General features: G+C 72.2%; 67 protein-coding genes and 2 pseudogenes (2 of these 69 cut by a window edge). 18 read left to right on the plus strand and 51 right to left on the minus strand.

Annotated features, from left to right (window positions below):
• From RVR_RS27540 to RVR_RS27550, 3 genes are all read left to right on the plus strand, one after another.
• Positions 1-358: the 3' portion of a helix-turn-helix domain-containing protein gene (locus tag RVR_RS27540; RefSeq protein ID WP_202236589.1), read on the plus strand. It extends 92 nt beyond the left edge of the window; 358 of the gene's 450 nt are visible here — the last part of the coding sequence; its start codon lies off the left edge, out of view; the stop codon is at positions 356-358.
• Between the two features lie 157 nt (positions 359-515).
• A complete protein-coding gene (locus RVR_RS27545; protein ID WP_202236590.1) occupies positions 516-743 on the plus strand; it encodes a hypothetical protein in 228 nt (75 codons plus the stop codon).
• Positions 744-745: 2 nt separating this feature from the next.
• A complete protein-coding gene (locus tag RVR_RS27550; RefSeq protein ID WP_202236591.1) occupies positions 746-1,930 on the plus strand; it encodes a tyrosine-type recombinase/integrase in 1,185 nt (394 codons plus the stop codon).
• Positions 1,931-2,340: 410 nt separating this feature from the next.
• Here the strand turns inward: RVR_RS27550 and RVR_RS27555 are convergent, their stop codons facing one another.
• From RVR_RS27555 to RVR_RS27570, 4 genes are all read right to left on the minus strand, one after another.
• Positions 2,341-3,468, minus strand: a complete 1,128-nt coding sequence (locus RVR_RS27555; protein WP_202236534.1) for a methyltransferase domain-containing protein — start codon at positions 3,466-3,468, stop codon at positions 2,341-2,343.
• On the minus strand, positions 3,465-4,418 hold the full coding sequence (gene tgmB / locus RVR_RS27560; protein WP_202236535.1) for an ATP-grasp ribosomal peptide maturase: 954 nt from the start codon (positions 4,416-4,418) through the stop codon (positions 3,465-3,467). The genes RVR_RS27555 and tgmB overlap by 4 nt, the downstream gene beginning before the upstream one ends.
• 30 nt (positions 4,419-4,448) lie before the next feature.
• Positions 4,449-4,685 (minus strand): putative ATP-grasp-modified RiPP, encoded by a 237-nt coding sequence (gene tgmA, locus RVR_RS27565; RefSeq protein WP_202236536.1) that lies wholly within the window; start codon positions 4,683-4,685, stop codon positions 4,449-4,451.
• A gap of 87 nt (positions 4,686-4,772) precedes the next feature.
• Positions 4,773-4,982: a hypothetical protein gene (locus RVR_RS27570; protein WP_202236537.1), complete on the minus strand. Its 210-nt coding sequence runs from the start codon at positions 4,980-4,982 to the stop codon at positions 4,773-4,775.
• A 343-nt stretch (positions 4,983-5,325) separates the two neighbouring features.
• Here RVR_RS27570 and RVR_RS27575 point away from each other — a divergent pair, with 343 nt between their 5' ends.
• Together RVR_RS27575 and RVR_RS27580 are read left to right on the plus strand one after the other, a co-directional pair.
• On the plus strand, positions 5,326-5,778 hold the full coding sequence (locus tag RVR_RS27575; RefSeq protein ID WP_237404993.1) for a DNA-processing protein DprA: 453 nt from the start codon (positions 5,326-5,328) through the stop codon (positions 5,776-5,778).
• A gap of 26 nt (positions 5,779-5,804) precedes the next feature.
• Positions 5,805-7,142, plus strand: coding sequence for an NsdA family TPR-like regulatory protein (locus RVR_RS27580; protein ID WP_202236538.1), 1,338 nt, complete (start codon positions 5,805-5,807; stop codon positions 7,140-7,142).
• Between the two features lie 109 nt (positions 7,143-7,251).
• Here RVR_RS27580 and RVR_RS27585 read toward each other — a convergent pair whose 3' ends face one another.
• From RVR_RS27585 to RVR_RS27795, 44 genes are all read right to left on the minus strand, one after another.
• On the minus strand, positions 7,252-7,560 hold the full coding sequence (locus RVR_RS27585; RefSeq protein ID WP_202236539.1) for a hypothetical protein: 309 nt from the start codon (positions 7,558-7,560) through the stop codon (positions 7,252-7,254).
• Positions 7,553-8,011, minus strand: coding sequence for a hypothetical protein (locus tag RVR_RS27590; protein WP_202236540.1), 459 nt, complete (start codon positions 8,009-8,011; stop codon positions 7,553-7,555). Before RVR_RS27590 ends, RVR_RS27585 begins: the two co-directional genes overlap by 8 nt.
• Positions 8,012-8,022: 11 nt before the next feature.
• On the minus strand, positions 8,023-8,310 hold the full coding sequence (locus RVR_RS27595) for a hypothetical protein (protein ID WP_202236541.1): 288 nt from the start codon (positions 8,308-8,310) through the stop codon (positions 8,023-8,025).
• Positions 8,311-8,339: 29 nt separating this feature from the next.
• On the minus strand, positions 8,340-9,161 hold the full coding sequence (locus tag RVR_RS27600) for a GH25 family lysozyme (protein ID WP_202236542.1): 822 nt from the start codon (positions 9,159-9,161) through the stop codon (positions 8,340-8,342).
• A gap of 9 nt (positions 9,162-9,170) precedes the next feature.
• On the minus strand, positions 9,171-9,644 hold the full coding sequence (locus tag RVR_RS27605; RefSeq protein ID WP_202236543.1) for a hypothetical protein: 474 nt from the start codon (positions 9,642-9,644) through the stop codon (positions 9,171-9,173).
• 90 nt (positions 9,645-9,734) lie between these two features.
• On the minus strand, positions 9,735-12,557 hold the full coding sequence (locus RVR_RS27610; RefSeq protein ID WP_202236544.1) for a hypothetical protein: 2,823 nt from the start codon (positions 12,555-12,557) through the stop codon (positions 9,735-9,737).
• Between the two features lie 12 nt (positions 12,558-12,569).
• The gene (locus RVR_RS27615; RefSeq protein ID WP_202236545.1) at positions 12,570-15,161 is read right to left on the minus strand and encodes a phage tail tape measure protein; all 2,592 of its coding nucleotides are present in this window, start codon (positions 15,159-15,161) and stop codon (positions 12,570-12,572) included.
• Between the two features lie 33 nt (positions 15,162-15,194).
• Positions 15,195-15,668: a hypothetical protein gene (locus RVR_RS27620; protein ID WP_202236546.1), complete on the minus strand. Its 474-nt coding sequence runs from the start codon at positions 15,666-15,668 to the stop codon at positions 15,195-15,197.
• Positions 15,661-15,783 carry a hypothetical protein gene (locus tag RVR_RS38710; protein WP_272933113.1) on the minus strand — a complete coding sequence of 41 codons (123 nt, stop codon included), beginning with the start codon at positions 15,781-15,783 and terminating at the stop codon, positions 15,661-15,663. The genes RVR_RS27620 and RVR_RS38710 overlap by 8 nt, the downstream gene beginning before the upstream one ends.
• Positions 15,784-15,866: 83 nt before the next feature.
• Positions 15,867-16,325: a hypothetical protein gene (locus tag RVR_RS27630; RefSeq protein ID WP_202236547.1), complete on the minus strand. Its 459-nt coding sequence runs from the start codon at positions 16,323-16,325 to the stop codon at positions 15,867-15,869.
• 13 nt (positions 16,326-16,338) lie between these two features.
• Positions 16,339-17,304 (minus strand): phage tail tube protein, encoded by a 966-nt coding sequence (locus RVR_RS27635; RefSeq protein WP_202236548.1) that lies wholly within the window; start codon positions 17,302-17,304, stop codon positions 16,339-16,341.
• Between the two features lie 3 nt (positions 17,305-17,307).
• A complete protein-coding gene (locus RVR_RS27640) occupies positions 17,308-17,607 on the minus strand; it encodes a hypothetical protein (protein ID WP_202236549.1) in 300 nt (99 codons plus the stop codon).
• An 18-nt stretch (positions 17,608-17,625) separates the two neighbouring features.
• Positions 17,626-18,099, minus strand: a complete 474-nt coding sequence (locus RVR_RS27645; RefSeq protein ID WP_202236550.1) for a hypothetical protein — start codon at positions 18,097-18,099, stop codon at positions 17,626-17,628.
• Positions 18,096-18,992 carry a hypothetical protein gene (locus tag RVR_RS27650; RefSeq protein WP_237404994.1) on the minus strand — a complete coding sequence of 299 codons (897 nt, stop codon included), beginning with the start codon at positions 18,990-18,992 and terminating at the stop codon, positions 18,096-18,098. The genes RVR_RS27645 and RVR_RS27650 overlap by 4 nt, the downstream gene beginning before the upstream one ends.
• A 10-nt stretch (positions 18,993-19,002) precedes the next feature.
• On the minus strand, positions 19,003-19,467 hold the full coding sequence (locus tag RVR_RS27655) for a hypothetical protein (protein WP_202236551.1): 465 nt from the start codon (positions 19,465-19,467) through the stop codon (positions 19,003-19,005).
• Positions 19,468-19,538: 71 nt separating this feature from the next.
• A complete protein-coding gene (locus RVR_RS27660) occupies positions 19,539-21,002 on the minus strand; it encodes a phage major capsid protein (protein WP_237404996.1) in 1,464 nt (487 codons plus the stop codon).
• Between the two features lie 129 nt (positions 21,003-21,131).
• Entirely contained in the window at positions 21,132-21,842 is a 711-nt protein-coding gene (locus tag RVR_RS27665; protein WP_202236552.1) for an HK97 family phage prohead protease, read from the minus strand.
• A complete protein-coding gene (locus RVR_RS27670) occupies positions 21,835-23,061 on the minus strand; it encodes a phage portal protein (protein WP_237404997.1) in 1,227 nt (408 codons plus the stop codon). Before RVR_RS27670 ends, RVR_RS27665 begins: the two co-directional genes overlap by 8 nt.
• Positions 23,058-23,246 carry a hypothetical protein gene (locus RVR_RS27675; protein ID WP_202236553.1) on the minus strand — a complete coding sequence of 63 codons (189 nt, stop codon included), beginning with the start codon at positions 23,244-23,246 and terminating at the stop codon, positions 23,058-23,060. Before RVR_RS27675 ends, RVR_RS27670 begins: the two co-directional genes overlap by 4 nt.
• An 8-nt stretch (positions 23,247-23,254) precedes the next feature.
• Complete coding sequence (locus tag RVR_RS27680) at positions 23,255-24,838, minus strand: terminase large subunit domain-containing protein (protein ID WP_202236554.1); 1,584 nt, start codon at positions 24,836-24,838, stop codon at positions 23,255-23,257.
• A gap of 64 nt (positions 24,839-24,902) precedes the next feature.
• On the minus strand, positions 24,903-25,397 hold the full coding sequence (locus RVR_RS27685) for a phage terminase small subunit P27 family (RefSeq protein ID WP_202236555.1): 495 nt from the start codon (positions 25,395-25,397) through the stop codon (positions 24,903-24,905).
• 142 nt (positions 25,398-25,539) lie between these two features.
• Entirely contained in the window at positions 25,540-25,881 is a 342-nt protein-coding gene (locus RVR_RS27690; protein ID WP_202236556.1) for an HNH endonuclease, read from the minus strand.
• A 170-nt stretch (positions 25,882-26,051) separates the two neighbouring features.
• A complete protein-coding gene (locus RVR_RS27695) occupies positions 26,052-26,516 on the minus strand; it encodes a DUF4429 domain-containing protein (RefSeq protein WP_237404998.1) in 465 nt (154 codons plus the stop codon).
• Between the two features lie 22 nt (positions 26,517-26,538).
• A complete protein-coding gene (locus tag RVR_RS38960; RefSeq protein ID WP_346731480.1) occupies positions 26,539-26,868 on the minus strand; it encodes a MerR family transcriptional regulator in 330 nt (109 codons plus the stop codon).
• Positions 26,869-27,128: 260 nt separating this feature from the next.
• Entirely contained in the window at positions 27,129-27,431 is a 303-nt protein-coding gene (locus RVR_RS27700; protein WP_202236557.1) for a hypothetical protein, read from the minus strand.
• Between the two features lie 69 nt (positions 27,432-27,500).
• Positions 27,501-28,094, minus strand: a complete 594-nt coding sequence (locus tag RVR_RS27705; RefSeq protein ID WP_202236558.1) for a hypothetical protein — start codon at positions 28,092-28,094, stop codon at positions 27,501-27,503.
• Between the two features lie 69 nt (positions 28,095-28,163).
• Positions 28,164-28,430 (minus strand): hypothetical protein, encoded by a 267-nt coding sequence (locus tag RVR_RS27710; protein ID WP_202236559.1) that lies wholly within the window; start codon positions 28,428-28,430, stop codon positions 28,164-28,166.
• Positions 28,427-28,675, minus strand: a complete 249-nt coding sequence (locus RVR_RS27715; RefSeq protein WP_202236560.1) for a hypothetical protein — start codon at positions 28,673-28,675, stop codon at positions 28,427-28,429. The genes RVR_RS27710 and RVR_RS27715 overlap by 4 nt, the downstream gene beginning before the upstream one ends.
• 11 nt (positions 28,676-28,686) lie before the next feature.
• The gene (locus tag RVR_RS27720) at positions 28,687-29,436 is read right to left on the minus strand and encodes a hypothetical protein (RefSeq protein WP_202236561.1); all 750 of its coding nucleotides are present in this window, start codon (positions 29,434-29,436) and stop codon (positions 28,687-28,689) included.
• A gap of 3 nt (positions 29,437-29,439) precedes the next feature.
• On the minus strand, positions 29,440-29,790 hold the full coding sequence (locus RVR_RS27725) for a phosphoenolpyruvate-utilizing N-terminal domain-containing protein (protein WP_202236562.1): 351 nt from the start codon (positions 29,788-29,790) through the stop codon (positions 29,440-29,442).
• A complete protein-coding gene (locus tag RVR_RS27730; RefSeq protein ID WP_202236568.1) occupies positions 29,787-29,987 on the minus strand; it encodes a hypothetical protein in 201 nt (66 codons plus the stop codon). The genes RVR_RS27725 and RVR_RS27730 overlap by 4 nt, the downstream gene beginning before the upstream one ends.
• Positions 29,978-30,796 (minus strand): hypothetical protein, encoded by an 819-nt coding sequence (locus tag RVR_RS27735; protein WP_202236570.1) that lies wholly within the window; start codon positions 30,794-30,796, stop codon positions 29,978-29,980. The genes RVR_RS27730 and RVR_RS27735 overlap by 10 nt, the downstream gene beginning before the upstream one ends.
• Complete coding sequence (locus RVR_RS27740) at positions 30,793-31,041, minus strand: hypothetical protein (RefSeq protein WP_202236572.1); 249 nt, start codon at positions 31,039-31,041, stop codon at positions 30,793-30,795. Before RVR_RS27740 ends, RVR_RS27735 begins: the two co-directional genes overlap by 4 nt.
• A gap of 12 nt (positions 31,042-31,053) precedes the next feature.
• On the minus strand, positions 31,054-31,374 hold the full coding sequence (locus tag RVR_RS27745) for a hypothetical protein (RefSeq protein ID WP_202236574.1): 321 nt from the start codon (positions 31,372-31,374) through the stop codon (positions 31,054-31,056).
• Complete coding sequence (locus RVR_RS27750) at positions 31,371-31,559, minus strand: hypothetical protein (protein WP_202236576.1); 189 nt, start codon at positions 31,557-31,559, stop codon at positions 31,371-31,373. Before RVR_RS27750 ends, RVR_RS27745 begins: the two co-directional genes overlap by 4 nt.
• Complete coding sequence (locus RVR_RS27755) at positions 31,556-31,765, minus strand: hypothetical protein (RefSeq protein WP_202236578.1); 210 nt, start codon at positions 31,763-31,765, stop codon at positions 31,556-31,558. Before RVR_RS27755 ends, RVR_RS27750 begins: the two co-directional genes overlap by 4 nt.
• Positions 31,762-32,061, minus strand: coding sequence for a hypothetical protein (locus tag RVR_RS27760; RefSeq protein WP_202236580.1), 300 nt, complete (start codon positions 32,059-32,061; stop codon positions 31,762-31,764). Before RVR_RS27760 ends, RVR_RS27755 begins: the two co-directional genes overlap by 4 nt.
• A gap of 11 nt (positions 32,062-32,072) precedes the next feature.
• Complete coding sequence (locus tag RVR_RS27765) at positions 32,073-33,089, minus strand: helix-turn-helix domain-containing protein (RefSeq protein ID WP_202236582.1); 1,017 nt, start codon at positions 33,087-33,089, stop codon at positions 32,073-32,075.
• A 78-nt stretch (positions 33,090-33,167) separates the two neighbouring features.
• Positions 33,168-33,572, minus strand: a complete 405-nt coding sequence (locus RVR_RS27770; protein ID WP_202236583.1) for a hypothetical protein — start codon at positions 33,570-33,572, stop codon at positions 33,168-33,170.
• Positions 33,572-34,168, minus strand: a complete 597-nt coding sequence (locus RVR_RS27775; protein ID WP_202236584.1) for a hypothetical protein — start codon at positions 34,166-34,168, stop codon at positions 33,572-33,574. Before RVR_RS27775 ends, RVR_RS27770 begins: the two co-directional genes overlap by 1 nt.
• A 170-nt stretch (positions 34,169-34,338) precedes the next feature.
• Entirely contained in the window at positions 34,339-34,485 is a 147-nt protein-coding gene (locus tag RVR_RS27780) for a hypothetical protein (RefSeq protein WP_202236585.1), read from the minus strand.
• Complete coding sequence (locus tag RVR_RS27785; RefSeq protein WP_202236586.1) at positions 34,482-35,309, minus strand: hypothetical protein; 828 nt, start codon at positions 35,307-35,309, stop codon at positions 34,482-34,484. Before RVR_RS27785 ends, RVR_RS27780 begins: the two co-directional genes overlap by 4 nt.
• A 79-nt stretch (positions 35,310-35,388) precedes the next feature.
• A complete protein-coding gene (locus RVR_RS27790; RefSeq protein ID WP_202236587.1) occupies positions 35,389-35,607 on the minus strand; it encodes a hypothetical protein in 219 nt (72 codons plus the stop codon).
• 23 nt (positions 35,608-35,630) lie between these two features.
• Positions 35,631-35,846 (minus strand): helix-turn-helix transcriptional regulator, encoded by a 216-nt coding sequence (locus tag RVR_RS27795; protein ID WP_202236588.1) that lies wholly within the window; start codon positions 35,844-35,846, stop codon positions 35,631-35,633.
• A 125-nt stretch (positions 35,847-35,971) separates the two neighbouring features.
• Here RVR_RS27795 and RVR_RS27800 point away from each other — a divergent pair, with 125 nt between their 5' ends.
• The 4 genes from RVR_RS27800 (at position 35,972) to RVR_RS27815 (ending at position 38,657) form a co-directional block, all read left to right on the plus strand.
• Positions 35,972-36,421, plus strand: coding sequence for a helix-turn-helix domain-containing protein (locus RVR_RS27800; RefSeq protein ID WP_202236589.1), 450 nt, complete (start codon positions 35,972-35,974; stop codon positions 36,419-36,421).
• Positions 36,422-36,578: 157 nt separating this feature from the next.
• A complete protein-coding gene (locus tag RVR_RS27805) occupies positions 36,579-36,806 on the plus strand; it encodes a hypothetical protein (protein ID WP_202236590.1) in 228 nt (75 codons plus the stop codon).
• A gap of 2 nt (positions 36,807-36,808) precedes the next feature.
• The gene (locus RVR_RS27810) at positions 36,809-37,993 is read left to right on the plus strand and encodes a tyrosine-type recombinase/integrase (RefSeq protein WP_202236591.1); all 1,185 of its coding nucleotides are present in this window, start codon (positions 36,809-36,811) and stop codon (positions 37,991-37,993) included.
• 376 nt (positions 37,994-38,369) lie between these two features.
• Positions 38,370-38,657 carry a hypothetical protein gene (locus RVR_RS27815; protein WP_202236592.1) on the plus strand — a complete coding sequence of 96 codons (288 nt, stop codon included), beginning with the start codon at positions 38,370-38,372 and terminating at the stop codon, positions 38,655-38,657.
• Here RVR_RS27815 and RVR_RS27820 read toward each other — a convergent pair.
• Entirely contained in the window at positions 38,609-39,457 is an 849-nt protein-coding gene (locus RVR_RS27820) for an Fpg/Nei family DNA glycosylase (RefSeq protein ID WP_202236594.1), read from the minus strand. The genes RVR_RS27815 and RVR_RS27820 overlap by 49 nt on opposite strands.
• Positions 39,458-39,935: 478 nt before the next feature.
• Positions 39,936-44,624, minus strand: coding sequence for an ATP-dependent helicase (locus RVR_RS27825; RefSeq protein WP_202236596.1), 4,689 nt, complete (start codon positions 44,622-44,624; stop codon positions 39,936-39,938).
• Positions 44,625-44,716: 92 nt separating this feature from the next.
• Between RVR_RS27825 and RVR_RS27830 the strand changes: the two genes are divergently transcribed.
• From RVR_RS27830 to recX, 7 genes and pseudogenes are all read left to right on the plus strand, one after another.
• Positions 44,717-45,553, plus strand: a complete 837-nt coding sequence (locus tag RVR_RS27830) for an AraC family transcriptional regulator (protein WP_202236597.1) — start codon at positions 44,717-44,719, stop codon at positions 45,551-45,553.
• Positions 45,554-45,726: 173 nt separating this feature from the next.
• Positions 45,727-46,440 (plus strand): AzlC family ABC transporter permease, encoded by a 714-nt coding sequence (locus RVR_RS27835; RefSeq protein WP_202236599.1) that lies wholly within the window; start codon positions 45,727-45,729, stop codon positions 46,438-46,440.
• Positions 46,437-46,754 carry an AzlD domain-containing protein gene (locus RVR_RS27840; protein ID WP_202236601.1) on the plus strand — a complete coding sequence of 106 codons (318 nt, stop codon included), beginning with the start codon at positions 46,437-46,439 and terminating at the stop codon, positions 46,752-46,754. Before RVR_RS27835 ends, RVR_RS27840 begins: the two co-directional genes overlap by 4 nt.
• Positions 46,755-46,795: 41 nt before the next feature.
• On the plus strand, positions 46,796-46,990 hold the full coding sequence (locus RVR_RS27845) for a DUF3046 domain-containing protein (protein ID WP_202236603.1): 195 nt from the start codon (positions 46,796-46,798) through the stop codon (positions 46,988-46,990).
• Between the two features lie 68 nt (positions 46,991-47,058).
• The gene (locus RVR_RS27850; RefSeq protein ID WP_237405000.1) at positions 47,059-48,177 is read left to right on the plus strand and encodes an AI-2E family transporter; all 1,119 of its coding nucleotides are present in this window, start codon (positions 47,059-47,061) and stop codon (positions 48,175-48,177) included.
• A 219-nt stretch (positions 48,178-48,396) separates the two neighbouring features.
• Positions 48,397-49,530, plus strand: a pseudogene (recA, locus tag RVR_RS27855) (recombinase RecA); the annotation flags it as partial.
• A pseudogene (gene recX, locus RVR_RS27860) lies at positions 49,412-50,116 on the plus strand (recombination regulator RecX); the annotation flags it as partial. The pseudogenes recA and recX, both read left to right, overlap by 119 nt.
• Before the next feature lie 60 nt (positions 50,117-50,176).
• Here the strand turns inward: recX and RVR_RS27865 are convergent.
• The gene (locus tag RVR_RS27865; protein WP_202236605.1) at positions 50,177-51,910 is read right to left on the minus strand and encodes an FAD-dependent monooxygenase; all 1,734 of its coding nucleotides are present in this window, start codon (positions 51,908-51,910) and stop codon (positions 50,177-50,179) included.
• A gap of 366 nt (positions 51,911-52,276) precedes the next feature.
• On the opposite strand from RVR_RS27865, the gene RVR_RS27870 reads away from it, so the two are divergent.
• Positions 52,277-53,026 carry a response regulator transcription factor gene (locus tag RVR_RS27870; protein ID WP_202236607.1) on the plus strand — a complete coding sequence of 250 codons (750 nt, stop codon included), beginning with the start codon at positions 52,277-52,279 and terminating at the stop codon, positions 53,024-53,026.
• Between the two features lie 21 nt (positions 53,027-53,047).
• Positions 53,048-54,291, plus strand: partial view of a sensor histidine kinase gene (locus RVR_RS27875; protein WP_202236627.1) — the 5' portion only. The gene runs 196 nt beyond the window's last position; the window shows 1,244 of its 1,440 coding nt (coding positions 1-1,244); the start codon lies at positions 53,048-53,050; the stop codon falls past the right edge of the window.

Genomic DNA, 54,291 nt, shown 5'->3' on the forward strand with positions numbered 1-54,291 from the left:
CCGGTTGGAGCAGATCTTGGCCGACCGCCAGTTGACCGAACGGCAGGCGGCCGCGCGCTGCGGGATGCCGTACGAGTCCTTCCGGAAGGTCCTCCGGGGCCTTAGCGCACGGCCCCGCGATGCCACGTTGGAACGGATCGCCGAAGGGCTCGGCGTGCCGGCCGACGTCCTCTTTCGCGAGCGCGCTCGCGACTCCGGCGAACTGCTCTCCGCTCCGCCGGTCGAGGACATCACCACCAGCGAGGCTCTGCAGATCGCCATCGCGCGAGTGGAAGAAATTCCGGCCGACGAGCTCGAAGCGGTTCGTCGCCAAGCCGAAGAGCTTCTGCGCAGCATCCAGCGAGGGGCGAACGAGTAGGCCAAACGCTTGGTGACGCCGAACGGATCTGAACACGAAGCGTCATCATACGCACACAAATTCTTCACCAAGCCCTGTTTTTTTCTCCACCTTACGAGTAAAGATGGTTCTCCTTGCACATGGGCGCGCAGCTGAACGCGCGTAGGAGGGGGCCGCCATGGCAGTGCATAGGGCGGTTCTGCGTGAGCTGAATCCAGCCATCGGAGGACTGATCATCCGCGACGTGCGGAACGGGGACTGGCTAGTCGCCCTCACGCCGAACGTCGCCGCCGGGGACCGCTGCGTGATCTTCAACGCGTTGATGACGCAGCTCGACCAGTGGGAGCAACAGGGCCACTCGATGACCGAGGTACGTAAGTACCTCGCCGGGATGGCGGTGGTGTAGCAGTGGGGTACGTCCACGACCTTTGGTACAAGAAAGGGCCGGCCGGACGGAAGGTCCAGACGAAATACCACGGGAAGGGGAAGCGCTGGCAGGCCCGGTGGGAGACGCCGGACGGCGAGCCGAAGACCCGCCTCTTTGAGAAGCAGGTCGATGCACAGAAGCACGTCACCAAGATGGACCATGCGGTCCTGGCGGGCGACTACCTGGACCCAGAAGCCGGGAAAGTCAAGGTCGGCGACTTCGCGCTCAAGACGTGGCTGCCGGCCCAGGACATCAAGGGACGAACTGAGATCGAGTACAGGGGCGTACTCGACCGCTACCTGATTCCTGAGTGGGGCCGACGGCAGATACGGACGATCAAGCCCTCCGAGGCGAAAGCGTGGCAGGCGCTCCTCGCGAGTAAGTACGAGCTGACCGGGACCACGCCTAACAGGGTCGCGAGGCACGTCCGCAGCGTGTTTCGCCTGGCGGTCTTCGACAAGGCGATCAGGGCATCGCCGTTCGAGGGGATCAAGGCGCCGACGCTGACGGAGACGAAGGTCTATCCGCCGGACGTCGCCGAAGCCCGCCAGATCATTGCCGCGGCCTACACCGCCCTCTGGCGGGCGATGTTCGAGGTGTGCGCTCTCACCGGCCTGCGCAGTGGAGAACTGCGCGGGATGCGGTTGGAGAAGTTCGATGCCCTCCGGATGGCCTACCGGGTCGATCAGCAGCTGGTGTACGAGCGCGGCAAGGGCATGTACCTGGACGACCTCAAGACCGGTGCGGGGAAGCGGGTGCTCCCGTTGAACCGACGGGCGGTCGACGTCATCGCCGCGTACGTCGCCGGGCATCCCCCGCCCAAGAACGGCCCCTGGGCCGGCCTGATCTTCGCCATGCCGGGCGGCAAGCCGATAGGTGAGAGCACCATCGACTGGGCCATCAAACAGACCTGCCGCTACGCCAAGACCGAGGCGCGCCACCTGCACGAGCTTCGCCACCACTACGCCTCGGTGCTGATCGCCGGCGGCGAGAGTCCGAGCGTGGTCCAGCAGCGCCTCGGTCACAAGGACGTCCTCACGACGCTGAGGATCTACAGCCATCTGTTCAACGAGGCGAAGGAGACGACGAGGAACGTCCTGGATGCGGCCTGGGCCATCCCGAGTAAGGATGAGAAGCGGCTCGCGTCGGTCACCAAGATCACGTAATTCTCACGTAATTCCGTTCGCGGAAGGGGACAGAATGCACAGGTCGGTCCATGATCTGCATAGTCTCCACTGGATGTTCCAGGCGGAGAACGTGTAACCAGGTCAGAGAGATGCACGCCTCTGACCTGCGGTGCAGTCCTTCTTCAGGAGATCATCAGGCTTACAGAGTGTTACGGGAGCTGACGTAAGACAGGCGTAATCCGTAAGCCAGGCGTAAAGCGAAGGCCCCCTCGGGTACGCCCGAGGGGGCTCATCACCGGGACTGGACCCCCGCCATCTGGACGGAGGACGCCTCCTTGCACGAAAGGCTGTCCAGCCCAGCCTGATGGCGGCCCCCAGGGGAACGGGGTGCCGTGGGGCCCGCTGGCCGCGCCGTGGAGAGTGACTGGGCGGCTCCAGAGGGGCGCGGACTACATGAGGGGCCAGGCGTGCCCGGCCGGGTCGTCGAGCCACAGGGTGTGCCCGCCCTCGGCGGTCACGGTGAGTCCGTAGCGGTGGATGCCGGGGCGCCCGGCCGTGACCCATGCGCGGAGGTAAGGCGCGCGCTCCGCCCAGAGATCGCGCGGCCCCCCGTGGATGAGTTCGGCCTCGCGGGGGTCTCGCATGGTGATGCGCGCCCACGACGTCATGTCGGGGGTGTACAGGCAGCGCACCGCCTTCCCTTCCTCGTTGGTGAGGCTGATCTGTGCGACGTCCGGGTGGACGAGGGAGGCGAGGAACTGCGGCGCCTCGGCGTCGAGGCCGACCGGTACGACGATCGCCTGGCGGTCTCCCTGCGCGGTCGCCAGGGTGCCCGCGACGTGGCGGCCCGCGGCCGTGGTGGCGTCGGGCGTGGAGCGGGCCGCCATGAACGCGGTGAGGTGCGGTAGGAACCGTCCGCACGCGCTGTGATCCTCGCCGATCGCCAGTCGGGCGATGCCGTACCCGACGGCGACGACCATCACGCCGTGCGGCCGGACCTGGGTCCGCCATGCGTCTGGCACGCGGCCGACGCCGCACGTCGCCACCAGACGGTCGTACGGCGCGTGGTCGGGGTAGCCGGCCATGCCGTTGCCGGCCGCGAGGGTCGGGGCGTAGCCCGCGATGCGGAGCCGGTCCCGTGCGGCGTCCACCAGGGCCGGGTCGACGTCTACGGACGTCACGCGGTTCCCGCCGAGCCGGTGGGAGAGGAGCGCGGCGTTGTATCCGGTGCCGGTGCCCACCTCCAGGACGCGGTTGCCGTCCTCGACGTCCAGGGCCTCCAGCATGCGGGCCATGACCGTGGGCGCGGTGCTGGAGCTGGTGGCGGTGCCGGCGTCGTTGGCCTGGGTGACGAGGGAGGCGTCCTGGTAGACCGCGGCGATCCAGGACGGGTCTGCCGGCGTGTAGCGGACCTTCCCGCCGCGGGCCCGGAGAGTGAACTCGGGCACGAACACCTCGCGCGGCACCGACGCGAACGCGTCGCGCCATGCCGGGTCGTGCAGGGTGCCGTCTGCGGCGAGGCGTTCGGTCATGAGGCGGCGCAGCTCGTCGGCGGCGGACGTGGTGGGGGTCGTCATGCGGGGTCCTCCAGGAGGTCGGCCAGGGCGTGGGTGATGGGGGTGCGCAGCGCGGGGATGTACGCCCACTGGCCGTTCGGGTTGAGGTCGACGAGCGTCCAGGTCCCGTCTGGACTAACGAGAAAGTCCATTGCGGCGTAACTGAGTTCGAACGCGTCGATCAGGCGGCGCACGCCGGCGGCGATCGGGGCCGGTGCGTCGCAGGGCGTGTAGGTGTGGGCGGCGTAGTCGGTGCGGACGTCCGCGAGTTGCGTTGGGGTGTGGATCTCGGCGGCGAACATCTTCGGGCCGACCACGGTCAGACGCACCTCGTAGGCGGTCGTGATCCACTCCTGGAACTGGTGGGCGGTCAGGGCCACGCTGTTGTCGATGTCGTCGGCGCGAACCTGGGTGGTCCACACGGCGACGGCCTCTCCACCGGTGCCGGCCGGGCCGGTGGTCCCGATGGTCTTGTACGCGGCGACTCCGCCGGGTAGGCCGGCGACGAACTCGCGGGCCGCCGCGGGGTCGTTGGTGATCAGCGTGTCGGGCACTGCCAGGCCGCACCGGGCGGCGATGGCGAGGGCGTGGGGTTTGACCCCGGCCGGCGTGTTCAGGTGCGGGTGATTCACCCACCGGGCGGTCAGGGCGGTGAGCAGCCCTCCGAGGCCCGCGCGGGCCTCGGAGGCTGTCCACTTCGCGTCCCGGTCGCTCAGGCCGGGGTGCAGGCGGTGCGGTGACGGCCGGCGGTAGTAGACCGAGCTGACCTCATCCAGGGAGACGTCCCGGTGCTGGCCACGTAACTCGCCCATCCAGCCGCTGTGCCGCGCGCCGATACGGGCCGTGACCTGTACGGACTCCGGGAAGTCCCCGGGGTCCAGTCGGACGACGGGCACCGCCCGCCGGTTGAGTTCCGCGATCACCAGGTCAGCGGTCGCGTCGGAGGGCTGGGTCAGCACCAGGACGGTCATCGGTCAGTTCCTCCCATCACCTCGTCCAGGTCAGTCCGTGTCGTTCGACTTCTCCTCGTCCAGCTGGTGGTCCTCCTGCGTCTGGGCGACCGTCTCGAACGCCGACGACATGCGCGGCTCGAACACGAACGGGACGCCGTCCTCGGTGATGCTGATCTGCCGCTCGGGGCAGAGCGTGAGTGCCGGCAGCGGGTCGGACACCGGGCGCACCGGGACGGCCTGGGTCAGACCGAAGGGGCGGACACGTTCCAGCAGTTCGGTGGGCATGCGTGATCCTCATTCCTGATGTGGATGGTGTGGGTCACCGGGCGGCACCCGTGGATGGCCCGGAGTTCATGGGGTAGGCCGCTGGACCTACTTCGGCGGCGTGCCTCGGCGCCCGCTGGCGATCCGGGGCACGAGCCCCTGCTCGCGGACGTGGGGCGGGCAGCCGTAGATCGGGATCGCACCGCCGTCGGGCATGTCCTCCCATGTCAGCAGGGTCATGTCCCGGTCCGACATGTCGTGCTGGCCCGGCGTGCACCAGGCGGTCACTGCTCCGGCTCCGCGGCGCACGTCCGGCACGCCCGGATGCAAATCCGGCGGACGGTCTGAGGAGGCGGCGCCGTGCCCGGCTCGTAGGCCACGTGCATGATGCTTTTCGTCTCGCTCCCGTCGGCGTGTGTGACGGTCACGCAGCGCGTCACGGCCGGCCACACCGGGCTCCGGAGCGGCCACGGGGTGGGCGTCGGTCGTGCCTCGGTCGGCTGATTTCTCTCGGGCGGGTGCAGTAGGGTCCCCATGTCGCGCCCCTTCCGGCGTTGGCCACACCCCGGACCGTGGCGCGGTCGCGGGGCATCTCCTGGACACGACGGTCTCGTGTGAGGAGGAGCAGCGGGATCTGACACCCTATGACGCGGAGTGGATCTTGATCAGTGCTGTGACAATCACCGGCACCCGCAGCACCAACCACCGCCCTACGGAGGACTACCACCAGCTCTTCGCTGACCACCTCCGCCCCTACGCCGGCGCCCACTTCTACATCGGCGGCGCCCGCGGCATCGACACCCTCGCCCTGCTCTGGCTCGCCGAGAACACAGCAGCGCCTCTCACTGTCGTTGTCCCCGGTCGCGTCGAGCAGCAGCCGGCGGAGGCTCGGGAGGCCGTCGCGCGCACCCGGAACCGGATTACCGAGGTCGTCGAGCTGGGCGCTGCGGAACTGCGGACCCCGGCGTTTCACGCCCGAAACCGATGGATGGTGGACCACAGCCAGTTCACCATCGGCTTCCCACTCACGGGCCCCCCGGGCACTTCCGGCACCTGGCAGACTCTCAACTACACCCACGAACAGGGGAGACCGCACCTGATCGTGCCCGTGTGACCTTGCTGCGGGTGCACCATGGGCCCATGCAGGACAGTGCCGCGGGGGCGGCGACCATGAAGGCGTTGCGGCGACGGCGCGGACTGTCCCTTGCTGGCACGGCCCGCGCTCTCACCAACGTTGCCGCCGAGCTGCGGCTGCCCGCGCTGCCCGCCGTCGCCAGCGTCCAACGATCCGTCGCCCGCTGGGAAGCCGCGCGGCCGACCCGCCCTGACGACCGGTACCAGCTGCTCCTCGGCCACCTCTACGCCCGCACCCCGGCTGGCTCCATCGCCATTGGGCCGGGCAGCGACTTCGCCGAACTCCTCACCGCGCTGCACCTGCTCGGCGAGGGCGAGCGACGCACCGCCGAACTGCGTACCGCAGTCCTACGGGCGGCAACCGACCAGGGCGCGGGCATGCTCTCCCTCCTCTCACCCGCCCTCCAGGCTCAGCTCGCCGCCGCGCTCGCCGACCCGGCCCGCACCACCGACGAAACGGTGGCCGGGCTTGCCGCGGCCGTCGCGGACGTCAACGGTCAGGTAGGCACCTTGCCCATGGTGCGCCTTCAGCTTCTCCTCGCGCCCGCCGTGGACGCCGCGCGGCGGCTCCTCGCGGCACCCGTGCCGTCGGCTCCGCTTCAGGAGTCGCTCAGGGAGGCCGCGGTTGCCGCCTACACCGTCGCAGCTCGGCTTGCCTTCGAGACTCGTGACGACGAGGCGTCTCGGGCCGCCTACACGGCGGCCACCCGGGAAGCTGCGCAGCTAGGCAGGCCGTGGCGGCAGGCCGGCGTCCACATGAGCCACGCCCTCACCACCATGTACGCCACCCACGATCTTGCCGCCGCGCGGGTGCTTGCCGACCGCGCGGTGCGGGCGGCCCAACGCGGGGAGAGCATCCTCGTTCGGGCCCGTGCGCACGCCCTCCAGGCGGAGATGCTGGCGCGGGCCGGGCAGGCACGGCAGGTGGATACAGCGCTCCGGCTGGCCTGGTACGACATGGAGGCGAACCACGCCGGTGACCCTGCCGTCACCAGCTTCTCAGCGGGCCATCTGCGCGGCTTCGAGGGCGTGTGCGAACTGCATGTCGGCGATCCAGCGACGGCACACGATCGGTTCGCCCACTCGGCCGCCGCGCTCGCCGCCCCGCGCGAGCTAGTACAGCGGGCCATCGTCACAGTTGACCAGGCGCTCGCCCGCATCCGTATGGGCGCGCCGCAGGACGCCGTCGAACTGCTGCACCAGTCCGTCGATGCCGCGGCCGCGACCGGTGGTCGCGTGCCAGCGCTCCGGCTCCGAGACGCACGTCAGGCGCTGCGACCGTGGCGGCAAGAGACCTGGGTGATGGACCTTGATGACCACCTGCTCGACGGGCTCGGAGCCTGATCCCGAGCTGACTCCAATTCGTGTCGATCTGACGACAACGCTCGAGTTCTGGACGCACGAATGCCCCCGCCGCGGCCACAGGGGGCCGGGCGGGGGCTTGGTGGTTCTGTCAGCCGGTGATGAGCTGTGCGTCGGCCGCGGCCGGGTCGGGTACCGGCAGGCCGGCGCCGCGGAGGGCGTCTTGCAGGACGGTGATGTAGCGGCCGTGCGCGGCCAGCCGGTTGCCGGCGTGCTGCTGGGCGGCCTCGATGTCGGCCAGGCGCTGGCGGACCCGGACCAGCTCGCGCGCGAGTCCTTCCACGGTGGACAGGTCCGGCTCGTCGTCGCGGGTGCGGCTGATCCTCGCGACCACGACCGCGACGACCGCGCCCAGGAGGAGGCTCACGTAGCCGTAGAGGCCGCCGTCCGTATCAGCCATGCGCTCCCTCCTGCCGTTGGGCTGCGGCGAGCCGTAGCCGGGCGACCTCCCGCGACAGATACACCACCCGTCGTGTCGCTACCGCGAGGATCGCCAGCAGGCCGGGGAAGACCGCCCAGGTCACGCCGCTGTACCAGCCCTGGGCGAGCGTGCCGAGGGCGCGGGCGGTGGTGTAGGCGACCGCCCAGACCGCGGGCATCGCGCTGGCCATGGCCCACCCCCACCAGTCCCGGCGGGACGGCAGCGGCGCCGCGGCCGCGCACAGGACCCCCGAGGCGACCCAGACCCAGCCCCACACGCACATCGGCGCGATGTGCGTCAGGGCGGTCACCCCGCGGGTGATCCCGAAGCGGGGGTCCGCGAGCAGGCCGGCGCCGTAGGTGGTCCAGCCGGCCCCGCAGATCAGCAGGGCGGCGCCGCGGTACCCCAGCCGCCGGCCTGTCCGGGACACCGCGGCCCGCATCAGGCTGCTGCCGTCGGCGGGTCGGCCGGGGCGGCCGGGGCGGCCTCGGCGGCGGTGGCCGGCTCGGCGGGCGCGGGCAGCAGGGCGCCGGTGCCGGTGGTGCCCACGCTGCCGGCGAGCGCTGCCTTGAGGACGGCGAACGCAGCCGGCAACCCCGCGGCGGCCGCGGCCTTCACCGCGCCGAGGTCGATCAGGCCGGTGGAGTTGGCCAGGAGCAGGCCGGCGACGGCCTCGACGTAGGTCGCGGCGGTGCGCTCGGCCAAGTCCAGGATGAAGCGCTTGTTCATGACGATGGTCCGTTCTGCTGGGGTGGAGTTCAGGAGGTGGGGACGTGGAGCTTGTCCCAGGTGGTCTTGCCGGGCGGCCAGGTCGCGGCCGCGCCGCTGTACCCGCACTTGCGCTGCCACGCCTGGTAGGAGGCGATGTCGCCGGAGCCGATCACGTCCTTGTTGCTGCTGGTCTGGTAGTGGTTGCAGCTGACCGCGACCAGGCGGGCGTGCATCGCGGCGACGACAGGGGACTTGCGGCCGACGGTGAACCAGGAGGCGCCGGGGAACGGCTCGTACTTCGGCACGGCGCCGGAACTCCCCTTCGCCGCCCATGCGGTGAGCGCGTCGCTGCTGGCGAAGTTGGCGACGTTGCGGTCCACGCCGCCGGAGACGCTGTACTGGTGGAGCGTCCAGGCGTGCTCCACCCGCGGGTGGCCGGCGTCCGACTCGGGGTCGGCGATCCACAGCCCGTCCCCGCAGAAGGAGGTGGTGTCGCGGTGCAGCCAGAAGTCGACGTTGCAGTAGAGCAGCACCCGGTGGGCGGGTGACTCCTTCTGGAGCGCCTTGATGAAGGCGTCCTTGTCCGCCCCCGACACCCCGGTGTCCTCCCAGTCCAGGGCGAGGACGTCGCCGGGCGCGGCCGCGGCGTGCTGGAGGAAGTACGCGACCTGGGCGGACATGCTGCCGGGCCGGGCGAAGTGGTAGTGGCCGACGGTGACGCCCGCGGCCCGGGCGTGCGCGACCTGCGCGGTGTGCTTGGGGTTGATGTAGCTGGTGCCTTCGGTGGCCTTGACCATCACGAATCCGAGGCCGGAGGTGGAGAAGGTGCTCGTCTGGTAGGACGCGACGTCAATTCCGTTGACGGTCATGTGAATTCCTTACGGTGATACCCAGAGGGCGAAAAGCGATGGGCCGCCGGTTGCGCCGGTGGAAAGGGCGAGGGCTGTTCCGGAGTTCTGCCACATCTGTACGGACAGGTAGTCGCCGGCGTTGAGCGCGACGAGCGCGGAGACGTTGCCGTACCAGGTGTTGCCGGACATGCCTGCGGTGGCGATCTGGCCGGAGGGGATCGCCGCGCCGCCGTTCACGCCGATGCGCACGGAGCGGTTTCCGGTGGCGTTGGCGGAGAAGCCTCCGGAGGCGGTGACGTGGTAGGTGCCGGGCACCATGACCACGTACCGGTCGGGGTTGGTGGTGTTGTTGTGGCCGCCGGCCGAGTCGAACAGTTCGCTATCCAGGGGGATCGAGGTGTAGCTCGTGGACGAGGCCAGGGTGCCGGCGGGGCTGCCGCCGGTGTAGGCGTTGCAGTAGCCGGAGAATCGAGGGGGCCCGGTGGTGAATGCCCACTCCATGGCCGCTGTGACGGTGGAATTCCACAGTGCCGCCGTCAGAAAATCTCCAGGCTCCGCGATTACTGGAGTTGGGGTTGTCATGCGTCCTCTTCAGTACGTGAATGCGGTGGAATCGAATGTGCTGGAGCCGTCCCATTGCTCCGGGGTGGCGGTGTCGTCCGGGAGGGCTTCGGTGACGGATTCCCCGGCTGCGTAGCTGTGCTGGAGCGGGGAGTTCAGGGTGATGACGTCGCCGACCTGGTGGAGCACGCTGACGGCCTCGCGCCCCGGGGTGCCCAGGCCCAGTTCGGGCGCGAGCCACAGCGTGTAGTGCGGGGGCAGCAGGGACGCGCAGGTCTGGCCGGGCGTGATGGTGAGGGACGTCGCGCCGGCGGCGGCCGGGAGCGCCAGGGTGGTGTGCCAGGCCGAGATGACGCCGTAGGGCGTGGTGTCGGCGGGGCTGGTCTGCAGGACGAGGACGGCCTCGCCGCGGTCGTCCATGGTCCAGTTCAGGTTCTCGACGAACTGCTCCAGGGTGATGGCCGGGGCGCCGAGCGGGCGGCGCATGACGCGGACCCGGGTGCCCTGTTCCAGGGTCAGGCAGACCGGCCACAGAGCGGGGTGGGCGGAGGGGTGGAGCCTGAGGGTGCCGATCCGCATGGCGGGGTCCTTGTAGCGGGACCGGATGTAGCTGGCGGCGTCCTGGCACTCGTTCGGGTCGGCGGCGTTGACGTCGCGGGTGATGGTGCGGGGGAAGTAGGCGGCGATCGAGGCCGGGTCGGTGGCGGTGAAGACCTGGCCGGTGCCGGTCTGGGTGACCTGCACGACGTTCCCGAGGTGGGTGGAGTCGTAGTCGGGCTGGCAGTCCTCGTAGGGGTACTCGTCGGCCTCCAGGCGCTCGCCGAACACGAACGCCGGCGTGGTGGCGTTGTATCGGGCGGAGCGGGCCCGGAAGGCGACGGTTCCGGCGCCGTCGACGTAGTGCGCGCCGCCCTCGGTGTCGACGACGCCCTGCGCGGCGGTGACGGCGTCCTGGCCGCCGAAGTCGGCCGGGCCCATCGCGGTGGTCTGGCCGGTCTGCAGGTCGCTGGGGCCGGTGTAGCCGGCGTAGCGCAGGATGCGCGCGTACCGCTCATCGGTGGACTCGCCGGTGAGGGAGTTCTTCCAGGACCGGTAGAGGTCTTCCTGCGCGGTGACGGACAGGGAGACGGGGAACTCGCACGCGAACGCGAGGTCGCCGGCGAAGTGGGCGTAGGTGTACCGGGCCTTCTCGTCGACGAACGCCCCGATGGAGTCCATGGTGAGCGACCCCGGGGTGGGAACCTGATCTGCGGTGACGTTCCACTCCCAGCTGGCGGAGTCGACGCCGACCCACATCGTGGCGGTGTCCGGGTCGTGCCCGACGAACCCCAGGTGCCAGTTGCCGTCGGCGACGTTGCCCAGCGGGGGGAACATCTGCAGGTTCTGGCCGCCGGTGCCGCCGGTGGCCGCGCCGAACTCGCCGCTGTCGTTGATGGCGAGGATGAGCAGGGCGCCGGCGAGGATGTTGTTGGCGCGGCGGTTGTCGGCCGCCATCCAGATCTCGGCGGCGCCGGCGGGCGTGCCGTAGGGGTACCGGAAGGCGACCATGCGGGTCCACGCGGCGGTGGGGTCGGCTGGTCCGGTGATGCCGGCCTGGGTGAGGGACAGGTAGGTGCAGGCGCTCCCGAAGATGGACTGGCCGGGGTTGGGGTTGGTGAAGGTGGCCACGGGGCCCGGCGCGCCGGTGAAGATGCCGTTCACGGTGTCGGCGGCGGTGATCTCGGTGCCGAACGTGATCGGGGACGGGCCGTACTTGCTGTTGGCGACGGGCACAGGCTGGCAGTTCCCGGCGGAATCGGCGACCGCGGCGGAGCCGGAGGGGTCGTCGAGCTTGTACACGAACCGCGGGGCGTGGGACTTGATCTCGGCGCTGAGCGGGTCGTCGAGGGTGACCTGCGAGAGCAGCGCCAGGGCGTCCACGCCGGTCGGGGTGACCGTGCCGTAGGTGCCGCCGTTGGTCCACTGCGCGGGCCAGTCCTCGGTGAACTGGGCCATGATCGGGTACCAGACGCCCGGCTGCACCCAGTCGGTGGCGGCGCCGGCCTCCAGTTGCCAGCCGTCGACCTGCACGGTGCACGCCGCGGCGGCGGCCGCGGCCAGCTGCACGCCGACCTGCAGGCCGGAGCTGGCCGGGTCCGCGGTCGCGGTCACCTCGATGTACGTCCAGGCCGCGGTCGCCGATCCGGTGAGCGTCGCGGTGGTGCCGGCGGCGGTGGTCGCCGCGGCGTCCTCGACGGTCAGGGTCCGGAAGCCGGCCGCGACCTGCACGGAGGTGCCCGGGCTGACGTTGCGGACGCGCAGCTGCACCGTGTACGTCTGGCCCGGGCGGACGGCGGGCTGGGCGGTGTAGCAGACCCACGCGCCGGCCGCGGCCCCGGCGGGCACGGCCATGGCGATGACGGTGCCGCCCTGCCAGGCCGTGCCGGATGCGACGAGCTGCCCGCCGACCGGGTCGGTGCCGGTGAGGATGCGCGGCCCGTCGTCGGCGGTACTGAGCGCGCCGAGCGGCTGCCCGCCGACGTCGCCGCCGGTGGCCTGCGCCTGGTTGAGGAGGTTGGGCGTGGGCGGCCACTGGGCGCGGCGCCGGACCGGCTGGAACGGCAGCACGTGGCCGGCGTAGGGCCCGGCGGCGTTGGTGGGGTCCAGGGCGCCGTCGGTGTTGGACAGGGGCAGGGTGGAGGTGCCGGCCTGGACCTGGTCCAGCTCGTACTGCCGGCCGCGCTGGGCGGTGAACTGCCCCAGGGTGCGGCCGCCGACGTCGACGTACCGGTCTGGGGGGATCTCACCGCCGGAGCACGTCCAGTACGGGCCCCAGGCGGTCTCCACCACGGGGTAGGCGGGGTTCAGGGCCACGCGGGGTGCCTCCTATCGGGCGAACGCGGGGTAGGTCTGCGGGTTGCGCGCGCCCATCTGCAGGAACCCGGCCTGGACGACGTCGACGAGCTGCTGCCCGGAGGTCAGCACGGAGCCCTGCACGGTGACGTGCACGGTCTGGGAGATGATCCGGGCCCCGCCGTAGGCGGCCGTGCCGAGCGACAGCGCGCTCACCCCGACGCCGGCGGCGCCGGCCGCGCCGGGCAGGGCCGCGGCGAGGCTGCCGACCGCGCGGTGGGCGACGGCCGCGTTGTCGGTGACGCCCTGGGCGATGCCCGCGGGAATCCACCGGCCGACCTGGTCGGCGAACTCCCTCGACGGCGAGCCGATGCCGAGGAAGCCCTTGGCGCTGGACAGCGCGCTGTTGGCGAGGTGTCCGAGCTCGCTCTTGAGGGCGCCGCCGCTGTTGACGACGCCCTTGACGATCCCGTCGACGATCGCCTTGCCGATCTGCAGGAACTTGGTCCCGATGCCGCTGACGGCGTTGTACGCGCTGGTCAGACCGCTACTGATCGCGCTCTTGATCCGGGCGACGGTGGTGGTGATGGTGTGCCAGGCGGACGTGAGCGGCCCGGTCATGCGGTCCCGGATACTCGCCCAGATGGACGACGCGGTGCCGGCGATGGCGTGCCAGGCGGCCGCCAGCCACGCCGAGACGGTGTGCCACAGCGACTGCAGGCCCTTCCAGACCGCGGTCATCGGCGCGATGATCACCGCTCGGATCACGGACCAGACCGCTCGGGCACTGGCCACGATGCCGTTCCAGACCGCGGCGAAGAACCCCGTGATGCCGTTCCACACGGTGTGCACGGTGCCGAGGATCTGGGCGTGCCAGCGGTTCCAGATCGCCAGCAGCGCGGCGACCGGAGGCAGGAAGATCACCAGCAGCAGCGGCCACCAGCGGCGGAAGAACGCCGTGATGCCGTTCCACACGGTCGAGGTGGCCGAGGACACCCACCGCCAGCCGGCCACGATCGGATCGGCGACCGCGTGCCAGGCCGAGGCGAAGAACGCGGCGATGGCGTGCCAGGCGGACATGACCGCGCCGGAGATGGCCGACCAGACCGCGACGGTGGCGCCGGCGACGGCATCCCAGGCGAGCAGGATCATCCCGACGGCAGCAGCGGTGATGATCCTGATGCCGTCCCAGACCTGCCGCCAGTGCATCGCCAGCAGCACCACCGCGGCGACCAGCGCCATCACGCCGAGCACGATCCACGTGACGGGGTTGACGGCGGCCGCGGCCGCCATCGAGTACAGCGCGGCGGTGGCCGCGGCCAGGGCGAAGACGAGGACGCCACCGATGACGACGGCAGCGGCGACCGCGGCGGAGTGGTGGCGGGTCAGCCACGCGGTGGCGGTGGCCAGGACCCCGATGATGCCCTGCACGTAGGGCATGAGGACTTGGCCGATCTGGATGCCGAGGGCTTCCAGGGACGCCTTGGCCTGGGCGACCTTCTGGTTGAAGTTCTTCTGGACGTCGGCCCAGCCCTCGATCTCCTTGCCGCCGGCCTTGACGTGCTCGGCGATGCCCGCGGTGTTCTTCTGGAAGTCGGCCATGTGCGGGCCGGTCAGCTGCAGCGCGCCCATCATCGACTTGGTGCCGCCGACCATCGTGGCCAGCGCGCCGATGTACGTCTGCTGGCTGGCGGGCAGGTCGGCCAGCACCTTCTGGAAGGCGGTCGCGCTGCCGGCGGCGCCCTGCAGCTTCTGGATGACGACGGTGCCGGCCGGGCCCATGTGCGACTGGATGGCGTCGGTCAGGGTCGTCAGGGTCGCCGCAAGGCCCTTGGTGCCGAGTTCCTGGCCGACCTGGACCGCGTTCAGGCCGAGGTTCTTCATCTCGTCCGCGGCTTTCGCGGACGGGTTGGACAGCATCCCGATGGTCTGCCGAAGGTAGGTCGCGGCCACCCGGGCCGGGGTGCCCTGGGCGGTCATGGTGGCCATCGCGCCCAACACCTCGTTGAGGCCGACCTTGGCGGCCGCCGAGGTCGGCAGGATGCTCGCCATGGACCCGGCGAGGTCTTCCAGGTTGGTCTTGCCCTCGGCCTCGGTGCCGATCAGGGCGTTCATGACCTGCGTGGCCGACCCGGCGCCGGTCTTGTAGGCGTTCATCGCCGTGGTCACGGCGTCGGTGGTGGTCTGCAGGTCGGCGTTGCCGACCTTCGCGCCCTCCGCCGCGACCCGCAGCACGTTCAGCGCGTCCGTGCCGTGGTAGGACGCGGACTCGATCGTGTACAGGCCCTGGGTCAGTTCGGCGGTGCCCTGGCCGACCTGGCCGGCCATCGCCAGCACGCCGTTGCTGACGGTCTTCATGTTGGCGGCGGCCTCGCCCGCGCCGGTCCGCACGCGGGTCATCTGCTGCTGGAAGTCGCCCGCCATCTCGACGGTCTTCTTCGCGGTCTCCGCCGCGGCGACGCCTAGGCCGAGGATTGCGGCCTTGCCGAGCATCCCGGTCTTGGCGAAGGCGCCGGCGCCCTGGGCGTCGACGGTCGCGAGCTCGGTCTCGACGCCGGCGATTGCGGTCTTGACGCCGGTGGTCTTGCCCAGGAACTCGATGAAGACGGGGGGCAGGGCACCCACGACGGCCACCCCCTGTCTGTGCTGGTCAGGTGGTCATCTGGTGGCCTTCGCCCAGGCCGTGTTCCATACGGCGGCCATCTTCGGTTCGGCCTTGCGCAGCCCCGGCTTGAAGTACGGGTACTGGCCCTCCAGGCGCTTCTTGTAGAGGTTGCGCACCCCCGCGCCGACGCCGACACCGCCCTGGAAGCCGCCGCCGGGGAGCGGTTTGGGGCGCCGCACCCCGCCGACCCCGCGCGACAGGGTGCCGGTCAGCCGGCCCGGGCCGCCGGACTTGCTCACGTGGTGCGGCGACAGGTTCAGCGACACCGTGTCGCCGGTGCGGCCGGACGCGCCGCGGTGGTCCCACCGCGGCCGGCCCCGCAGCCCCGCCTTGATGCTCGACTTCGCCAGGGCCTGGGTGGCCTTCAACGCCTTGAGGGTGGCGAGGTCGATCTCCTTGGTTATCGCCGCGAGGCTGCCGCGGACTTCCTTCACGCCGGTGACGCGCACTCCGATCGACTCAGCCACGGGCGGCCCTCTTCTCCAGGTTGGCGCGGGCTCGGGCCACGGTGTCGTCGACCGCCAGCAGCCAGTCCAGGCGCACCGCGGGCTGCTCGTCGAGTTCGGCCGGCGTGCAGTGCATGAGGCTGATCAGCCGCCATTCCCGGAACTCCTCGGACGGCAGCTCGGCCGGGTCGTACTCGAACAGCCCCTCCAGCTGGCCCCTCAGTCGCTGGAGGGCCCGGTAGGGGACCCGGGCGCCGGCGTCGGGTCGAAGTTCGGGTTCAGCGCGTTCTGGTACGGCGCGACGGCCTGCCGCAGCGCGTCCAGGGCGGGCCCGGGCAGGTCCAGGACCCCGTCGACGGTGACGGCGAAGTCCCAGGACCAGCCGCGGGTGACAGCGACGACCAGGGCGTCCTGCAGCTCCTCCAGGACGTCGAACGCGTCCCCCATCGAGGCCGCCAGGGCCAGCTGCTGGGCCTGCGTCATCTCGCTGCCGTCGGCGGTCGCGGCGTTGCCGGCCTGCACGGCGTTCATGAACTCCGGGAAGCTGGTGAGCTTCGCGGACAGGCGCTTGATGGGGCGCCGCATCCGCTCGGTGATGTCCGAGACGGGGCGCAGGTCCGCCCAGCCGCCGGGCAGCTCCACGCGGTGCGCCTGGGTCGGGTCGAGGGTGGTGGCCATGAGGGCGTTGTCCTTACGTGTAGGTGGAGGCGGCGACCGCGTTGGTCAGCGTCGCCTTGATCGGGGAGTAGCCGCCGGAGGTGCCGGCGTCCGTGGTGTTCGCCAGGGCCTCGTAGTCGACGGACAGCTCGATGTAGTCCTTGCCGCGGCCGATCTCGGCGGCCGTGTACGCCGCCTTGCTCATGTGCAGGCCGACCGCGACCGCGGCCGCGCCGGCGCCCTGGCTGTAGGTGATGTCCAGGGGCGGCTTGGAGTTGTTGAGGTAGTTCAGGTAGTGGGTGTCGTCCTCCATCACCAGCGTGAGCTTCCCGGAGACCGACAGCGGGCCAGCCCACAGCGCGTAGGGGGCCTGGGTGCCGTCGGAGGTGTGGACGACGGTGATGTCCCGCTTGAGGGTGCACTCCCCGTCGGTGACGAACGCCGCGCTGCTGCCGCCGATGGAGATCTGCCCGACCCAGCCGGCCAGCGGCGGCACCCCGGTGTAGGAGGGGACCGGCGCGTCGGCGGTGGTGGAAGCGAGCGCGGTTGCCTTCGCGGAGTAGGTCAGCATCCCGTCGCCGGAGAACTTGATGCCGACCTCGGAGAACATCAGGCCGGCGAACTGCCGGGTGGCGATCGTGTAGAAGTCGGAGAGGGTGTACGACGGGGGCTGACCGTTGCCGGAGTTGAGCAGCGACATGGTGTGCGTGTACGGGGCGGCGGCGCCGGTGGTGGCGATGTCGCCGAGGATGCCGGCGAGCATCCAGCCGGCGGTGTCGGGGAACACGTCGCCGTCGAATCCGTACTCCGACCAGATCGGACCGGCGATCTTGTCATACGTCTGGACCATGGAGCCGCGCATGCCCTGGTCGTCCAGGAGCGTCAGCTTGTCGCTGGGGCTCATGGTCTTGACCGGGATGAACGCGGTCGCGTCGACGGCCTCGCCGGCGGTGGTCTCCAGGCCGATGCCGAGGAACGACCGGAATGTGGGCTGGGGCATCGCTCACGCCTCCTTCGGGGTGTCGGCCGGGGCGGCCTCGTCGGGCGCCGGCGGCGTGGGCGCGGCCGGCGCGGCGGTCTTCTTCGCGGCGGCCGGCGGCGTGGCCGGCTCCCAGCGGCCATCGGTCGGGGCGTAGCGGGTACCGGCGGGCACGGGAGCGGGCGGGGTGCCGTCGGCGGGCGGCGCGGGCCGCTCGTCGAACTGGGCGACCGTGGGGCCGCCGTCGGCGCCGGCCGGGACCGCGGTCAGGCCGAGCGTGGGGTAGGTCCGGGCGTCCAGGCCCGTGTAGCGGTACTCGGGCACGGCGGCCCTCCTTGCGGGTCAGATGCGGGCGTAGCACTCGACGGCGAACGTCACGACGGTGTGTCGGCCGAGGTTGTCGGAGTCCCATTCACCCTCGGTCTGCGAGGTGGTGGGGCGCGCGACCAGCACCGCGCCGCCCAGCGTCGGGTCGGTGCGGACGATCGCGCAGGTCTGGTCGAGCAGGGTGCTCGCGCGGTCGAACACCGCGGCCGGGTCGTCACCGCCGCGGAAGCAGTCGATCGTGACCGCGATCGAGTACCGCTCATCGAGCCAGCCCTTGCCGCCGCCGCCCACCACGCTGTTGACGTCGAGGGTCCGGGTGACCAGCCCCACGGCGATGATGTCCTCGGGCTCGTTGGGGCCGGGCACGTCGTAGCAGATCAGCAGCGAGGCCCGCGCGTTGTCGGGGTCGGGCGCGATCTGGGCGGTGAACTGCTCGAACAGCCAGCGGCGGGCGGCCGGCGCCGTCGAGACCGGGATGGGCGTGCTCATGCGACCCCCGGCGGCCGCTTGAAGGGCTTCCACAGCTCCAGCACCCGGTTGGGCAGCGCGAACCCGGCGGGGGCCGGCCCGGACCCCTCGTCGAGGGCGCCGGACCCGGCGAACCGGGACCGGCCGCCTTGCTGCGTGAGCTGCCACAGGTGCCGGATCAACTCCAGCGCGCCCAGCCGCACGGAGAACGGGACCGCGCCGGCCCGGCCCGCGGTGTACACGACCTTCACGTTGTTCCGGCCCGGCGCGAACGCGATGGCGTCGCCGACCGCGCGGCGGGTGATCGTGCCGCGGTCGAGGTCGAGCGTGTAGCCGTAGGAGTCCATCGCGGCCTGGCCCAGCGGCTGTTCGGTGAGCACGTAGGTCGAGGCGGCGATGTACTCGGTGACCGACGCCACCGCGCTGATCGGCTGCCAGTCCAGCGAGATGGTGCGGCGGCCGCCGTTGTGCCACTCGGTGTGCACTTCCGGCAGGACCGGCCCGACCACGTCCCGGGCCAGGTCCGCGGCGGCCAGGATGAACCCCTGCAGCTCGTCGTCCTGGCGGTTGTCGCCCGGGGAGAGGTTCAGGTGCGCCTTGACCGACGCGAGGTCGACCAGCTGCTCCACGCCGGCCGGACGGACCTGGAACTGGCTCTCGTCCGCCCAGGAGATCCCGGTACCGGTGGCGCTCCACCGCACCAGCCACACCCCGGGCACGTTCACCGCGGGCACGACCGCGGTGAACACGCCGCCGCCGGCGGCTGCCGGGGCGGGACTGGTGGGGGCGCCGGCCGGGTCGGTGACCGTGACGGTCACCGCCAGGTCGTCGACCACCGCGGGGTCGCCGTCGGCGTCGACCACCGCGGCGCGCAGCCCGACGTCCTGGCCGGGCACGTACACCAGCGCCACCACGTCGGTCCCCCTACTTCTTGGCGGTCTGCTCGGGCGCCTTCGCCGCGGCCGCCGTGCGCTTGCGGCCCGCGGCCGTCGACGGCTCGGACTCGTCCCCGACTCCGAGGTGTTCGCGCAGCCGGCGCTGCTGCAGCTGGTTCGCGGCGGCCATCGCCCGGCCGCGGGCCTCAGCGAGCGCGGCGCGGGCGGCCGGGTCGGTCGGGTCGGCCTCGCCGGCGGCGTCGGCGTCCAGCGCGGTCCGCAGCACGCGGGCGGCCACTGCGGCGTCGCCCGCCCGCCCGTCGGCGCCCTGCTCTGCCAGGTCCGCGGACTCCGCCTCCAGGCCGTCGGCGGCCTCGCCGAGGTCGGTACGGATGCGCTCGATCGCGGCCTCGATGGCCGAGGCGTCGTCCTTGCGCTGCTCGCGGCGCGGCCCGGTCGTGACGGTGCTCAGCTCGGCGCGCAGCCCGCGCAGTTCTGCGATGCGGTCATGCATGGGTGGTCCTTCCGGGACGGTGGTGCCCGGCCCGCCGCACCCTCGAACGGCGGCCCGGGAGCGGGGGCCGGTCAGAAACCGGTCGGGGCGACCAGGCCGGTACCGGAGATGACGGAGATCGTCTCCGGGCGCCGGTCGGGCATGAACGCCGCGTAGTTGTAGACCTGGAAGCGGACCTGCAGCGTGCCGGACAGGATCTCGGTCAGGACGCGGGTGCGCATCGAGCCCTCCCACAGGAACAGGTCGGAGGTGCGCATCGTGGCGATGCGGTCCTCGTTGGTGCCCGTGCCGAGGGTGGAGGGGATGTTCCCGTCGGCCAGCAGCGGGAACTGCAGCACGCGGCCAACCGGGCCCTCGACGTCGCCGCCGGTCTGCAGCGCCAGCGGGTTGAAGGGGGCCTGGGTCTCCGGGAGGATGAACGGCCGGTTCTGGTCGTCGAGCTGGGCGGCCATCCAGAACCAGCGGCTCGGGGTGAGGAACACCGCGGACGGCATCACCTTCCGCTTGGTCGCGGACTGGCTGAGCGCCTGCATCATCGGGGTGTACAGCTCCGGCAGCGTCGGCGTCTCGGAGGTGTAGGTGATCGCGTTGATGCCCGTCACGTTCAGGGCGCCCTTGAGCTGCCCGTTGTTGCCGGTGCCGGTCCAGCACTGGGTGTCCAGCTGCATGTTGTAGTCGGCGATCAGGTCCGCGAAGGTGATCTCGTCGAACCCGGCCGGGGACTGGTCGAGCAGCTGCATCGCGACGTCCTGCTGGCCGGCCAGCGTCCGCACCGGCGCGGTGACGTAGGTGTCCGTCAGGTCCTGGCTGGTGACCGCGGCGGCGTCGGCGGTCTGCACACCGACCTTGGTGCCGGTGGCGACCTTGGGCACGTTGATGCTGTCGGTGCCGGGCGGCAGCTCCATGTTCCGCACGGTGTTCGCGAAGGTCCGGCCGAACCGGGGCAGGTCGATGTAGTCGTCGACCAGCCACAGCGGCGGCACGAAGTACCCGCCCTGGCCGTCGGTCCGGTTGGGGTTGACGCGCTTCTCGAAGATCGTGCCCCGCCCGCGGCTGCGCACGACCTTGTCCAGGTCGTCGCGGTCGCGCTCGGCGGCCTTCTGCCGGGCGCGCTCCCGCTTGGGGAACTCCACGTTCATCTCCTGGCCGTGCCGCTGCAGGCGCGCGGCCGCGGCGGCCACGCCGCCGTCGGCGTCGCCCCGGTTGAGCTGCATCCGGGCCAGGTCCAGGAAGTAGGAGTGCCCGGAGCCGCGCTCGTAGGTCAGCGGCTCGGAGCGCACCTCGACCTCCGGCTTGAGGTCGTAGCGGCGGCGGGTCTCCTCGGCGGCCTGGTCGCCGCGCAGCTGCTCGTCCAGCTCCGCGATGCGCAGGTCGATTTCGGCGATCTCACCCTTGCCGGCCTCGAAGTCGCGCCGCTCGTCGTCGGTGAGCTTGTTGCGCTTGTCGTTCTGGACCTTCTCCAGGAGAGCGTCGAGCGTCTTGCGCTTCGCGGCACGCGTCTCCTGGAGGCTCTTGATCATCTCCGCGATGTCCACGCGGGGCCTCCTCGCAGGTGTGGGTGTGGGCGTGCCTGACGTGCTCGGGTGGTGGCCCGGGTGGTGCCCCGTGGGGGTCCGGCGCGGGCTCCGGCGCAAGGGTGGCCAGGCGAGGGGTGGTTCAGGCGGTCACAGGCCGATGACGGCGGCCTGGGCCAGGTAGAAGTCAAGGTCCCCGCCGGCCTGCGCCGGCGTCTCCTCGGCCGCGGGGGCGAAGCGCGCGGCCAGGCGCTCGTACAGGGCGCGCTGCTCGTCCTCCGGCAGCCGGGCGGCCCGCTCGGCCAGGTCCCGGGCGTTCATCTGCGCGCCGGCGGTGTTCGGGTTCGCGCCGTAGTTGACCACCGACACGTCGCCCTTGTTGAGGTTGATCTCCAGGATGTCCCGCTGGTCGTAGTCCGGGCTCCACTGCTGGCGGGTGATCCAGAACGCCAGGCTCATCTCGTCAACGTCGCCGCGCTCCATCGCCGACTGCAGGTCCTGGACGGCGTTGTTGCGCGGGTCGAGTCCGGCCTCGGTGTGCAGGCCGGTGGTGTCGTCGGCGAGCCGAAGCGTCCCGGACTTCGTGCGCGCCAGCGTCAGCCCGCCGTGGTTGATCAGGAACGGCACGTCCGCGCCCTCGTTGAGGGTCTTCGTGGCCGCGCCGGCCCGCATCACCTCGGTGAAACCGCCGAGCCAGTCCGACATCTCGTAGCCGATGTCGTAGACCGTGGCGTAGCCGGTGAACGTCAGGGTGCTGCCGCCGGTGCCGTCCGGCACGGCGCGCAGCTCGACGTCCCGGAACGCCACGCTGCGGCGCTGGATGGTGGTGGGCCGCTCAGCCCGGGCGGTGAGGTCAGACATGCGCGGGGCCCTCCGGTTCCGTGTCGCCCGGCGCGGCGCCGGTGTTGGTGTGCGCGCTGTTCAGCGGGGCGTGGATGTCGTCCCCGCCCTCGACCGGCGGCAGGTTCTCCTCGCCGCGGAGCTCGTTGATCGTCTCGATGTTCGCCGTGCGGGCGGCGACGGCGGCCGCCATGCGTCCGGCCCGGTCGGTGCGCTGCAGCTTGCGGGTGTCGAAGCACGCGGACTGTCCGCGCGGCAGCATCCCGGTCCATGCGTCCTCGAACATGCCCAGCCAGTCGCCCATCGTGTAGGCGAGGAACCCCAGGGCCTGCTGCTCGATGCCGGTGCCCCAGGACGTGGTGCGGTCGACCTGGCCGAGCATGTGCGGCGGGATGCCGTACAGCATCGCCATGTCGAGGTTCGAGGCCGCCTTCGTGCCGAGGAACTGCGCGTCTTCCGGCGGCACCGTGATGGACTTCCAGGAGGCGCCGCCGGACAGGATTCCGGACGCGTGGGAGTTCTTCAGGCCCGCGTGGGAGGCGTCCCACGCCTCCTTCATCTGCCGGGCCTGCGCGACGGTCATGTCCTCCTTGACCTCGATCACCCCGGACAGGTGCGCGCCGTCGCCGAAGAAGCGTGCGGCGAACTCCTCCGCGGCCAGGCCGAGGCCGATCGCGGTGCGCGCGTAGGCGATGGGCGACATGCCGGTGATCGCGCCGGGCATCGACATGCCCATCACGTGCACCATGTCGACGGTGTCGACGGGGACGCGGTTCACCTCGTAGATGCGGCCGCCGCTGTCGTCGGTGTCCACCTTCACGCTGTCCGGGTGGCACACCGACAACCGGGCCGGCCGGAACAGGTAGTCCCGGGCGGTGATGACGGCGTAGCCGTTGCCGCGCAGCGCGGCGGAGACGACCAGTTGCTTGGCGCCGTCTCGGCGGGTGGGCCACGCGGTGTTCGAGCCGCCGCCGAACGGGTCGACCACGATGGTCGGCTGCCGGTCGACCGGCACCTGGATCGACCCCGCGGCCTGCATCGCACGGATCGGCAGGCCGGCCACCGTGTTCGCGAGGATGCGCACGCACGCGAACAGCGAGATGAGCTTCATCGCGGTCTGGTCGTTGACCGGCACACCCGACGCGGTCAGGTGCGCCAGGCTGCCGTTGGTGGGGATCGAGGAGTCGCCGAACTCCTGCACCGGGCCGGCCGCCCGGGTGGCGCGTCGCAGCAGGCTCACCGGTCCATCACCCACCCCACGAACAGCAGCATGAGGCCGAGCAGCGCCAGGCCGGCGATCGGCTGCAGCCACCAGGCGGCGCCGTCCAGGCAGCCCAGGCCGGCCACGTCCACCAGGTCGGTGACCAGCCGCCGCGGCGCGGCCGGCCGCCGCAACAGGCGCTTGAACACCGCGGGTACGCGCATGGCACCTCCTACAGGTCCGCCCAGTTGAAGAACCGGGGCGTGGGCTTCTTGGAAGGCGGCGCGCAGGCGCGGTGCAGGCCCATGATCGCGGCCACCGCGAGGTCGATCTTCCGCGGTGAGCCCTTGGACTCCTTGTAGATCATGAAGCCGCCCGTCGACGGCTTCACGACGGCGTTGGCCAGGTGGCGGGCCAGCCGCGGGTCACCGGAGTGCGTGACCCAGCCGTTCATCACCGCCTCGAAGAACCGGTTCGTCGCCGGCACCATCCGCGCCGGCGACTGGGGGAAGTCGACGACGGGCAGGCCCTCGGCCTCCAGGATCTGGTACGTCCTGGCCCACCGTGCGGGGTCCACCGCGATCTCCCGGACCTGCCACCGCCGGCACGCCGCCCGCAGCGCGTCCTCGACCTCCAGGATCGGCACCACCCAGTCCGGCGGCGCCTTCTCCGGCCGCTCCCACAACTGCACCACGTCCTGGTGTGGCCGGCGCAGCCCCGCGTTCAGCTCGGCGGCCTTCACCGCCCGCTCGTCCTCGTCCAGGTCGGCGTTCTCCGGCGCCTCCGGGTCGAACACCAGCGGCTCGCCCGGCCGGGTCACGATGATCCCCGTCGCGTCGTTGTTGTACGACCCGTCAAAGGACAGCACGACCTCTTCGCCGTCCGGGATCTCCTGCTCGGAGTCCTCGCAGCGCTCCCAGGCTCCTTCGGGAAGCCACACCTTCGCGGCCGTCACCCACACGTTCAGGCGCTTGGTCTTGAAGTCCGGCTCCGACAGCTTCCGGGAGACCGCGGCCATCTTCTCGCCGTCCAGGAAGTCCCCGTACGCCGGGTTGGCCTGCTGCCACACCCGTTGATCGAGGTACCGGAACCCGCGGGCGCGGTCGTTGGTCTCGTAGATCCGCGCCCCGTACCGCGGATCGTCGACCTCGCCCTTGATGATCTTCTTCGCGTACTGGTACTGCTGGTAGCAGATGGTGTCCTGGCCGTCGGCCTGGGTCTTCTTCCCGAACGTCGAGATACCGACGATGAGCGGCTGGGCGCGGGTGTCCGAGCCCTGGTTCATCACATCCCACAGCTCGCTGTTGGGCTGGGCGTGCAGCTCGTCGAACAGCACCCGCGAGGGGTTCAGCCCCTCCTTGGTGAACGCCTCGCTGGACAAGGCCCGGTACACCGACCCGGTCGCCGGATACTCGATCGCGTCCCGGTAGCACTTGAGCAGGCCGCCCTGCTTGGCGTCCAGCTCCGGCGACATCTCGACGGCGGACTTGACCTCGCCGAAGATCAGCTTCGCCTGGTCCTTGTCCGCCGCGCAGGAGTACACCTCGGCGCCCGGCTCGTCCAGGATGCCGTCGATCGCCAACCCGGCGCCGAGCAAAGACTTGGAGTTCTTCCGCGGCACCAGCAGCAGGTACGTCCAGTATTGCCGCAGCCGGCTACCCGGCACGAGCCGCAGGATGTCGCAGATCACGTCGGCCTGCCACGCCCGCAGCCGCACCAGCTGGCCGCGCTGGACGCCCTTGGTCAGCCGCAGGTACGACTCGATCAGCTCGCAGGCGAAGATCCCATCGGTGTTGCCCTCGTTCCACCGGGACATCGAGGGGTCCCACAGGTCCGGTCCGCGCGGCAGCTGGCGAGGGAAGCGCGGTGGCGCGGCCGCCCTACGCGCCACCGTTGCCCGTCCGCTTCGCGCGCCGCTCCAACATCTCCTCCAGTTTCGACTTGGCCTTGATCTCGCTCATGCCGAGTCGCGCCCGGTCGGTGGGAGTGAAGCCGCACAGGCTCTCCCACTTGGTCATCTGCGACTCCAGCGCGCGCAGATGGGACAGCAGCGGGTTGGCGCGCTGCTGCCCCATCGAGCCGGGAACCATGTAGCCGGCGTCCGCGATGGCCTCCCGGATCGCGTCGCGTTCGTCGTGCGCCTCGCACAGCCGGGTCAGGATGTCCAGGTCGGTGGTGGGGGACAGCCACTTCTGACCGGCTGTCCACAGCCGATCCCAGACCGCCCTGCCTACATCGCCGAGGGTGCCGGGCGCCGGCGGGAGGTCGGCCACGGAAACCAGCTCGACGACCACCGGCTCGGGAAGCGCACGCTTGCCGGGGTTGCCCGTCAGCCGCTTACGCTCCGTGGGCGTCCTGGGTCGGCCTGCGGTCATGATCGCCACCCCCAAGAACCAACCGGCCCAAAAAACGGTCCAATTTCGCGGCTGTGTGTGGGGGGTGGGGGGCCGGGTCCCTAGATGATCATCGTGTTCAAGATCGACCCACCCCCCGGCGCGCGACACATCGTCATCGCCGTCACTGTGCGTGCTTGCGGGAGTTGCAGGCGCGGCACAGCACCTGCAGGTTGTCCGGCTCGTTGCCGCCGCCGCGGGCCTTGGGTGTGACGTGATCTGCAGTCAGGTCGGTGGCGTGATGGGGCAGCACGCCCCAGCCGGGGCACCAGTCGCCGTACTCCGCGCGGTGCGCGGTCACTCCTGCTGCTGCGGTGCGTCGGTAGCTGCTGTCGTAGCCGCGCTGGCTGGCGCTGCCGCGCTGGACGTCGTATCGGTGCTGCCATGCGGCCTGGTGAGCGTCGCACCGCGAGGCGTTGCGGGTGAGCTCCTGGCAGTCCAGGCACGGGCGTAGGCGGCGCTGCATGGGCTCACCTCCTCGCGCACAGGATGTGCGGGTCGGGCCGGATCGGGCAGGACGACCAGATCGGGACGGGGCCCTTTGCGGCCGGTGCGGTGAAACGAGGAGGGCGGGGCGCCTGTATACGGCGAACGGCCCGCTGGTGGGCGCGGGCCGTTCGTGAGAGGTTCGGAGTCTCAGCCGCCCAGCAGCCGGGCTTTCGCCTGCTCGAAGTCAGCGTCCGTGATGACGCGTTGGTCGCGGAGCGCAGCGAGCTTGGCGATCTCGTCGGCGATGCTCGGAGCTGCGGTGCTGGTCTGGGGGGCATGGTGCCGGGCTATGGCTTCATCAAGGGCGGCGCGGAGCCTCTCGAAGTGGGGCTGCTGCTTCTTGGTGAAGACGATCGAGTTCTCGTCTTGCGCTGCGGTTCTGGTCTGGGTGCCGAAGCTGCTCCGCTTCTCTACGCCGCCGGGGATGGTGAACTGGATAAATCCACCGAAGAGGGCTCCGGCTGGCTTCCACTGCACCGCGCTGATCTGGCTGATGTGTAGGCGCTTCTCGCCTTTGCCGATGGTCCGGCGTGCCACGCCGCCGTTGCGCCGGATGGTCAGATACTGGCCGTCGAACTCGGCCTGGCCGTTGACGCCTTTGATCTCTTCCACGATGACCCCCTCTTGGTGGGGTTCACGGTGGCGGATCGGCCGGGCCCTGGTGGAGTGCTCCGGTTGGTCGTGACTGACCTGTGACGTGCGGCAAGCCCCGCCGGGGTGCGGCGCCCGGCGTTGACGCCAGGCGCAGAGCACGTGCGCGGGTTGCCAGTTCGGCCCGGGCGACGTCGGCGAGGGTGAAGAGCTGGCGGCCGCCGTCGTCGAGACCGGCCACTGGGAGGTGGCCGCGGGCGACCCAGGACCGGAGGGTGCGTTCCGTGCAGCCAGCGTTGCCTGCGGAGCACAGTGCGCGTATCCGGTTCGCGTGGTCGACGGCTTGCCCGGCGGTGAGCCATGTGGTGGTCATGATCACCCCCCAGCAAGCAAAAACCCCGCTCAGGCGGGGTGAGTGACATACGTGTGGCGCTGGCAGCGAGTATGCGCTAGCAGATGATCTATGTCCAGCAGGATGCCCTGAGCCGCGATCTGTCGTGCGGGCCGTTGCGTTCTCGGCGTCGCGTCCGAGTCGCTGGGCGGCCTCGCCGGAAGGGGGCGGACCACAGCGGCACGACGAGGACCCCGCCGCCGCGACGGGGTCCTCGGCGACCGGTCAGGAGCGCACGACGGCTACGGGGTCCACAGGACGGGCGCAGTGCGGGCACCGGGCGGCATGGGCAGCGTCGGGACCTGCTCGCCGCGGTAGTGGATGCGCAGGTCGGGCGCGGTGTCGTGCGGGACGTCGCCCAGGTCGTGCGCGCGGCGGTATGCCTCGGCGGTGTCGTGCAGGATACAGCGCACGATGCTGGACAGTTCGGCGCCGGGGGTGAGGAGGGTGACGAGGTCGTCGTGCAGCTGCTCGTTGATGCGCACGGTGAGGCTGCGGCCGACGGGCGGCGGCGTCGTGCGGGTGGGTACGGTGGCGGGTGCCATGTCGGGTGTGCTCCCGGGTGGTAGTCGGGCCCGCCGTGCGGTGCAGTCGCATAGGTGGGCCCGCGTTCGTCAGGCGGTGGGCGGCTCGGTGGTCTTGTCGGGGAGGGCCGCGCGGAACGCGGCGAGGAAGTCTTCGGCGCCGTCCGCGTTGGCGAGGGCCTTCTCGTACTTCTTGTAGGAGGCGTGCGGGTCGGGATCGTTGGCGACGCCAGCCGCGATGATCTCCTGCACTTCTTCCGCCTTCCGCTGTTCGCGGAGGATGCTGTAGACGCGGGACGGGGTGAGTGCGATCTTCTCGGCGATCTGCGGCGGCTCCATGCCGGCGGCAGCGTGCTTCGTGACGATGGCGGGCACAGCTGCGGCGAGGGCGTCAGCGACCATTCGCAGGACGCGTACATCAAGGAGCGAGAACTCGGCTGTGATCTTCTGCGTGATCTTCTGTGCCTGCTCTGCTTTGCTGCCCCTCTGGCTGATGACGTCGTAGCGCTTGGCCAGATGTTCGAGGTAGCTGCGGCTGAGGGGGTCGTCGTGGGTGTCGCTGTCGGTGCGTTCCGCGTCGTACTGCTCGACGGCGTCGAGGATGCGGTCGCGGAGCCGGTTGGCTGCGCCGGTGGGGTCGGTCGGCATGTGGTCTCCAGTCGGTGAGGTGCTGGCGACTCTCAATGTAGCGACTTCACAAGCCTATACACAAGCGACTTGTGAAGCCACTTCAAGACATCTTGTCGCCACGGGCTAGGCGAACCCGACCGGGTTCTTGGCGTGCTGCTGCTCTGCGTCGTCGAGGAGCTTCCCGGCGTGGCGCAGCAGCGCCCGGCACAGCACGCGGTCGCGTGGTCCATCGACGGCGGTCTCGTCGATTGTCGTCGGGGTGCCGTCGGGGGCGACGTACACCAAGGCCGGCCCGGCAGGCAGGACTGGCGGTGATGCGTCGTCTGCCTCGGCGTGCAGTCGCTCCAGGGCGGTGTGCCGGTGGGCAGGCGCTGGGCTGTGCCCCGTCACCGCTCGTCCCGGCCGTGGTCCGGCTGTGCCTCGGCGGGTGCTGGCGGGAGGCTGAAAGCGGCGGCGAGCCGGGCGTAGACCAGCGGCATCTTGTGGCCGGCCGCGGCGATGCTGGCAGTGATCTGGCGTGCCTGGCTTGGGTCCGGCACGTGGTGGGCGGTATCCCGGGCGAGGCTGGCGCGGGCCCGGTCGGTGGCGTCCGGGGGGAGCGCGGCCAGTGCGGCCAGGATCTCGTCGGTGGTCATGCGCGGGTGGGTCACGTCTGGGCGTCCGTTCTGGTGGGGTGGTGTTCGGCGTCGGCGGCCAGCTTGGCCATGACCAGGCTCAGGCTGGGCAGGACGGCGGCCGCGTGTGCGGCGTAGGCGTCCGGGTCGAGTCGGCACCCGCATGCCTCGCACGTGATCTCCCACTGGCCGTCGGCCCGGCTCATCGCGACGGCGCTGCACTGTGGGCAGGGCGCCAGCCGGGGATGTGATCGGGGCCGTGTGCCGGTGATCGCGCGCACGCGGCGTAGCGCGTCGTCCAGGCCCTCGTGCATCTGCCAGATCCAGGGGCAGGTGACGGCGAACGGGATGTAGAGCTGGAGCCAGTTCGCCCAGCCGGGGATGCCGCCGCCGGCCCGCGGTACCGGGGTGGTGCCGCGGGTGATGTACCAGGTGCCGGCCGGGTGGCGGGTGACGGCCGGGTAGTCGTCGGCCAGCAGCGAGGCCCAGCCGACCAGGAGCGGGCCGATCGGGATGCCGCCGGAGTCCTGGCCGTCCGGGTCGGGGACCCAGCGGGTGGCGAGCAGGTCGAGCACTCGCACGTCCACGGGCAGCGGCGGGTGGGCGCGGCCGGCTGGTCGGCCGCCGGCGCCCGGGCCGCGGTGCGGCGTGAGCTCGGCGCGCAGCAGCGGGAGTTCGGCCACCAGCTGCTGCAGGACGTACGCGAGGTGGTGTTCGCAGCCCGGGCAGGCGTACCGGTCGGTGCCTGCCGGCAGCGGGCGGTGGCAGATGGTGCACTCCACGGGTCAGCCCTCGTCGCCGCGGCGGGCGACCAGGTCCGGGATGCTGGTGCGGCCGCGCCGCCGCGAGGTGTGGTCGCGGCCCAGCAGGGTGTCAGCCAGCCGGTCGAACCGGGCGATCACCCGGTCGCTCGCGTCCTCCATCGCCTGGGCGGTGGCCGCGCCGAGCTCGTCGACCTGCTTCTTCACCTCGGCGGTGAACAGCTCGTCGGTCAGCAGCGGCACCAGCTCGCGGGCGTCGCGGATCTCGCGGCGCAGGTCGGTCAGCGTCTCGCGGGCCTCGCGGATCTCCGCGCGCAGCTGGTCGCGTACCTGCTCCAGGTCGTCCAGGTGCGGGGTCTGTCGGGGCCGGGTCATGAGGTCGTGACTCCCATCGGGGCGTAGGGGCGCAGGTGGACGGTGAGCGGGGGGACGTCGGCGTCCTCGACGAGGACGGGCCCGCTGTCGGGCGGCCGTTCGACCGCCAGGTGCAGGAGGCCGCGCAGCCGGGTGAGGGTCGCGGGCTCGGCGGCGACCTCCTGCACGGGCAGGGTGGAGACGATGATCAGCCGCACGGCGGGCCGTCCACGGGGTAGGCGCGGATGTCGAGGCCCGGGCGGCCCTCGGCACGCGCGGGCCGGGAGTCGACCCACAGGAAGTACGGGCTGCGCAGGCCGTCGTGGCCGGCGGCCATGTGCTCGATCTCGACGCCCAGCGCCACCGCCCACGGGGTGAGCCGGGCCACCGCCTGGGTGGTGGTCAGGCCGCGCAGGTTGGCTTGGGCGCCGTGGTCCCAGCGCCAGGGCAGGACGTCGCCCAACTCGGCCTCCACGCGCTCGATGTCACGCAGCCCGGTCTGCTGGTGGGTCTGGTCGGCGATGGCCTCGGCACGGTGACGCAGAACGGCCTCGTTCGCGCTGTACTTGCTCCTCGCCGGCTCCGCCGCGCTCCAGCCGCAGGAGCAGGCGACGTCGTAGCCGTCGATCAGGGTGTAGCACCCGGAGCGGATGGGGTTGCGGCTGGTGACCTTCTTGGTGTGGCCGGGCAGCCGTGCCCATGCGGCGGCCGGTCGGCGCACGCGGATGCGGGGCTGGGCGCGCACGTCACGGGTGAGTAGGGGTCGGTCGACGGGGTTCGGGAATCCGTGGACGGGGTGCGGTACGCGGGCGGGCAGCGCGGGGTTGTAGCCGCCGAGGGTCCAGGTGGCGCGCCGCCGGGTGATCTCGGTGACCACCACCAGGCCGTCGGTGTGGTCGACGACGTCGCCGAGCTCGACCTCATGCGGCTGCACGGCGATGGTGGCGTAGGCGTGGGCGGGCGAGTAGCAGCTGACGGTCTCGCTGAGCGGGGCGGTCGCAGTCGCGGTCGGGTCGGTGGGGGTCATGATCCGTCCTCGGGGTGGGTGGGACGCCCGGCCGCGGGGCGGGCGGACTGCCCCAGCAGGGCGGCGTGGATCTTCGCGGCCAGGCCGGCCACGCTGCCCTCCCAGGAGTGGATGACACCTCCGCCGGCGCCGCGGTCGGTCACCTTGATCAGGAGAGCGTTCGGGGGCGCCCCGGGGACGAGGGCGGCGAGGGCGGCCGCGATGACGCGGACCTGGGGTTCGTGGCGGGCAGGGGACGAGGGCATGGGCAGCTCCGATCAGGGTCGGGTGGTGACGAGGCGGTGGCGGGTGCCGTGCGGTCGGTCGGCCACGACGTGGTCGATGTCCTGGCAGGTGTCACGACCGGGCGCCGTCGTGCGGGGCCGCCGTACGCGGTCCGCGAGTGTGATCACAGCGACAAGTGCGCCGGTGCCGGCCAGCGGGCCGCCGACAGCGAAGCACGCGACGAGCAGGGCGACACGGAAACCGGCGGTCACTGCGAGCACAGCGACGACGACGGCCAGGATCGCGCCGGCGGTGACGAGTACCCCGACGGGCGTAGCCGCGTAGCGGTCCGGGCGGCCGCGGTGCGCGCTCACCAGCTTTCCCCGTCCTCGTCGTCGGGGTTGCCGTATGAGCGGGGGCAGTCGCAGCCGCACGGGCCGTGCTCGGGCAGATGGTGGCAGTGGCACATGCTCTCGCCGCAGGGCTCGACGTCGTCCATGGCGGGGTCGTCGCGGTAGTCGAGGCCGGGGTCGGTGTCGTCGGGGCTGGGGGTGCTCATCGAGGAGCCTCCGGGTGGTGGGTGATGGGTAGGGCGGTGATGTGCCAGCCGTCGCGGCGCAGGTCGCGGACTGCCTGGCGGGCCTCGGTGTCGGCAGTCTCGGCGGTCTCGGTGGTCGGCAGGCCGTACCGCAGCAGCGCGGCCGCGATGCGGGCAGCGATGACGGCGGCGACGGCGTCCGCGATCACGCGGTCGGCCGGGGTCACCACGACCGCCGGGGCGCCGGGCGGCGCGCGGGCCGCGGGGCCCGCGGCGGCAGCAGCGGCGGGCGGGTGCAGGTGGCCACGTGCGGCATCGCCAGCCACTCCGCGCCCTCCAGGGTCGGCCGGTCGGCGGTGATGGCGCGGGAGCGCACACGGCCGACCCCGTCGGCGTGCACGGCCTGGTTGCCGTTCGAGTCCGGCTCGGCGTTGACGGCCAGCCGTTTGCCGGCGGCGGTGACCGTCCACCGGATCGGAGCGTGGCACCCGTCGCAGGTGACCACGTCGGCAGCACTGGGCATCTCGTCTCGTCTCAGGAGTCGCCGGCCGCGCGCGGGGCGCGGGTGTCGGCGTCGGGCAGGGGTGGCCGGTAGCGGGCAGGGTCGGCGTCCAGCGCGGCCAGGACGTAGCCGGTGGGGTCCGGCAGGTCGAGGTCGCCGAGGACGTCCAGGGCGACGGGCGCGGCGAACCGCCGAGGGATGGCCACCCCGTAAAGGGAGGTCATCCGGTCCGCGATCCGGGCCAGATCCGCCGGCACGGGCGCAGCGGTCGGCACGGGCAGCAGTAACGGGCCCTGCCCGGTCGCAGTCCCGCGGCCGCCGCCGTCGATCGCCTGCAGGCCAGGGGGAGAAATGTCGTTCGCGGCCTCGCGCGCGCGGACCTGTGGCTGAGGTGAAAGGCCAGCCACGTTCTGGTCTCTGTCAGGGTCTCTACCGTAGGTAGAGGTTGGTATAGGTCCCCCCCCGACGCGACGGGTGTTCTCGTACCCGTCGCGACGGGCGTTCTCGGGGCGTCGCGACGGGTGTTCTGATTCCTGATTCCCCCGACGCGACGGGTGTTCAGGAACCCCCGACGCGACGGGTTTTCCGGTCTGGGAGTTCCCGTCGCGACGGGTGTTCTGATTTCCCCGACGCGACGGGGCTTCTGCGGTCGCGTCGGTCCGCTCGGCGGACCGGGCCCGGCGCCGGGCGGCTGCCTGGCGGGCAGCCTCGAACGGCGCCAGGTCCCAACGGACGGTGCCGACCGGCCCCACCGGCACGAGCAGCCGAAGGACCGAGGTAGTGCCCTGGCGGCGGCGGCGCAGCAGCATCCCGGCGGTGATGAGTGCCGCGATGCAACGCCGGACCATGTCGACGGAGTAGCCGCAGATGGTCGCCAGCGTCTCCGGGCTGGGGAACGCGCGGTCCCCGTCGGCGTCGGCGTAGGTAGCGATGAGCAGGCCCACATAGGCGATGCGGGACACATCGTCATCCGCAGCGCGCAGTGCTTCCTCGCGCAGGCGCAGCGTCCATGCGGACTGCACCGACTGGCGGGGCTCCTCACTGGTCACGTGGTCGTCTCTTCCGGTGATGCAGAACGGGGCGGCGGTGGGCGGCGGCCGGTGCGGTCCTCCCGCGCCGGCCGCCGCTCAGGGCGTGTCCTGGTACCAGGCCGGCAGGGTGAGGGTGATCTGCACGCGCGTGCCGCGGCCTATCTCGGTCCGCTGCATCCAGCCGTCCGCGCACAGGGCGTGCAGGTGGACCCTGGTGGCCATCGCGGTCAGGCCGCAGGCGCGCGACAGGGCGTCGACGCCGACCGACGCGGAGGCCGGGATCGCGCCGGTCTGGTAGTCGGCGTGGGCGGCCACGGTGAGCGCGACCAGGCGGGCCCGCGGCTCCAGCCGGGACAGGCGCACGGCGTGCTCGTAGCGGCGCCGGAACGGCTGGTTGGCGGCCAGCGGCGTCCTGCGCGGGCCCGGCGTACCGTCCTGCTGGACCGGTCGGGCGGTCAGGGTGGTACGCGCCCGGCGGGCGAGGTCTCCAGGATTGGGCATCACTGGTGTCCGTTCTGTGAGGCAGGCAGACGCAGTTGGTAGCGGGTGCCGGCGCCGTCGTTGTGGCGGCCGATCCACCCGGCGGTGGCCAGGTCCTCGACCGCGCGCAGGACGTCGGCGGACGGCAGGCCGGTGCCCAGGCACAGGTCGTCGAGCGTCGGTTGGTCGCTGTCGGCGATGTAGCCGTGGTCGTCGCAGACCTCGGACAACGTCAGCGCGACCAGGCGCGCCAGCGGGTGCGCGGTCGAGCCGCGGATGCAGGTGCGCCACAGCGACACGTTCAGGGCGAACTCGCCCAGGTCGCTGGTCGACGGGGCATCCGTCGGGGCGGCCAGCACGACGTACGGGACCTGGTCGGCGTGCTGCTCGGTCGCGGTGTCGGCCTCGATGGCGGCGAGGCCGGCGCACACCCAGTGCGCGGCGGCCTCCAACGCGCGGACGGCCTCGTCCAGGTGGTGGCCACGGGGCAACACATCGAGTGCGCGCTCAGCGAGGGCATACGCGCCGTCGGTGAACGTCAACAGGCGGGAGTAGAGCGGCCCGTTGGTGGGTGGCGGCGCGAACCGGGCCGCGAGGTCGTCAGGAGTGATCGTCACGGGTTCCCCTTTCGTGCGGAGCAGTTGGTCGTGGGTGAGGGACACGGTCCGTGGGTGGTGCTCCCGGGCCCGGTGAGCGCGTGCGGCGCTGCCGGGCCCGGAAACTGGCCGTCACGACGTCCGGGACAGCGGCACGGAGACCGGTCCGGTGCGGGGCGTCGTGCAGGCGCTCATCGGCTGTTCCTGCTGCGCTGCGCGCGGGGCCGGGTGTGGGCGCCGTGGCGGCGCTGCTCGGCCCGGTCCCGGCGCGCGTCGTCCGCGCCGGCCGCGACGAACAGGAGCAGGACGACGGCGCCGACGATCAGCAGCCACATCACGGGCGCTCACCGCCCGCGGTGCAGCCGACCTGGCACACGAGCTTCTGCGCGCCGGAGGGCCAGCGGTCGCCGGAGGGGTCCGGCGCCCACGGGCCGCGCGCGTTGCCGCAGCGGTGGCACTCGGGCATCTCGGGCTCGGAGTTGTTCCAGGCGGAGAGCAAAGCGGACTCCAGCGGGTCCGGGCGCTCGGCCAGCGGCATGACCGCGGTCGGGGCGGGCTCGGTGCGCGCGTCCACGTGCGACAGGGCGATCCACGCGCTGTGGTCCTCGACCATCACGACCGGGGTGTGGCGGTCAGCCACCCACGCGGCGGTGCGGGTGCGGGTCAGCAGCGGCTCGTCCTCGCGCGTCTCCGGGTACGCGGCCACCGGCGTGCCGACCGGGTGCGACGCGTCCACCACGGCCTGGCTCTCGTCGTCCTCGCTCGGCTGCTGCGCGGCCAACTGCTGCTCCAGGTCGGAGACCTGCTTCCGCAGGGCCCCGAGCGAGTCCTCCCGCGGGATACGGACCGACACGATCAGCGGCACACCCAGCCAGTCGGTGTACAGCTCGTGGTCCTCGGTGTCGGAGTGGAACGAGCTGGTGATCTTCACCGTGCCGCCGAAGAACTCCTCCGCCGCGGCCAGCAACTCCGCGGGCGCGTCCATCCGCAGGCTGTACCGCATCCGCAGCTCGCCGACGGCGTCGAGGGAGAAGTAGGGCTGGAACAGCCGGTTCGCCGGGATCAGGATGCGGCTGACCGGGTCGCTGGGGTCCTGGTAGAGGACTGCCACCAGCTCGGCGAGTGCCGCGGCCGCCTGAGGCAGCGGGATAGGGTCAGACATGGCTCTCTCTTTCGGGTTCGATCGCTGGATGAGGGCTGTTGGGGCCGTCCGGGTCACGTCCGGGCGGCCCGCTTGCGCTCTACTGCTCGTAGGCGGCGCTGCGCAGCGCCTGCCAGTCGGTCAGCGGCATGTGCACGTCGACGTGGCCTCCGTCCTCGACGGCCCGGCTGTTCGAAACCGCCTGGCGGACCACCGCCCGTAGGTGGCGGCCGTGTTCGCGCTCGGCGCTGACCACCCGCTGGGCCTCCTCGAACATCGCGATCAGGTCCCTGCGGGCCTGACCACTTTTAGTGGTCACAGTCGACATGCGAAAACCTCTGTTCAGTCGGTGCTGTTCAGTTCCTGCTCGGCCAGCCAGGCCAGGACGATGGACCGCCGGTAGCGGATGCCGCCGGACTCGTACTTGATGCTCCGGGGGCCGGTGCCGCGGTGCCGCCACTGGCCGAGGGTGCCGACCGGTACGCGGAGAACGTCCGAGACCTCCTTGGGGGTCAGAAGGATGTCCTCCTGACCACTTTCGGTGGTCAGTACGGTCATGATCACTCCTTGTGCCTTCAACTGCTTGGCCGGTTTGGCCCTTGCGGGGCCCAGCTAAGCACAGCCACAGTGACGTGGCAACTAATAGTTGTCATCTCGTTCATGCCGTTACATGACCGATGGGAATGCCGACCATGTTGCTGCGCGCGTTGCGCGTTACGATCAGCCACCTGTATGCGCCTAGTGAGGGTGGCTTGTTGATGGGGCATCTGACCGGCCGGTTGGAGCAGATCTTGGCCGACCGCCAGTTGACCGAACGGCAGGCGGCCGCGCGCTGCGGGATGCCGTACGAGTCCTTCCGGAAGGTCCTCCGGGGCCTTAGCGCACGGCCCCGCGATGCCACGTTGGAACGGATCGCCGAAGGGCTCGGCGTGCCGGCCGACGTCCTCTTTCGCGAGCGCGCTCGCGACTCCGGCGAACTGCTCTCCGCTCCGCCGGTCGAGGACATCACCACCAGCGAGGCTCTGCAGATCGCCATCGCGCGAGTGGAAGAAATTCCGGCCGACGAGCTCGAAGCGGTTCGTCGCCAAGCCGAAGAGCTTCTGCGCAGCATCCAGCGAGGGGCGAACGAGTAGGCCAAACGCTTGGTGACGCCGAACGGATCTGAACACGAAGCGTCATCATACGCACACAAATTCTTCACCAAGCCCTGTTTTTTTCTCCACCTTACGAGTAAAGATGGTTCTCCTTGCACATGGGCGCGCAGCTGAACGCGCGTAGGAGGGGGCCGCCATGGCAGTGCATAGGGCGGTTCTGCGTGAGCTGAATCCAGCCATCGGAGGACTGATCATCCGCGACGTGCGGAACGGGGACTGGCTAGTCGCCCTCACGCCGAACGTCGCCGCCGGGGACCGCTGCGTGATCTTCAACGCGTTGATGACGCAGCTCGACCAGTGGGAGCAACAGGGCCACTCGATGACCGAGGTACGTAAGTACCTCGCCGGGATGGCGGTGGTGTAGCAGTGGGGTACGTCCACGACCTTTGGTACAAGAAAGGGCCGGCCGGACGGAAGGTCCAGACGAAATACCACGGGAAGGGGAAGCGCTGGCAGGCCCGGTGGGAGACGCCGGACGGCGAGCCGAAGACCCGCCTCTTTGAGAAGCAGGTCGATGCACAGAAGCACGTCACCAAGATGGACCATGCGGTCCTGGCGGGCGACTACCTGGACCCAGAAGCCGGGAAAGTCAAGGTCGGCGACTTCGCGCTCAAGACGTGGCTGCCGGCCCAGGACATCAAGGGACGAACTGAGATCGAGTACAGGGGCGTACTCGACCGCTACCTGATTCCTGAGTGGGGCCGACGGCAGATACGGACGATCAAGCCCTCCGAGGCGAAAGCGTGGCAGGCGCTCCTCGCGAGTAAGTACGAGCTGACCGGGACCACGCCTAACAGGGTCGCGAGGCACGTCCGCAGCGTGTTTCGCCTGGCGGTCTTCGACAAGGCGATCAGGGCATCGCCGTTCGAGGGGATCAAGGCGCCGACGCTGACGGAGACGAAGGTCTATCCGCCGGACGTCGCCGAAGCCCGCCAGATCATTGCCGCGGCCTACACCGCCCTCTGGCGGGCGATGTTCGAGGTGTGCGCTCTCACCGGCCTGCGCAGTGGAGAACTGCGCGGGATGCGGTTGGAGAAGTTCGATGCCCTCCGGATGGCCTACCGGGTCGATCAGCAGCTGGTGTACGAGCGCGGCAAGGGCATGTACCTGGACGACCTCAAGACCGGTGCGGGGAAGCGGGTGCTCCCGTTGAACCGACGGGCGGTCGACGTCATCGCCGCGTACGTCGCCGGGCATCCCCCGCCCAAGAACGGCCCCTGGGCCGGCCTGATCTTCGCCATGCCGGGCGGCAAGCCGATAGGTGAGAGCACCATCGACTGGGCCATCAAACAGACCTGCCGCTACGCCAAGACCGAGGCGCGCCACCTGCACGAGCTTCGCCACCACTACGCCTCGGTGCTGATCGCCGGCGGCGAGAGTCCGAGCGTGGTCCAGCAGCGCCTCGGTCACAAGGACGTCCTCACGACGCTGAGGATCTACAGCCATCTGTTCAACGAGGCGAAGGAGACGACGAGGAACGTCCTGGATGCGGCCTGGGCCATCCCGAGTAAGGATGAGAAGCGGCTCGCGTCGGTCACCAAGATCACGTAATTCTCACGTAATTCCGTTCGCGGAAGGGGACAGAATGCACAGGTCGGTCCATGATCTGCATAGTCTCCACTGGATGTTCCAGGCGGAGAACGTCTGAGGCGCCGTGCGCGACTCCCGGAGGATCCGCTCGACCCGGGCACGGACGCACCGTGCCCGGGTCCGTGCACGGTGCCGGCCCGCCCCGGAGCCGATAGCCGGCACGCCCGTGGCGCCGGCCCGGCCGGTGACGCGGGTGGCTCGGGCGGCGGCGCGGGTACGGGAGTCGGCGGTGCGAGGAGGGCGGCCGACGGTGCGAGCCGCGGGGCCCGGGCCGGGCGCGCCCGGCTCTGACACGTCCGCGGCGGGCGTCAGAGCCGGCGGTGCGAAGGGCGTCCGCGTGGCGCTGGCCCTGACCGGCGGCGCCCTGTGGTGGCTGGCGGTCCTGCGTTTCGGCCTGCGGCCCGACCCCTCCACCGGCCCGGCCGCGGGCCTGCACGCCGCGATCGTGGCCGGCGGCTGGAGCCTCGGCCTGATTCCCATGCACGCGGTGCCCGTACGGCGGCCGGCGGCCACGCCGAGCCGCCCCACGCCGCCGTCCGGAGCCCCGGCCGCCGCGGACGTCCCCGCGCGGGGCGGTCAGCCGTGGGGCGGCGAGGACGGCGAGGACGGTGTCGCCGGGCCCTGACCCGGTGCCGGTCCCCGCTGGCAGCGCGGGCACCAGTAGGCCACCCGGTCCTGCTGCCGGTCCTGCGATCCGTGCCGGGCCGATCGCACCGTCGTGCCGCACCGCAGGCAGGGCTGGTGCTCGCGGCCGTACACCCAGTGGGTGCGTCCGCGCCTGGTGTCCCCGGTCGTCACGTGGCCGGGGCGGTCTCTGTTCGCCACCAGCAGCCGCCGGGCCAGCGCCACCAACCGTTCCGGCGCCGGTACCCGACCGAACGGTGTCCACGGTGTCACCCCGCGCAGGAAACACAGCTCGGCGACGTAGACGTTGCCGACCCCGGCCAGGTTCCGCTGGTCCAGCAGCGCCTCCCCGACGGGGCGGTCCGGGTCCGCCGACAGCCGGGCGAGCGCCCGCGCCGCGTCCCAGTCCGGCCCGAGCAGGTCGGGGCCCAGATGGCCGACGGCCTCGTCCTCCTCGTCGGTGCGCAGCAGTTCCAGCACCGGTAGGCGGTAGCCGACCGCGACCCGGCCGTCCGTCTCCAGCACCGCCCGCACCTGGTGCGTGGGGCCACCCCGCCAACGCTCGCCGGCGCCGTACACGTGCCATGACCCTTCCATCCGCAGATGGCTGTGCAGCGTCATGCCGCCCTCGATACGGGTCATCAGGTGCTTGCCGCGCGCCACCACGTCGAGCACCTGCCGGCCCGCCAGGTCCACCGTCGCCAGCTTCGGTACGCGCAGGTCGGCGCGCACCAGTGCCTGCCCGGCCAGCGCCGCGTGCAGCCGGTGGGCGGTCAACCAGACCGTGTCTCCTTCGGGCATCCCCCCATGATGGCGCGTGCGACGGCGTCGCGGCGGTCCGGCACCTGCCGAGCGGGCGGGAGGCACCTGGTCCGGGGGCCGGGTTAGGCGGCGCGTCCCGTCCGCCGCGTGGGGCCGGCCGGCGGCGCGGGCGGGGCGCTGGTGGAGGTGGAGGCGGCGGTGCGGGTGGGGAGGGGAGGGGCCGGCGCGCCGGCCCCGCGGGCTGTGGGGGAGCACCGGGCACCGTCGGCCCGCCCTTTCGGGCGAACGACACGACGCCGCGGAGATCCAGACGAAGAACCCTAGCTGGGGCCTGTCCGGCGGATCCTGCCAGGCTCGCGGCATCCGGCATCCGGCATCCGGCATCCGGCATCCGGCACCGCACCTCCCTGCGTTGTCGAATCACCCACGTACGACCCGGTACGCGGATGTTCCTCCGCCTTGCGATGCACGGCACCGGACGCCGCGAGCTCGACCGGCACGGTCCGCCGACAAGGCCCTAGTGGTCCTCCCGCAAGCGCAGCCCGCGCGGAGTGGCGTGGAAGCCCGCCGCTTCCAGTGCCCGGCCCAACGGCGAGGTCAGGGCGGGCTCGCCGTTGGCCCGCTCCACCGTGAGGCGGCCCAGCGCGCCCTCGCGGACCGCGAGCGCCAGGGCGTCCGCCGCGGCCCCGACCCGTATCTCGTCCAATGGCCAGGCCAGCAGGGTCTTGCCGCCCCGCTCCACGTACAGGGCCAGCTCACCGTCGGCGAGCACCACCAGGGAGCCCGCCTTCCGGCCGGGCTTGTGGGAGACGCCCGCGGGCTGCTCCGGCCACGGCAGCGCGGCGCCGTAGGGATTGGCCGGGTCCGCGGCGGCCAGCACCACGGTCCGGGAACGGTCCGGGCGCTCCTCCTGCCGCTCCCGTGCGGTGTTCAGCGCCCGCAGCCGGTCCACCGCGCCCTCCATCGCGAACTGCGCCGCGCCCAGCCCCTCCACCACGTAGCCTCGCCTGGCCTGCCCGGTCTCCTCCAGCGCCGCCAGCACCCGGTAGGCCGCGGAGAAGCCGCCCGCCACGCCCTCGGCCGCCACCGCTCCCCGGGTGACCACGCCGTGCCGGTCGAGCAGGGTGTGGGTCAGCGCGTGGGCCCGCAGGGTCGGATCGGTCTCGGGCACCGGTACCAGGGACCAGCGGCCCGCGGTGGTCGGTGGGCCGGACCGGGAGGCGGTCGCCCGCGGTGAGCGGGCCGAGGCGAGCGAGCTGTACCTGCCGCGCGGCACCGCGCGCGGCGCCCGGTGCGCGGTCGCGCCCGCGGTGCGGCCCGAGCCGAGCAGTGCCCGCAGCGGGGCGAGCGTGTCGTTGGTCAGCCGCCCCGACCAGGCCAGGTCCCACACCGCGTCGGCGAGTTCCGGGTCGCTCGCCGAGAGCCCGGCGGCCCGCACCTGCTCCCCGATCTGCCGGAAGAACAGGCCGTACCCGCCCGACAGCGCGCCGAGCACCGCCGAGTGCAGTTCCGTCAGCTCCAACGGCTGCGGGGTCGGCAGCAACAAGGGCGCACTTTCGGACAAATACAGCGACACCCATCCGTCCTTGCCGGGCAGCGCCCCCGCCCCCGCCCACAGCACCTCGCCGGACGACGTCAACTCGTCCAGCATCGCCGGGGTGTAGCCGGCCACCCGGGACGGCAGCACCAGCTTCTCCAACGCCGACGCCGGCACCGCCACGCCCTGCAACTGCTCCACCGCCCGGGCGAGCCCGTCCATCCCCCGCAGGCCGTGCGTGCCGACGTGCTGCCACTGCGGCAGGAACACCCCGAGCGTCGCGGGCGGCACCGGTTCCAGCTCCTGCCGCAGCGCGGCGAGCGAACGGCGCCGCAGCCGGCGCAGCACCCCTGCGTCGCACCATTCCTGGCCGGCCCCGCCCGGACGGAACTCGCCCTCCGCCAGCCGCCCCGCCGCCGCCAGCCGCCTCAGTGTGCCGTCCGCCACGGCTCCACCCAGCCCGAACCGCGCCGCCGCCTCACCGGTCGTGAACGGGCCGTGCGTGCGGGCGTACCGCGCCAGCAGGTCGCCCAGCGGGTCCTTGACCGGTTCGGTGAACGCCACCGGCACACCCACGGGCAGCGCCGTGCCCAGCGCGTCCCGCAGCCGTCCGGCGTCCTCGACCGCCGCCCAGTACTCCTCCCCGGCGATCCGCACCCGGATCGCGCGCCGCGCCGCCTCCAGTTCGGCAGGCCACTGCGCGTGCGCGCCCCGCACGGCCAGTTCGGTGCCCGTCAGCGGACCGAGCACCCGCAACAGGTCCGCGACCCCCTCGGCGTCCTTGACCCGCCGGTCCTCGGTCAGCCACTGCAACTCGCTGTCCAGATCGGCCAGCACGTCGGGATCGAGCAACTCCCGCAACTCGGCCTGGCCCAGCAACTCCGCGAGCAGCCGCGAGTCCAGCGACAGCGCGGCCGCCCTGCGCTCGGCGAGCGGCGAGTCCCCCTCGTAGAGGAACTGCGCGACGTATCCGAACAGCAGCGAGCGGGCGAAGGGCGAGGGCTCCTGCGTGGTCACCTCGACCAGCCGAACCCGGCGCGCCTCGATGTCGCCCATCAGCTCCACCAGACCCGGCACGTCGAACACGTCCTGAAGGCACTCGCGGATCGCCTCCAGCACGATCGGGAACGACCCGAACTCCGACGCCACCTGGAGCAGTTGCGAGGCGCGCTGCCGCTGCTGCCACAGCGGCGTCCGCCGTCCGGGGCTGCGGCGCGGCAGCAGCAGCGCCCGCGCCGCGCACTCCCTGAACCGCGAGGCGAACAGCGCGGACCCACCCACCTGGTCGGTCACCAACTGCTCGATCTCGCCCTTGTCGAAGGCCACGTCTCCCGCGCCCACCGGCGACCGGTCCGGGTCGAACTCCGCGCCCCGCGCGACCGGATCGGCGTCCAGCAGGTCGAGGCCCATCAGATCGGCGTCCGGAAGGCGCAGCACGATCCCGTCGTCGGCGTGCATGGCCTGCGCGTCCAGTCCGTAGCGCTCCTGGAGCCGGGCGCCCAGCGCCAGGGCCCACGGGGCGTGCACCTGGGCGCCGAACGGCGAGTGGATGATCACCCGCCAGTCGCCCAGTTCGTCCCTGAAGCGCTCCACGACGACGGTGCGGTCGTCGGGCACGTGGCCGCACGCCTGCCGCTGCTCCGCGAGGTACGACAGCACGTTGTCGACCGCCCACCGGTCCAGGCCGGCCGCCGACAGGCGCTGCCGGGCCGCCTCGTCGGGCAGCGCGCCGACTTCCCGCAGCCAGCGGCCCAGCGCCCGGCCCAGCTCCAGCGGACGTCCCAACTGGTCGCCCTTCCAGAAGGGCAGCCGCCCCGGCACGCCCGGCGCGGGGGAGACCAGGACCCGGTCGCGGGTGATGTCCTCGATCCGCCAGGAGGTGGTGCCCAGGGTGAAGACGTCGCCCACCCGGGACTCGTACACCATCTCCTCGTCCAGCTCCCCGACCCTGCCGCCGCCCTTCTTCGGGTCCGCGCCCGCCAGGAAGACCCCGAACAGCCCGCGGTCCGGGATGGTGCCGCCTGAGGTGACCGCGAGCCGCTGGGCCCCGGGCCGGCCGGTGAGTGTGTTGGCCACCCGGTCCCACACCAGGCGGGGGCGCAACTCCGCGAACGCGTCCGACGGGTAGCGGCCCGCCAGCATGTCCAGCACCGCGGTGTACGCGGAGTGGGGGAGCGACGCGAACGGGGCCGCCTGCCGGACGAGGGCGAGCAACTCGTCCACGTCCCAGGTGTCCAGGGCGGTCATCGCCACGATCTGCTGGGCCAGCACGTCCAGCGGGTTGGACGGCACCCGCAGCGACTCGATGGCCCCTTCCCGCATCCGCTCCGTGACCACCGCGGACTGCACCAGGTCGCCCCGGTACTTCGGGAAGACCGCCCCGGTGGACACCGCTCCCACCTGGTGGCCGGCCCGGCCCACCCGCTGCAGCCCCGACGCGACCGAGGGCGGGGACTCGACCTGGACCACCAGGTCGACCGCGCCCATGTCGATACCCAGCTCCAGGCTCGACGTGGCGACCACCGCGGGCAGCCGACCCGCTTTCAGGTCCTCCTCCACCAGCGCCCGCTGCTCCTTGGACACCGAGCCGTGGTGCGCGCGGGCCAGCACCGCAGGAGCACCCTTGGCCGCACCCGACTGCGCCATGACCTGCGCGGGGGAGTGCGCCTCGGACAGCGGTTCGCCCTCGGCGCGCTCCTGGCCGATCTCGTTGAGCCGGTTGCACAGGCGCTCGGCCAGCCGCCGGGAGTTGGCGAAGACGATCGTGGAGCGGTGGGCCTGCACCAGGTCCGCGATGCGCTCCTCGACATGCGGCCAGATCGACGGCCGTTGCGCGGCGCCCGCGGCCGGACCGCTGTGCTCCGCCGCGTCCGCCACCGGCGAGCCGCCCAGTTCCCCCAGATCCTCCACCGGCACGACCACGGACAGCTCGAACCGCTTCTGGGAGGGCGGCTGCACGACCGCCACCCGCCGCTGCGGGGAGAGGAAGCGGGCCACCTCGTCCACCGGCCGGACCGTGGCCGACAGGCCGATCCTCCGGGCCGGCCGGTCCAGCAGCCGGTCCAGGCGCTCGAGGGAGAGCGCCAGGTGGGCACCGCGCTTGGTGCCGGCGACCGCGTGCACCTCGTCCACGATCACCGTCTCGATCCCGGCCAGGGCCTCCCGCGCGGCGGAGGTGAGCATGAGGAAGAGGGACTCGGGGGTGGTGATGAGGATGTCCGGCGGGCGGGTGACCAGCGAGCGGCGCTCCGCCGCGGGCGTGTCACCCGATCGGATACCGACCCGCACCTCGGGCTCGGGCAGTCCGAGCCGCACGGACTCCTGCCGGAGTCCCGCCAGCGGGCTGCGCAGGTTGCGCTCCACGTCCACCGCGAGCGCCTTCATCGGCGACACGTACAGCACCCGGCAGCGGCGGCGGGCCTCCGCCGGCGGCGGGGTGGCGGCCAACCGGTCCAGCGCGGCCAGGAACGCCGCCAGTGTCTTGCCCGAGCCGGTGGGCGCCACGACCAGGACGTCGGAGTCCGCCGCGATGGCGGACCACGCGCCGGCCTGGGCCGCGGTGGGCTCGCGGAACGCCCCCTGGAACCACGCACGGGTCGCGGGGGAGAAGGAGTCGAGGCTGCTGTGCGGATCGGACGGAGGACCGGACGGAGCGGACGGACTGGACATGACCCCATCCTGCCTCGCCGTACCGACACCGCGCCGACGACCACTCGTCCGGCTGTGGACAACTCCTGGCGCGCTCACGCCACAATGTCCCCATGACCGCGCGTGAGCAGGCACGATTCTGGGAGCACCCGGACCTGCCCGGGGTCGATCTGCTGCGCGCCCGCTACGTCCGGCACACCTTTTCCCGCCACGTCCACGACGGCTACGTGATCGCCGCGGTCACCGGAGGGGTGGAGGGCATCGGTCTGCCCGGCGGCGCCGAGGTGGCCGGCGAGGGCGGCGTCGTGCTGATCAATCCGGAGGTCCCGCACACGGCGTACGCGGGGGCCGCCGGCGGCTGGAGCTACCGGGTGCTCTACCCGTCGACGGCCGTCGTGTCGGCCGTGGCGGCCGAGACCGGCGGGCCGCGCGGCACCCCTTCCTTCACCGGCCCGGTCGTCGCCGATCCGGCCGCCGCCCGCCTGATCGCCGCGGTCCACGAAGCGGCCGAGCAGGACGACGTGCTCGCCGCCGAGACGTTTCTGCGCCTGGTGGTGGCCAGGCTGCTGTCCCGGCACGGCGCGGGGGCCACCCGCGGCCTGCCCGGGCGCGCCGCTGCCCCCGGCGCCGCCGCCCGGGCCCGCGAACTGCTCACCGAGCGGCTGGCCGACCCGCCGAGCCTCGACGCCCTCGCCGCCGCCACCGGCGCCGGGCCGTTCGCGCTGCTGCGGGCCTTCAAGGCCGCCTACGGCCTTCCCCCGCACGCCTGGCTGACCGGCGAGCGGGTCCGCGCCGCCCGCCGCCTCCTCGACGCCGGTGTCCCTCCGGCCGAGGCCGCGACCGCCGTCGGCTTCACCGACCAACCCCACCTCAACCGGCACTTCGGCCGGATCGTCGGGGTGCCGCCCGGGGCGTACCAGCGGGACCGGAGGACCGTACGAGCACGCTGACCGGGACCGGCCGGACGCGCGGGCGGGCCTCGCTGCCCCCGAGGCCCGGCGCCGTACGGGCGGAGACCGGTGGGAGGGCCGCCGTACGGGCGGGGCGCGGCCGTGATCGCGGGGGCTTCCGCGCCGCAAGAACGTACAAGACCGGTGGGCGCCGGCCTCCCTAACCTGATCGGGTGAAAACAGAACAGACAGCGGGGCCGGAGACCGAGCGACCGCCAGCGAGGCCCCGAGCCGCGGTGGTCCGGGACGCCCTCGGAGTAGGGGTCGCCGTCGGACTGTCCGGGTTCGCCTTCGGAGTGACCTCGGCGGGCGCCGGACTGTCCGTCCTCCAAAGCTGTGTCCTGTCGCTGCTCGTCTTCACCGGGGCCTCGCAGTTCGCCCTGGTGAGCGCGCTCGGCGCGGGCGGCAGCCCGTTCGCCGCTGCCGCCGGGGCGTTCTTCCTGGGCACCCGCAACGCCTTCTACGGCCTGCGGCTCTCGCAGCTCCTCCGCCTGCCCGCCCCCGTACGGCCGCTCGCCGCCCAGTGGGTCATCGACGAGACCTCCGCGGTGGCCCTCGCCCAGCGCGGGCGGGCCGCCGCCCGGCTCGGTTTCACCGTCACGGGAGCGAGCCTCTACGCGCTGTGGAACCTCACCACGCTGCTCGGGGCCCTGGGCGCGTCGGCGCTCGGCGACCCGAACGCCTGGGGACTGGACGCGGCGGGCCCGGCCGTCTTCCTGGCCCTGCTGGCGCCCATGGTCAAGGGGCGTGCCGAACGCGCGGTGGCCGCGCTCGCCGTGCTGCTCGCGCTGGCCTGCCTGCCGGTGCTGCCGGCCGGGGTCCCGGTCCTGGTCGCCGCCCTCGCGGCTCCGCTGGTGCTCGCCGCGCGTAAGGCGGCGGCGCGGTGACGGGCGGGACGGGAACCTGGATCGCCATCGGCGCCACCGCCCTGGGCTGCTACGGAGTGAAGCTGCTCGGCCTGTCCGTGCCCGCAGGGCTGCTGGAACGGCCGCTGGTCAAGCGGCTGGCCGCACTGGTGCCGCTCGCCCTGCTCGCCGCTCTGACCGCCTTGCAGACCTTCGGCACCGGCACCCTGCGGCTCGCGGTCGACGCGCGGGCCGCGGGCCTCGCGGCGGCGGGCTTCGCCCTGTTCCTGCGCGCGCCCTTCCTCGTGGTGGTCGCGGCCGCGGTGGTGGTCACCGCCGCGCTACGAGCGGTGTAGGCCGTCCGGGTAGGGTCCGCGGCGGAGGGATACTGGCATCCATGCGGCTGACGATGTTCTGGGAGCGGATGCGCGCGCAGTTCGGCGAGACCTACGCCGACTCCTTCGCGCGCGACCACGTGATGTCCGAACTGGGCGGCCGTACGGTCGTCCAGGCGCTGGAGGACGGCTGGGAGGCGAAGGACGTCTGGCGGGCGGTCTGCGTGGCCATGGACGTGCCCGCCACGCGGCGCTGACGCGGGCCCGGGTGCCGCGAATGCCCTGATATCAGGACTTGCCCGGGGGCAGGCCCCAGACTTGCCCTGTGGCAGCACGCGACGAGTCCTCCGACCGGGCACCGGGCCCGCCCGGCGACGGACCGCCGCCCGCGCGTGCGCGCATGCCGCGCTGGCTGCCCCGCGCGCTCGTCCTCGCGTTCGCGCTCTTCGCCTGCTACCAGTTCGCGCACTGGGTCTTCGACCGGCTGGTCGGCCTGCTCGTCAACGTCCTGGTCTCGTTCTTCTGCGCGCTGGCCATCGAGCCGGCGGTGGACTGGATGGCCGGGCGCCGCATCCGCCGGGGGCTGGCCACCGGCATCGTGATGCTTCTGGTGCTGGTGGCGGGCGCGGGCTTCCTGCTGGCCGTCGGCTCCCTGCTGGTCGACCAGATCAGCACCATCGTGCGGAACCTGCCGCAGTACGCCGACGACGTGGTGAGGTGGATCAACCGGACCTTCCACACGCACATCGACACCGGGGGCAAGCTGCACGACAGGGTGCTGCACTCCGACTGGGTGCGCGCGTACCTCACCAGCGGCGCCGCCAGCGTGTGGGGCATCTCGACCACCGTCATCGGCACGATCTTCCAGATCTTCACCGTGGCGCTGTTCACCTTCTACCTGGCCGCGGACGGCCCCAGGCTGCGCCGCACGCTGTGCTCCATGCTGCCCCCCGCGCGCCAGGCCGAGGTCCTGCGCGCCTGGGACATCGCGGTCGCCAAGACAGGCGGCTACCTCTACTCCCGGGCGCTGATGGCCGTGATCTCGGGGCTCGCCCACTACATCCTGCTCCAGGTGCTCGGCGTCCCCTACGCACCCGCGCTGGGGGTCTGGGTGGGCCTGGTCTCGCAGTTCATCCCCACCGTCGGCACCTACCTGGCCGGAGCCCTGCCGATCCTCATCGCGTTCACCGAGGACCCGTGGGACGCGCTGTGGGTGCTGTGCTTCGTGGTGGTCTACCAGCAATTCGAGAACTACCTGCTCCAACCGCGGATCACCGCGCGTACGGTGGACATCCATCCGGCGGTCGCCTTCGGCTCGGTGATCGTCGGGACGGCGCTGCTCGGTGCGGTCGGCGCGCTCATCGCCATCCCCGCCACCGCCACGCTCCAGGGCTTCTTCGTCACCTACGTCAGGCGCTACGAGGTCGCCGATCCCCGGACGTGACCGTCCGGCCGGCACGGCGGGTCGCTTGACACGAAAATCGAACATCCATTCATATGGATGGAGTCCGGCGGACCTTCCGCCGCGGCGGCGCGAACTCCGGCCGGTGCCGGTCGCGGACGTCGGCCGGAGTTGTCCACAGGTCCGGGGCGACGTGCGGGCGCGTTGTCAGTGCCAGGCGCTAGCGTCATGGACGTGAAGCGATCGAACCAGACATCCCGGGTGGAGTCCATGGCAGGAAACGACCGCGAGAAGGCGCTCGACGCCGCGCTCGCGCAGATTGAACGGCAGTTCGGCAAGGGCGCGGTCATGCGGCTCGGCGACCGGCCGAACGAGCCCATCGAGGTCATCCCCACCGGATCGACCGCGCTGGACGTGGCGCTCGGCGTCGGCGGCCTGCCGCGCGGCCGTGTCGTGGAGGTGTACGGCCCGGAGTCCTCCGGCAAGACCACCCTCACCCTGCACGCGGTGGCCAACGCCCAGCGCGTCGGCGGCACCGTGGCCTTCGTGGACGCCGAGCACGCCCTCGACCCCGAGTACGCGAAGGCACTCGGCGTCGACATCGAGAACCTGCTGCTGTCCCAGCCGGACACCGGCGAGCAGGCGCTGGAGATCGTGGACATGCTGGTCCGCTCCGGTGCCATCGACCTCATCGTGATCGACTCCGTGGCAGCCCTCGTGCCGCGGGCCGAGATCGAGGGCGAGATGGGCGACTCCCACGTCGGCCTCCAGGCCCGGCTGATGAGCCAGGCGCTCCGGAAGATCACCAGCGCGCTCAACCAGTCGAAGACCACCGCCATCTTCATCAACCAGCTCCGCGAGAAGATCGGTGTGATGTTCGGCTCGCCGGAGACCACCACCGGTGGCCGCGCGCTGAAGTTCTACGCCTCCGTCCGGCTCGACATCCGCCGGATCGAGACCCTCAAGGACGGCACCGACGCGGTCGGCAACCGCACGCGCGTCAAGGTGGTCAAGAACAAGGTCGCGCCGCCCTTCAAGCAGGCCGAGTTCGACATCCTCTACGGCCAGGGCATCAGCCGTGAGGGCGGCCTGATCGACATGGGCGTGGAGCACGGCTTCGTCCGCAAGTCGGGTGCCTGGTACACGTACGAGGGCGACCAGCTCGGCCAGGGCAAGGAGAACGTCCGGAACTTCCTGCGGGACAACCCGGACCTCGCGGACGAGATCGAGAAGCGGATCAAGGAGAAGCTCGGCGTGGGCGTCCCGAAGCCCGACGCGGCAGCCGCCGCCGCGGCCGGGGCGGTCGTGCCCGCCAAGGCCGAGCCGACCAAGGCCGAACCCGCCAAGACCGAGGTCCCCGCTCCGAAGAAGGCGCCCAAGGCCACCGCCGCCAAGGTCTGACGCCATGGAGCGCACGCCTCACAAGCGCGGCGGTTCTTCCGAGTCGAGGGCCTCGCGAGAGCCGCCGCTCGATCCTGGTGAGCAGGCGCGGGCGCTGTGCCTGCGCCTGCTCACCGGGACACCGCGCACCCGTAGGCAGCTCGCGGACGCCATGCGCAAGCGCGAGATCCCCGACGACATCGCCGAGCAGGTCCTGGAGCGGTTCGAGGACGTCGGCCTCATCGACGACCAGGCGTTCGCCAACGCCTGGGTGGAGTCGCGCCACCGCGGCCGCGGCCTGGCCCGCAGTGCCCTCGCCCGCGAACTGCGGCACCGCGGGGTGGACACCGAGCTGGTGACCGGCGCCGTGGAACTCCTCGACTCCGAGCAGGAGGAGGAGACCGCCCGCCAACTGGTGCGGCGCCGACTGCCCAGCACCCGCGGCCTGGACCGGGACCGCCGGATCAGACGCCTCGCCGGCATGCTCGCCCGCAAGGGATACCCGGAGGGCATGTCCCTGCGGGTGGTGCGGGACGCGCTGGCGGCCGAAGGAGACAGCGGTGCCGACGAGGAGGAGCCGTGGGCATGGCAGAGCGAATAACGGTCAGCGCCCGCGCCGGAACCGAGGCCGGAACCGGCGCCACCGTCGCCTCCCGCCAGGTCAGCCGGTCCGTCCGCTGACCTGGTGACCGGCCGCGCCGCCGCCCCCCTGGCTCTCGTCCGGCCGATCGCCCTCGTCCTCGCCGTGAGCGGTGTCGTCGGCAGTGTCGCCCAGCCCGCCTGCCGCGGTCGGCGGACCGCCCCTGGCCAGATCCGCGTAGGAGTACAGCTCGGCGGGCCGGCAGCCCACCATCGCGGCCACCAAGTGCCCGTCCGGCCGTACCAGGAGCACCGTGTGCGCGGTCGCCCCCGGATAGGTCTCGGCGACCAGCAGCTCCGCCGCGGTGGGCAGCGCGGCCACCGCGGAGGCCAACCGCGGCATCAGGCCGGCGGTCAGCCAGTGCCGGGACTCCCACACCCCGGTGCCGGGCGCGACCAGCACCACCACCAGCCCGTGTCCGAGCCGCTCACGCAGCCGGCCCTGCGTGCCGTCCAGCGCGGTGACGGCCACGTCGGCGACCGCCTCCCCGGGCCGCGTGTCGCACTCGGCCACCAGCGACGCCGCCCCGGCCGACCGGCCGGCGCCCCTGGGCGCGGGAACGGACAGCGGCGACCGGGCGTACACCGTCGAGGCGGCCGCCCCTCCGCGGCCGAGGTAGCTGTCGGTCAGCAGCTCGACCTGCCCGCGGGCCGAGCCGGACAGCAGGGTGTGGCGCACCGTCTGCCAGGCGCCGTTCGACCGCAGCAGCGGAAGCGCCTGGTCGGTGGCGCGCAGCCGCGCCCCCACCACCCCCCGCCGCTCCGCCTCGTAGCTGTCGAGCAGGAGCCCGGAGGCGCCGTCGTGAACGGCGATCGCCAGCTTCCAGGCGAGGTTCTCCGCGTCCCGCAGACCCTCCTCGACGCTCTGGGCGCCGAGCGCGCCCATCAGGTGCGCCGCGTCACCGGCGAGGAAGACCCTCCCGGCCCGCCAGGTCCGCGCGAGCCGCTGGTGGACGGGGTAGTCGGCGGAACCGGCCAGTTCGTACGGCACCACCTTGCCGCACCAAGCGCTCAGCGCGGCCCGGAGGCGTTCCACCAGGGCGTCGGAGGTGAGCCGGCCGCCCTGTGCCGGAAGCAGCCAGTCGATCCGCCACCGCCCCTCCGGCAACGGGCGGGCGGTGATCTCCTGACCCGTCGGTGCCCCCGGCGGGTCGCGGTGCAGCAGCGCGACGCCGGGCTCGGGCAGCTCCGCCCGTACCGTGACCACCGCGTGCCGGTCCACCGCCGTGCGGCCGGGGAAGCGGATGCCCAGCAGTTTGCGGACCGTGGACCGCGGACCGTCGCACCCCACCAGGTGGCTGCCGCGCCACCACGTCTCCTCGGCGCCCTTGGTGTGCACCGTGACCCCGTGCGCGTCCTGCTCCACCGCGTCCACCCGGCAGCCGGACACCACCCGCACCGCACCACTGGCCGACACCGCGGCCCGCAGCCCCTGCTCCAGCAGGTGCTGCGTCACGTGGACCGGCGCGCCCGCCGGATCGTCGTCGAAGTCCCACCGCAGCACCTCGGTGCGCCGGCGCAGCGTGCGCCACCCCGTCCAGGTCGCGCCGTCGCCCCGCAGACCGCCGTAGCCGAGGCGTTCCACGAGTGCCGCGACCTCCGGCCCGAGCACGCAGGTGCGGGCCTGCCGCAGCCCCTCGGCTCCGCCGAGCACCTCCGCCTCGTCCAGCAGGATCACGGGCACGTCGCGACGGGCCAGCGCGAGGGCGAGGGTCAGACCCACGGGTCCGGCCCCCGCGACGATCACGGGGTCCACGCAGCGGCCCCCGGAAGAGTTGCGGTCACAAAGCGTATGCAACCCACTGCGCCTGCCCGCGTCAAGCGACGGTCGCACGTCGGCGCGGTGCGGGACGGTTCACGGGGCGCACGCCGGCCGCGCACGCGACGCACCCGGGGCGCACGCCGCGGTGGTGCCCGGCAGCCGCTCACGCCGCCCGCGTCGGGCTTCGGTGTCCCCGGCGCGTACCGGGTGGGTAACGGTCCGCCGCGTGGGCCGGTACCCCCTTGACGTGCGGGTCGTGATCGGCGTGGATTCGGTCGACAGGTCCATGACCCACCCGGCGGCGCAGGGGTGGACTCCGCGCCGACGTGGGGTTTCGTGCGGATGAGGAGGAGGTGACGCATGCGACTGCTGTTGGTGGAGGACGACGACAGGGTCGCCTCCGCCCTCTCCGCGGTGCTCGGCAAGCACGGCTTCGACGTGCGCCACGCCCGAAGCGGCGAGGAGGCGATCCAGGCGCTGCTGCCCGACGGCGGCCCGGAGTACGACTGCGTGCTGCTCGACCTGGGACTGCCGGACCAGGACGGCTTCGAGGTGTGCAGCCGCATCCGGCGCCGCAGCGCCACCCCGGTGATCATGGTCACCGCCCGCTCCGACGTCAGGTCCCGCATCCACGGCCTCAACCTGGGCGCGGACGACTACGTGGTGAAGCCGTACGACATCGGCGAACTACTGGCGCGCATCCACGCGGTGGTGCGCCGACCGCCGCTGCGGCCCGGGGCCGTCCCGAGCGCGGGCCCGGCCACACCTCCGCACGGCAGCCCCGTGGTGAGCCTGCCGGGCGGCGCCGACGACGCCCCTATGACGCTCGGCCCGGTGGTGATCGAGCCGTCCACGCGGCGGGTCACCGTGGAAGGCCGCCCGGTGGCGCTGACCCGCAAGGAGTTCGACCTGCTCGCGCTGCTGGCCCAGCGGCCCGGGGTGGTCTTCCGCCGGGAGCAGATCATCAGCGAGGTGTGGCGCACCGCGTGGGAGGGGACCGGCCGCACCCTGGAGGTGCACGTCGCCTCGCTGCGCTCGAAGTTGCGCACCCCGCCCATGATCGAGACGGTGCGCGGGGTCGGCTACCGGCTCGTCGTGCCGGCCGGCTGACGGCAGGAGCCGAGGACACCCGTGCGCTCACGACTGCTGCCGCTGCTCATCGTCCTGATGGCCGGTGTCCTGCTCGCGCTCGGGTTCCCGCTGGCCGCCAGCCAGGCGGCGGCGCAGCAGCAGCGCGTCGTGGTGGACCGGATCGACGACACCACCCGGTTCGCGGCGCTGGCGCAGTTCGTGACCGCGCGCGACGAGGACGCCGTCGTCGACCCGGACGACGACGAGCGCCTGCACACCCTGGTGACCGAACTCGACCGCTACGAGCAGCTCTACGGCATCCGGGCCGGGGTCTTCTACCGGGACCGCACCTCGATGGCCGCGGCTCCGCACGCCTGGCGGGTCCCCTCCAGCGGGGAGCTGTACGACGCGTACGACGCGGCGCTGCTGGGGCGGCGCGCCCACAACCCGCAGCAGGTGTGGCCCTGGCAGCACCGCATGCTCGCCATCGCCTCGCCGATCGTGCGGGACGGCGACGTGGTCGCGGTGGTCGTCACCGACTCGCCGACCGGCGCGCTGCGTTCGCGCATCCTGCACGGCTGGCTGCTGCTGGCGGCCGGGGAACTCGCCGCGATGGCGATCGCGGTGCTGTTCGCGGTGCGGCTGACCGCCTGGGTGCTCCGGCCGGTCGCGACCCTGGACCGCGTCACCCACGACATCGCCACCGGCCGGATGAAGTCGCGGGTCCAGCCGTCCGGGGGACCGCCGGAACTGCGGCGGCTGGTCAGGTCGTTCAACGAGATGGCGGATAACGTGGAGGCGGTGCTGGAGCAGCAGCGCGCCTTCGTCGCCGACGCCTCCCACCAGTTGCGCAACCCGCTGTCCGCCCTGCTCCTGCGGATCGAGCTGCTCGGTCTCGAACTGCCCGACGGCCACACCGAGGCCGAGTCGGTGAAGGAGGAGGGGCACCGGCTCGCCCAGGTGCTCGACGACCTCCTCGGCCTGGCCGTCGCGGAGAGTTCCGGCAGCCACCTGGCGGTCATCGACATCGCGGAACTGGCCAGGACCCGCGCCGACGCCTGGCGGCCGAGTGGCGACCGGGAGGGCGTCGCCGTGGAGTTCGTCGAGCCGGCGCACGCGGACGTCACCGGGTGGGCCGACGCGATCGCGCTGTCCAGCGCCCTGGACGCGGTGATCGACAACGCGATCAAGTTCACCCCCGGGGGCAGTTCCGTCACCGTGCGGGTGGTGGTCGACGGTGATCAGGTCGCCGTCGCCGTCGCCGACAGCGGTCCTGGGCTGACCGACGACGAACTCGACCGGAT

This window comes from Streptomyces sp. SN-593 (assembly GCF_016756395.1).
Taxonomy (GTDB): Bacteria; Actinomycetota; Actinomycetes; order Streptomycetales; family Streptomycetaceae; genus Actinacidiphila; species Actinacidiphila reveromycinica.

Bases quoted from the DNA above. Each gene is read 5' to 3' on its own strand.
- RVR_RS27545 (WP_202236590.1), top strand. From the start codon at position 516: ATGGCAGTGCATAGGGCGGTTCTGCGTGAGCTGAATCCAGCCATCGGA.
- RVR_RS27555 (WP_202236534.1), bottom strand. From the start codon at position 3,468: ATGACGACCCCCACCACGTCCGCCGCCGACGAGCTGCGCCGCCTCATG.
- tgmB (WP_202236535.1), bottom strand. From the start codon at position 4,418: ATGACCGTCCTGGTGCTGACCCAGCCCTCCGACGCGACCGCTGACCTG.
- tgmA (WP_202236536.1), bottom strand. From the start codon at position 4,685: ATGCCCACCGAACTGCTGGAACGTGTCCGCCCCTTCGGTCTGACCCAG.
- RVR_RS27580 (WP_202236538.1), top strand. From the start codon at position 5,805: ATGCAGGACAGTGCCGCGGGGGCGGCGACCATGAAGGCGTTGCGGCGA.
- RVR_RS27585 (WP_202236539.1), bottom strand. From the start codon at position 7,560: ATGGCTGATACGGACGGCGGCCTCTACGGCTACGTGAGCCTCCTCCTG.
- RVR_RS27595 (WP_202236541.1), bottom strand. From the start codon at position 8,310: ATGAACAAGCGCTTCATCCTGGACTTGGCCGAGCGCACCGCCGCGACC.
- RVR_RS27600 (WP_202236542.1), bottom strand. From the start codon at position 9,161: ATGACCGTCAACGGAATTGACGTCGCGTCCTACCAGACGAGCACCTTC.
- RVR_RS27605 (WP_202236543.1), bottom strand. From the start codon at position 9,644: ATGGAGTGGGCATTCACCACCGGGCCCCCTCGATTCTCCGGCTACTGC.
- RVR_RS38710 (WP_272933113.1), bottom strand. From the start codon at position 15,783: ATGCACTGCACGCCGGCCGAACTCGACGAGCAGCCCGCGGTGCGCCTG.
- RVR_RS27630 (WP_202236547.1), bottom strand. From the start codon at position 16,325: ATGGCCACCACCCTCGACCCGACCCAGGCGCACCGCGTGGAGCTGCCC.
- RVR_RS27635 (WP_202236548.1), bottom strand. From the start codon at position 17,304: ATGCCCCAGCCCACATTCCGGTCGTTCCTCGGCATCGGCCTGGAGACC.
- RVR_RS27645 (WP_202236550.1), bottom strand. From the start codon at position 18,099: ATGAGCACGCCCATCCCGGTCTCGACGGCGCCGGCCGCCCGCCGCTGG.
- RVR_RS27655 (WP_202236551.1), bottom strand. From the start codon at position 19,467: ATGCATGACCGCATCGCAGAACTGCGCGGGCTGCGCGCCGAGCTGAGC.
- RVR_RS27665 (WP_202236552.1), bottom strand. From the start codon at position 21,842: ATGTCTGACCTCACCGCCCGGGCTGAGCGGCCCACCACCATCCAGCGC.
- RVR_RS27675 (WP_202236553.1), bottom strand. From the start codon at position 23,246: ATGCGCGTACCCGCGGTGTTCAAGCGCCTGTTGCGGCGGCCGGCCGCG.
- RVR_RS27680 (WP_202236554.1), bottom strand. From the start codon at position 24,838: ATGTCCCGGTGGAACGAGGGCAACACCGATGGGATCTTCGCCTGCGAG.
- RVR_RS27685 (WP_202236555.1), bottom strand. From the start codon at position 25,397: ATGACCGCAGGCCGACCCAGGACGCCCACGGAGCGTAAGCGGCTGACG.
- RVR_RS27690 (WP_202236556.1), bottom strand. From the start codon at position 25,881: ATGCAGCGCCGCCTACGCCCGTGCCTGGACTGCCAGGAGCTCACCCGC.
- RVR_RS38960 (WP_346731480.1), bottom strand. From the start codon at position 26,868: ATGACCACCACATGGCTCACCGCCGGGCAAGCCGTCGACCACGCGAAC.
- RVR_RS27700 (WP_202236557.1), bottom strand. From the start codon at position 27,431: ATGGCACCCGCCACCGTACCCACCCGCACGACGCCGCCGCCCGTCGGC.
- RVR_RS27715 (WP_202236560.1), bottom strand. From the start codon at position 28,675: ATGACCACCGACGAGATCCTGGCCGCACTGGCCGCGCTCCCCCCGGAC.
- RVR_RS27725 (WP_202236562.1), bottom strand. From the start codon at position 29,790: ATGACCCGGCCCCGACAGACCCCGCACCTGGACGACCTGGAGCAGGTA.
- RVR_RS27735 (WP_202236570.1), bottom strand. From the start codon at position 30,796: ATGACCCCCACCGACCCGACCGCGACTGCGACCGCCCCGCTCAGCGAG.
- RVR_RS27740 (WP_202236572.1), bottom strand. From the start codon at position 31,041: ATGCCCTCGTCCCCTGCCCGCCACGAACCCCAGGTCCGCGTCATCGCG.
- RVR_RS27750 (WP_202236576.1), bottom strand. From the start codon at position 31,559: ATGAGCACCCCCAGCCCCGACGACACCGACCCCGGCCTCGACTACCGC.
- RVR_RS27760 (WP_202236580.1), bottom strand. From the start codon at position 32,061: ATGCCCAGTGCTGCCGACGTGGTCACCTGCGACGGGTGCCACGCTCCG.
- RVR_RS27770 (WP_202236583.1), bottom strand. From the start codon at position 33,572: ATGCCCAATCCTGGAGACCTCGCCCGCCGGGCGCGTACCACCCTGACC.
- RVR_RS27785 (WP_202236586.1), bottom strand. From the start codon at position 35,309: ATGTCTGACCCTATCCCGCTGCCTCAGGCGGCCGCGGCACTCGCCGAG.
- RVR_RS27795 (WP_202236588.1), bottom strand. From the start codon at position 35,846: ATGACCGTACTGACCACCGAAAGTGGTCAGGAGGACATCCTTCTGACC.
- RVR_RS27800 (WP_202236589.1), top strand. From the start codon at position 35,972: ATGCCGACCATGTTGCTGCGCGCGTTGCGCGTTACGATCAGCCACCTG.
- RVR_RS27805 (WP_202236590.1), top strand. From the start codon at position 36,579: ATGGCAGTGCATAGGGCGGTTCTGCGTGAGCTGAATCCAGCCATCGGA.
- RVR_RS27820 (WP_202236594.1), bottom strand. From the start codon at position 39,457: ATGCCCGAAGGAGACACGGTCTGGTTGACCGCCCACCGGCTGCACGCG.
- RVR_RS27825 (WP_202236596.1), bottom strand. From the start codon at position 44,624: ATGTCCAGTCCGTCCGCTCCGTCCGGTCCTCCGTCCGATCCGCACAGC.
- RVR_RS27830 (WP_202236597.1), top strand. From the start codon at position 44,717: ATGACCGCGCGTGAGCAGGCACGATTCTGGGAGCACCCGGACCTGCCC.
- RVR_RS27845 (WP_202236603.1), top strand. From the start codon at position 46,796: ATGCGGCTGACGATGTTCTGGGAGCGGATGCGCGCGCAGTTCGGCGAG.
- RVR_RS27870 (WP_202236607.1), top strand. From the start codon at position 52,277: ATGCGACTGCTGTTGGTGGAGGACGACGACAGGGTCGCCTCCGCCCTC.